Below are 55,141 nucleotides of genomic sequence, written 5' to 3' on the forward strand. Positions count from 1 at the left end.
AGCCGTGTAGCACGCCCAGCCAAAGAGCTGAAGGGGTTTGAAAAAGTGATTTTGGAACCTGGAGAGACGAAGACGGTAGCCTTCCATATTGGAGCGGAGCAGTTGCAATATATTGGTCGTGATCTCACGCCTGTCGTTGAACCAGGACAATTCCATATTCATATCGGAAGACATGTGAAAGATACGCAGTTCGCCGAGCTGACGGTAGAGGAGGCGTAAGGAAATGGAACGCATCAGACGATTTATTCGCGAGTTGTCCGAACGTCAGTGGTTGGAGCAAATGGAGCTGCGCAGCTGGGACATCAGCCGCGCTTATTATAAAGTACCAGGACAATACGAGGATCAGAAGGCTTATCCAGAAGGGGAGGGATTGAATCGTTTCCCGAGTGATCAGGGAACGACTTATTTCTTCCGGACACGGCTGGGTGTACCTGCCTCCTGGCAGAAAGAACCTTACGGACTTGTATTTGAATCCGGTGGGGAAGGCTTGCTTCGGGTGAATGGACATTCCTATCAGGGGCTGGATCGTAATCATACGTATGTAACACTCGACCCTTCCCGAATAGGGGCTCAGCCTGAACTTGAGATTGAGTTATTCGATCCGGTACCCGAACCTGTAGATCCACTAAACCAACAGGCGGTTATTCAGCCGCCGATTACATCGATCAGCAGTTTGCTGGTACGACCGAATGAACCTGTTCGCAGTCTGATGTACACGGTCACGATTGTGCGTGATTCCGCGGTGCTGCTTCCGGAAAGTGATTTCCGGCGTGTACGCCTGCTGGAAGCGATCTATCGGGTGATGGATCAATTTGTAGGTCTGACAGAAGAGGCTGTCAAGCAGGGGAATGACAGCCGCAGTATCGAAGATAGATTGATCCATGAAGTGCGAGAGATTGGTGGAAACGCCGAAGGCTTGGAGCATATGGTGGGGCAATCGCACATTGATATTGCCTGGCTGTGGCCTGTACGTGAGACAGTTCGCAAGACCAGTCGTACATTCTCCACGGTGGATGCACTCATGAATGAATATCCCGATTATGTTTATTCCCAGAGCCAGCCTTTGCTGTACGCTTTTCTGAAGGAACATGATCCCGAGCTGTATGAACGGGTGAAGAAGCGTATTGCGGAAGGACGCTGGGAACTGGTTGGCGGTATGTGGGTTGAGCCGGATCTGAACATTCCAAGCGGGGAATCCCTGATTCGTCAGATGTTATATGGTCAACGCTTCTATATGGAGGAGTTCGGCAAAACATCACAGATTGAATGGCTGCCAGATACATTTGGTTATTGTGCTTCCCTGCCTCAAATTTTGAAGCATGGCAATGTGGAGTACTTCATGACGACCAAGCTCGGATGGAATGATACGAACGTATTTCCATATGATCTTTTCCACTGGGTAGGCATTGATGGTACGTCCATCCTGTCTTATCTCAATCATGGTGTTAATGAGCATACGCTGCCGAAGGATATTCATGATCATTGGCAGTCATACCGCGAGAAGGCGGCGCATCCTGAGCATATGCTTCTGTACGGGCATGGCGATGGTGGCGGCGGCGTGACGCGAGAGATGTTGGAGTACGTGGACCGTTCCGAGTTGATGGTGGGCCAACCGAAGAATGGTTATAGTACCGCCGGAGCCTTTTTTGACGGAATCGAGAAGGCACAGCCTGATCTTCCGAAGTGGCATGGCGACTTGTATCTGGAGCTTCACCGGGGTACCTATACGACCCATGGCCGCAATAAGCGCAACAATCGGAAGGCTGAGGTGCTTTATCGCGAAGCGGAGCTCTGGAACACACTTGCCCTACCGGATATGGAGCCACAGCAGGATGCTGAAGTACGTTCGGCTCTGCATGATGGATGGAAGCTGATTTTGCTGAATCAATTCCATGATATTATCCCTGGTTCTGCAATTACCGAATCGTATGTAACTTCAGACGAGGAATATGTCCGGGTATTTGAATTGGGTAGAGCAGGGTTGAATCAAGGGGTTGCTGCATTAACGAGGGGGATTAACACGCAGGGGCCAGAGGGTTCTGTTCCTTATGTTGTGTTCAACAGCCTTGGTTGGAATCGAAGTGAAGTCGTTCAACTTCATATGCACGATGGATTGGATCGTTACGTCATCGATGAAGAAGGTCAGCGTTTGCGCATGGATCGGGAAGATGGCCAAATTTCGGTTCTGGTGACGGATATTCCAGCGTTTGGTCATAAGACGATTTGGCTCGTACCGGAAAATGCAAGGGAAACAAATGTACGGGAAATGGCGAGCATTGCTGGGCAAAAGAACTTTACAGATACATGGGAAACCGAGTATTACCATGTTCAGTTTAACGAGCGTGGCGAGATATCCCGCTTGTGGGACAAAACAGCAGAACGCGAGATTCTGAAGCCAGGTGAACGCGGCAATCAATTTCACTTTTTCCATGACCGTCCGACGCTCTGGGATGCCTGGGATATCGACAGCCGTTATGAGGCTCAGGTTGCTGGAGAAGTGGAGCTCTTGGAGAAAAAGCTGGTTCTGGCGGGTACTACGAAGGACGTACTTCGTTTTCAGTGGAAGCTTCATCAGTCTGTGATTACACAGGATGTGGTGTTCTATCATGACAATCGACGAATCGATTTCAAGACCCATGTAAGCTGGAATGAAGATCATAAATTGCTCAAAGTGGGCTTCCCGATCGATATAGTGACTTCCAAAGCAACCTATGAAATTCCATTCGGTGCATTGGAGCGTCCAACTCATCGCAACACGAGTTGGGAGCAAGCTCAGTATGAAGTGTGCGGACACCGCTTCGCAGATGTCGCCGAGCACGGATATGGCGTCAGTCTACTTAATGATTGCAAATATGGATACGACGTACAGGGAAGCACGATTCGCCTTTCCTTGTTGCGTGCACCGAGATGGCCTGACCGGACTGCGGATATTGGAGAACATGACTTCACCTATTCCCTGTATCCACATGAAGGCGACTGGAGAAGTGCACATACGGTACGTCAGGCAGCCGAATTGAACCATGAAGTGCCTGTGCATCAGGTGGACCAGAACGCAGGCGTACGCCCGGCAACTGGAGCATGGATTGAATTCGATAGTAGCCATGTCATCTTGGATACGGTCAAACCAGCAGAGTCGGGACAGGGTACAGTGCTCCGTTTCTATGAGTCTTCGGGCACCCGTGAACGTGTGAAGCTGCAATGGCCGCATGCATTTGAGCAAGCTTATCTCTCCAATGCTTTGGAAGAAGCAGGTGAGCCTTTGGATAACACCAATGGTCAGATTACAATATCATTTAAACCTTACGAAATAAAAACCGTGCTACTACGGTAAACCTTTTTGAAATATTTTGAGCTATGTAAGATGAACTAAAACATGTACACGATAACGGAGAGTGCAGAACCAGATGGAGAAGCGAAGTGTTCGCCTAAAAGCTTTCTGAAAGAAAGCTACATCGGAAGCATACGCTATCCCCGGATTTCCCCTTTGGAGAAGGGAATCAAAAAAATCTGGGGATAACAGCGATCGGAAGATGGTACTGCAATCGTAGTGTCCTAGTGTACAGTTAATGGGTTTATCTTGCAGCTACACCATTCAATTTGTTTAAGGAGTGCACTCATTCATGGAACAATTCAGACTACCCAAAATACCGATGCCACCTGTTGCATTGCCACAAGCCGTACAGGCTGTAATGGAAGAAGCAGAGCAGAAACTGGCGCATCGACCGAAGCTGCTTCAACTATTCAAGAACTGTTTCCCGAATACGATTGAAACAACAACGAAATTAATGGACGACGGCACGACCTTTGTCATCACTGGCGATATTCCAGCTTCATGGCTGCGCGATTCCGTGGAGCAAGTGGTGCATTACATTCCATTTGCCAAGGAAGATCAAGACCTGCAACGCATTATTGGTGGTCTGATCAAGCGCCATATCCAGTACGTTCATATTGATCCATATGCCAACGCCTTCAACGAGACAGCCAATGATTGGCACTGGAACACCACCGACGTGACCGAGATGTCACCTTGGGTGTGGGAGCGCAAATTCGAGATTGATTCTTTGTGCTTTGTTGTGCGTCTCGCTTATTTATATTGGAAAGAAACCGAACTGACGGATATTTTCGATTCCAGCTTCAAAGCCGCAATGCGCAAAATCGTGGACTTGTTCCGGGTGGAGCAGCATCACATGGAGCAATCACCATACAGCTTTACCCGCAATAACGGCATTGCTACAGATTCAATCCGCAATAACGGACGAGGCATGCCCGTTAATTACACAGGCATGATCTGGTCCGGTTTCCGTTCCAGTGATGATGCGTGCGATTTCCACTACAACATTCCAGGCAATATGTTTGCCGTCGTTGCCCTGCGTCAGATGCAGGAGTTCGCGGAGTGGGTATTCCGGGATATGGAGTTCCTACAGGAGCTTAAGGATCTGGAAGCCGAAGTAGATCATGGTATTCAACTGTACGGTATTTACCGTCATCCTGAATTTGGCCCGATCTATGCTTATGAAACGGATGGTTTCGGCAACTACTGTCTGATGGATGATGCGGGTACACCGGGACTGATGTCCATTCCTTATCTTGGCTACGTTACAGCAGATGATCCGATCTATCAGAATACGAGACGTTTTGCGCTCAGCAAAGAGAATCCGTTCTATTATGAAGGCAAAGTTGCCAAAGGAATCGGTAGCCCACATACACCGCCGGATTACATCTGGCATATGGGTCTGTCCATGCAAGGATTGACGGCCCAGTCTGCTGAAGAGAAGCTCGAAATCATTCGGATGCTGGAAGCAACGGATGCGGATACAGGGTATATGCATGAAGGTTTCCATGTGGATGATCCGACGATTTTTACGAGAAAATGGTTTGCTTGGTCCAACAGTTTGTTCTCCCAGTTGGTCTATAAATCCATGAAGGATGGTTTGCTATGAGTAGCGCACAGGTGAAGAGAACCAAGCTGATTATTTTCTCTGATCCAACGTTTCCGGTGGAAGGCATTTTGCCAACGCAAGGTGCTCTTGATTCATGGAAAGCATCGGAAGAGATCATTGTTGTGGGCGCGGATGAATTGGCTTCGGCTTTGAGCACAGCGGCAGGTGAAGGGTGTTTCGTGAACCTGCATGCGCCTTATTTTCCAAAATCCGCTTGGACCGCAATTGCAGCTTTTCTTCATCAGGGGGGAAGTCTGATCAGCATTGGTGGCGCACCATTCAAACGTCCTGTTCGTCAGGAGAATGGGGCATGGATTTCCGAGTCGGAACAAACGGCGTATCATCAGGAACTTTATATTCATGAGGCGTTAAAGGTATCCGCAGCCAAAGTGGATTCACTAACTTCCTCAGAAGATATTCCACTTCTTGCAGGCAAAGAGGGACTGTTCGAGAGTGCGGATACGTGGAATCTGGTACCTCATACAACCAAAACAAGCGATTTGCCACATCAGATGGGTTCCTCAGGTCCGATGAGCACGCAGATTTCTCCGCTGCTCCGCGGCCGCAGCAAGGATGGTCGCAGCATCGCTGCACCAATCGTATTATGGGAAAACTCCCGCAGTACGTTTGCCGGTTCGCGCTGGCTGTTTGTGCATCTGCCTTTGACGGCTACCTTCTGGGAACAGAACGGAGCAGCTGAAATGGTGAACTGGGCGCAGTATTGCGCCAAAGGTGTAACAGAACTATCTCTGAAGCCGAACTATGCTTCGTATGAACTGGGTGAACGAGCTTCACTAATCCTCCAAACCCAAATTCTACAGCGTGCGGGTAGCAGAAGAAGTGAGCCGGAACTTTGGACGTTTGATCTAACAGTTGAACGGGAAGATCGTACAAACGGCACGGTAGAGAAGGTATGGAATCATCAACTGGAGATGGAACTTTCCGGCGAACAGCGTTTTGAACGTATTCTTCTTCCGGTTTCAATCGAGAGCGGGCTGTACCGAATCGTCGGTCGTGTTCAGGCACCGGATGGAGAAGTTCGCATACTGCGGCAGGGTTTCTGGGGTCAGGACGCAGCCTTGTTGGCAGAAGGGGAAGTCATTACACGCAGCAGAGATTATTTTATCAAAGACGGTCGTCCATTGCCTGTTGTTGGTATGACCTACATGACCTCTGACGTGGCACGGAAATTCCTGTTCCTTCCTAATGCGGATGTGTGGGATCGGGATATGGCACAGATGGCGAAAGCCGGCATTAACTGGATTCGGACCGGAATCTGGACTGCCTATCGCAACATGATGCAGGTGGATGGTCACATGTCCGAGGATGTACTGCGTGCTATTGATGCGTTCCTGTTAACGGCAAAACGGCATGGCCTTCAAGTGACGTTCACCTTTTTCTCCTTTACACCCGAGACGTGGGAAGGAACAAATCCATATTTGGACCCGCAGAGTGTAGATGCACAGAAACGCTTCATTCGCAGCATTGTTAGTCGTCACAGATATTCCACACATGTGGACTGGGACTTGATTAATGAACCGTCGATGTTTGATCCTGTGCGCATATTCTCCGATGGGCCACGTTCGGCAAGAGATTCGTATGAGCAGCAGGCGTTTATCGAGTGGCTTCAGCAGCGGCATCAGACGATTGAAGCGTTGCAGGAGGCATGGAACATGTCACCTAAGCAGCTCCCTGACTTTACAGCAGCAGTCATTCCTGAACCGGAAGAGATCAATTTCGATGTACAGGACATGCACAAGGCTAAAAAAGGAACACGCTGGCTCGATTACTGTCTCTTCTCGATGGAGATGCATAATGTTTGGGCGAGAGAGCTTGTAGGCACGATCAAGGATCTTGTTCCCCATCATTTGGTTACCGTGGGGCAGGATGAAGCTCTCGGAGCACAGCGGCCTTCACCGTTCTTCTACGAGCGTGAAGTGGATTATACAACCGTGCATTCCTGGTGGCTCAACGATGACCTGATCTGGGACGGCATTTTCGCCAAAACACCACATAAACCCAATCTCATTCAGGAGACAGGCATCATGTATGTGGAAACCCCGGATGGCCGGGCCAAACGCACAGAGGAAGAGCTTCACAGCATTCTGGAGCGCAAATACGCCTATGCCTTCTCAACAGGCGGTGCCGGAGCTGTGCAATGGATCTGGAATACGAACTTCTACATGGATAATGCCAATGAATCTCATATTGGAGCGCTGAGAGCGGATGGTACAGAAAAACCTGAAGCCGATGTGTCTTACGATTTTGGCCGATTCATGGAGCAGATTCGAGATCTGTTTACCGATCGCGAGCTGGAGGAAATTGCGGTGGTCTTCCCGTATTCCAACGATTTCTCGAACCGTTCCCTGGCCTACGATGCAACCACAAAATTGACGCGTGTGATGGCTTATGAGCTCAAGCAGCCATTCCGGGCTGTATCCGAGTATCATCTGGAAGCATTGATGCAGCAACCTCCGAAGCTGATCATGGTTCCGAGTCCGCACAACATGGACAGCGATGCCTTGAGCGAGCTATTGAACTTCGCGGAGAATGAAGGAGCTACGCTGCTTATTACGGGCCCGCTCGGGTTGGATGCTTATTGGAAGAGAAGTGATCGGGCAGATCATCTTGTTGGCCAGCGCAGTCTGGGCAACGTACAACGAGAAGAAATGCTGAATATTAACGGTGTGAATCACCGCGTCACGTATGGTCGTCGCCGGATTGCCGAGGTGGCGAAGGAAACGTTGCTTCATGCGGAGAATCATACACCTGATGAAGTAGTCGTACTGCCATTAGGCAAAGGCAAGTTGATCTGGAGCCCGCTGCCGCTGGAGCTGAATGGCCGGGATGAGCCGCTGGCTGACCTGTATCGATATGCGTCAGAAGTGGCTGGTATTGAAAATGAACTGGAATGGATATCTGGCGGTGATCTGGCAGGGATTTATGGCCGGAAACTGAGCTTCCCGAAAGGGAATCTGTACGTATTTGTATCGGAGTTCGCTTTGAATCATGAGGTGAAAGTCAGAGATACACGTACGGGAGTCATATATACGTTCCTGTTGGAGAAAAATCGCTCGGTGCTGTTTGCCACAGATGCTGCAGGACAGCTGCAAGCCGTATATCGACCGGATGAAGTAGAGATTGTACAACAAGAGGTAGAGGGGGAATAATACAATGACCAAACCAACAAGCAAATCGAAAAGAGCGCATATTATTTCTCATACGCACTGGGATCGGGAATGGTATTTGCCGTATGAGAAACATCATATGCGATTGGTGCAACTGGTGGATGCCTTGCTGGATCAGCTCGATCAGGGGCCGGATTTTAAAAGCTTTTACCTGGACGGCCAGACGATCATCATCGATGACTATCTTCAGGTTAGACCTGAGCAGAAGGAACGGTTGGAGAAGCATATTCGCGATGGTCGGATTGTCATTGGGCCTTGGTATATCTTGCAGGATGCCTTCCTGACAAGTGGTGAAGCGAACGTTCGTAATATGCAGGTCGGACATCGTGATGCCAAACGTTATGGAACTCCTTCAAAGATCGGATACTTCCCAGATACGTTCGGACTTGTAGGACAGACACCGCAGCTTATGCTGCAATCGGGCATCGATAATGTCTTTTTCGGGCGAGGCGTGAAGCCAACGGGGTTCAACAACATGGTGTCTGACGATGGATACGAATCCAGTTTCTCAGAACTGATGTGGGAAGGTCCGGATGGATCTAAAGTGCTCGGTGTTTTATTTGCCAACTGGTACTCTAACGGGAATGAAGTTCCGGTGGACGAAGCTTCAGCTCGCAAGTTCTGGGAAACCAAACTGGCTGATGCGGAGAAATATGCATCGACCAATGAATTGCTGTACATGAACGGATGTGATCACCAGCCGATTCAGAAGGATCTGCCTGAAGCCATCCGAATGGCTGAACAATTGTATCCCGATATCGAGTTTGTTCACTCCAACTTCCCGGACTATCTGTCAGCGTTGAAAGCATCTGCGGTTCAGGAGCTGTCTGTTGTAAAAGGAGAGCTGCGCAGCCAGCGTACCGATGGCTGGGGCACTTTGGTGAACACGGCTTCCGCACGCGTTTATCTGAAACAGATGAACCAGCTGGGCCAAGCCATGTTGGAAAAAGTGGCTGAGCCCCTGGCGTCATTCGCGCACCTGTTGGGTCATTCATATCCGCATGATCAGTTTACCTATGCCTGGAAAACGTTGATGCAGAATCATCCGCATGACAGCATCTGTGGCTGTAGCGTAGACGAAGTACATCGCGAGATGGTCACACGGTTTGATAAGAGCCGTCATGTCGCTGAGGCCCTGATTGAGGATAGCACCAGCCAAATCGCTGCAGCTGTGGATACTTCAACATTTGAACGATATGGTGATGAAGCGCGGCCAGTGGTTGTGTTTAACACTTCGGGATGGGAGCGCAGCGGTGTGGTTCAGATTGAACTGGATGCGGCCCGTTTGTACTTCCGCGACGGTTTCTCATTGGAAGATATGGCAGCCAAAATGAACGCCATTGACCTGTCAGGTCGTATTTTGGTGGATGAAGAAGGCAAACCAGTTCCGTGTACGGTAGAGGATCTGGGTCTGCAATTCGGCTATGATCTGCCTGATGATCGATTCCGTCAGCCATATAGCTGCCGTCGGGTCAACATTACGTTTGAAGCAGAAAATGTGCCTGCACTTGGCCTGAAGACGTATGCCTTGGTCCGCATGGACAGCAATGCTGCGAATTCAAATACACTGCTGCGTGGTGAACGTGGCATGGAAAATCAATATTTTATCGTAAATATTGCAGACAACGGGTCCTTTGCACTCACGGATAAACGGACAGGCCGGACGTATAAAGATCTTGGCGTGTATGAAAATGTCGGTGATATCGGCAATGAGTACATGTTCAAGCAACCAGAGAACGAAGTGGCACTGACTACGAAGGATCTTCGGGCAGAAATTCGGGTTATTGAAGATGCGCCTTACAGAGCTTCGTACGAAATTGTTCATCATTGGGAAATTCCTGAATCCGCCGACGAAACGCTTGATCGTGAGCAGCGCGAACTGATTTATTATCCACATCGTAAAGCTCAACGTTCCAAACAAATGGTTACGCTCAAGATCCGAACCATTGTGTCGTTAAGCCGCAGTGGAAAAGGCATCAAGCTCGAAACAACTTTCAACAATCAGGCGAAGGATCATCGGGTGCGGGCACTCTTCCCGACTGATCTGACATCGGCTGTTCATCACGTTGACTCGATGTTCGAAATTGCTACTCGCGATAATACGCCTGCACCGGAATGGCAGAATCCGAGCAATACCCAGCATCAGCAAAGTTTTGTTGATGTGAGTGAGGATCAGGCTGGGTTGGTTGTAGCCAATCTCGGTCTGAATGAATATGAGGTTCTTGAGGATGGACGGAATACGATTGCTGTGACATTGCTTCGTGCCGTGGGAGAGCTTGGAGACTGGGGATTGTTCCCTACACCGGAAGCTCAGTGTCTTGGTGAGCATTCCTTCCAGCTGGAGATTATCCCTCATGACGGGAACGGAGCAACTTCCGGAGCGTACATTGAAGCTTATCAGTTCCAGGTTCCATGGACTTTGGCTCAGACGAACGTACATCCGGGATTCCTGACGCCAAGCAACACACCGTTTGAGTGGCAAGGGGAAGGTCTTGCGTTTTCTTCACTGAAGGTGAACGAGGATTCGGGTGATCTGATGTTGCGTTGGTATAATATGGGATCTAATACAACTGAGTTGAAGTTTGCTGCTTCTGAGTCCATCCCGCAAGCATTGGAAGATGCATATCAGAGCAACATTCTGGAAGAAGAGACAGGAAAACTGAATGCTTCGATGGTAAATGAATCTTCCACTGCCTTGACTAGCAAAGAATGGGCTCTTCAAGCGGGACCTTGTGAGATTGTTACGGTGGGGTTGCGTCGTTAATTTTCCAAGCGTGATCGGATCAATTCTTTGTGTAGTGTCTAACCGAAGTTCTGCGTACTATCATGGAATGGATAATGCTTTTTCCAGCTGAAAATGTTGAGTTATTCCTCAAGTTTATATAGAATGAACAGTAGAATTACAAGCGATCGAAGGTTACCCTGCCATCATGATGGTCATCGTAAAATTCAATTGTTCATTCTATATTGAAACTATTAAGGGGGCTTGAAGCCATGGAATCCTTGGGAGGACTGCTTCAGCAGCTGAATCCTTCCTTTCGTGAACAGTCGCGGCGGATTGCGGCGGAATTGATGGAAGATCCGTACGTACGCGAATTCCGCGCAGGTCATCCTGAACTGAAAGATGCACAGCTTATTACCGATCTGAGCAAGCTGTATCAGTATGCCAAAGATTCGAAGAACTGTGCGAACTGTCCGGGGCTCGACAACTGTCCTAACGATTTCCAGGGTCACTTTTGCAAACTGGAAGTAGAGCATTTTAACGGTAAACCCGAAATTATAGATAAAAAAGCGCCTTGTTCCAAACATATCGCCCGGCAAAATGAGCATGTTATCAAGCAAAGAATCCGCAGCTTCTATGTGGACGAGCGTGCACTCAATGCAGGATATAACGATGTGGAAATTATGGGCAAGGATCGGATGCGTGCTCCGGCGGTGAACCAGGTTCTGCGTTATATTAACGACACCAAGGAGAATGGATTGTCTCCGCAAGGACTGTTTTTGGAAGGATCATTTGGAACGGGCAAGACGTTTCTGATGTGTTATCTGCTGCATGAACTCGCGGTTGTAGGCCACACAGGTGTTATTATCTACATGCCTGATTTTGTGGAGGATCTGAAATCCATGATCAGTGAAGGAAACAAGCTGAAGGAAACGACGGATATTCTGAAAAGCTGTGATCTGCTCATCTTTGATGATATTGGGGCAGAGAATCTGAACCCATGGGTTCGGGACCATGTGATGGGTTCCATTCTGAACTACCGTATGAATCGCAAACCTACATTTTACACGTCTAACTACAACTTGGATGGGCTGGAGAAACATCTTAGCTTCACCAGCAGGGACGGCGAGGAAATGAACAAAGGCCAGCGTTTGATGGACCGGATTCGTCCGTTTGTTGATGTCATCTCGGTTCGGGGTGAGAATCAGCGGGGAAAACGTTAATTTCTATTTATGTTACCGATCTGATCTATTTTTTACTCATATAGTCCAAAAAAAGCCTGGCTTTCGCATTGTCGCGAAAACCGGGCTTTTCTGGCCTGCGTGCAGCCTGAAGTTCCTATTCGGTGATAAATTTGAAAATCACCATTCCGAAAAAGATAACCGTCATCAGGCCGGCCATGCCAGCAACACCCGCTATCAGATCAAACAGATCGTTACGGGGTTCCTCGTTCACATGTTCACGCGGGTCGTTGATCCGCACATTTGCATCCATGGTATTGCCTCCTTATGGGGATAACAGCTTGCCCTTACAGGGAGCTGAAGCCCGGAGTAATTTTAGTATACTTGGAAAAGAAAGCGTTTGTAAAGATTTTGCAGTGAACCTGCAAGTTCTTCAATTGTGAAGATTTGATGTTGGGAAGATGAACATTGATGCGTTCATTTCACAACATTAGAGTACCTGTGTTATACTGGAAGTGTCGTTCACGACGTTACAGGTTAAAATAAACCGTAAGTATATATAAGGAGGACAATTTCATGGCTATTGTTAACGTATCCGATCAATCCTTCAACGCTGAAGTCGAAGGCGAAGGAACGGTTCTTGTTGATTTCTGGGCGCCTTGGTGCGGTCCTTGTAAAATGCTCGCTCCAATCCTGGAAGAGCTGTCCACCGAAGTTGGCGATGCAGTGAAAATTGCTAAAGTCAATGTGGACGAAAACCCGGAATCCGCTTCCCGCTTCGGCGTAATGAGCATTCCAACATTGATCTTCTTCAAAGATGGTCAACCGGTTGATAAAGTGGTTGGTCTGAACTCGAAAGATGCTCTCAAAGGAATTATCGAAAAACACCAATAATTAACCAAGATTTCACATACGCCTCCGGTTATGCGCCGGGGGCGTTTTGCGTCGAAACCTTTTATATAGGACAATATAAAGTATAATTATTTTTACACGATAACGTAGAGTGTAGAGCCGATCTGGAGAAGCGCAGCGCGTGTATTTATCACCGGATTTTCCCTTTGAAAAAAGGGAATCAAAAAAATCTGGGGATAACGGCGATCGGAAGATGGTACTGCAATCGGAGTGGTACAGTGTAACCTTTATTTATACTTTTTTCGGGAAGGAGGACCCACCGAATTATGGATGAATTCATTACAAACGTGCAGGAGCAAGAGAAGGCTCTGGAGCAGATCCGCCACAAGCTGGCTTTGCTGCCTGACATGTCCGGCTGTTACCTGATGAAAAACAGTGAAGGTACCATTATCTATGTAGGTAAAGCCAAAGTGCTGAAGAATCGCGTAAGATCATATTTTATCGGCAGTCATAATGGGAAGACACAGCGCCTGGTGTCCGAAATCCGTGATTTCGAATATATCGTTACCGGCAGCAATATGGAAGCACTCATTCTGGAGTGTAACCTGATTAAGAAACATATGCCGCGGTATAACGTGTTGCTCAAGGATGATAAGACGTTTCCTTACCTTAAAATTACGAATGAAAAGCATCCCCGACTCGAAGTGACCCGGCGGGTGCTCAAAGATAAAGCCAAATACTTCGGACCTTATCCGAATTCATATGCGGCACACCAAACGAAAAAGCTGCTTGACCGGATGTATCCGTTACGCAAATGCGGCGTGATGCCGAAGGAAGTATGCCTGTATTATCATATGGGACAGTGCCTCGCTCCCTGTGTGCAAGAAGTGGGCAAGGAGCAGTATGATGAGATCTCCCAGGAGATCAGTTCATTTTTGAGTGGTGGGCATGAGGAGATCAAAAAGGATTTACAGCGCAAAATGCAGGAAGCGGCTGAGGATCTGTATTTTGAACGTGCCAAGGAACTTCGGGATCAGGTCATTGCCATTGATGCGATGATGGAAAAACAGAAAATTACGATGGCGGATGCCAGAGACCGCGATGTGTTTGGTTTTGCCATTGATAAAGGCTGGATGTGTGTCCAGATTCTATATATGCGTCAGGGGAAAATGATCGAACGACACGTATCAACGTTCCCGTTTTACGGTGAGGCATACAGTGACTTTATGTCTTACGTGACCCAGTATTACAGTGATAATCCTGCGTTGCCACAGGAAATCTTACTGCCGGAAATGCCAAAAGATCTGGCAGCGGGTGACGGTGGTGCGGATGATATATCCGATGCTGATGGAGCGGTACCTGCGGCTGTGACAATCGAGCCAGAAGAGACAACGCGATTGGCGCAAGATTCTGCGGTTGAGCTACGTGTTGCCGAGTCCCGTGCATCTTATGGTGATATTCAACCCGAAGCAGAAGCGGAAGAAGCTGCGATGGTTAACCAGGACGACGCTGTTGCTCAGGAAGATGTATCGGCTGATAAACAGCCTCCAGGCTTCGAAGATCCTTCTCAGGTCGCAGCAGCATTGCAGGAATGGTTGGAAATTAAAGTCCATATTCCGCAGCGTGGATTGAAACGCCAGATGATCACCATGGCCGTGGATAACGCACGTGTGGCACTGGAAGAGAAGTTCCGCCTGATTGAGCGGAATGAAGAACGGACATCAAAAGCTGCTGAAGGACTGGGACGCTTTATTGGACTCGATCAGCTTCACCGTATTGAAGCGTTTGATAACTCGAACATCCAGGGAACGAATCCGGTATCGGCTATGATTGTATTTACCGATGGCAAACCGGATAAGAAAGAATACCGCAAATACAAAGTACGCTCGGTTGAAGGACCGGATGATTATGAAACGATGCGAGAAGTTATCCGTCGCCGTTATGAACGGGTGTTGAAGGAAAACTTAACCCAGCCTGACCTGATCGTGGTCGATGGCGGTAAAGGACAGATCTCCGCTGCGGTCGATATTTTGGAGAATGAATTGGGACTGTTTATTCCGGTATGTGGCTTGGTGAAGGATGCGAAGCACAAGACCTCACAATTGATGATCGGCAACCCGCCGGAAGTCATCTCCTTGCCGCGTGACAGTCAGGAGTTCTACCTGTTGCAGCGGATTCAGGAGGAGGTCCACCGTTTTGCGATTTCGTTCCACCGCGAGCAGCGTGGGAAATCGATGGTGACTTCCCGTCTGGACGCCATTCCGGGGATCGGCGAAAAGCGGCGTAAGCTGCTGCTGAAGCATTTTGGCTCTTTACGCAAAATAAAAGAGGCCAGCGTCGAAGACTTCCGGCCTCTATCTATTGGTGACAAGCTTGCGAATCAGATTATTGCAGCACTTCGTGATGAGGAGTCGTGACATACGGCTTCTCTTTTTGTTTTGGATTCATTTTGTAGATGACATAACCAACGATGGCCGGAAGCACAATCCAGAAGAGTCCTGCGGAAACGTTCAGTGCATCACCCATGAAGATCAGGCTTAGCCCCATCAACAGGCTGTCAAAGATTACATGTGCGAATACAACGGCGATGAACCCGTGGCGCAGCATGATCAGACTGAACAAGAGTCCGATGACAGTAAGCTCTATTGGACGTGTGATGACCGGATAGATCGGGTACAGGGTGTGTCCCAGAGCCCAGATCAATGTTGGGATAAGGCAGGCGATGAACGTATTGCGTACAACCTTCTGCATCATGCGAATTCCGAACAGACGATAGACCGTTTCCTCACCGATCCCGGCCATCCATGCCATAATCGGAAAGATCCAGGCATAACTCATGTTATATGTGGACTGGTCAGCCGATGTTGTTGACCAGCTTCCAATACTGCGCTCTAGAATAAAGAACAGTACGGATTGCACACCGAGCAGAATCAACGCCCATAAGTATCCTGTATACATACTGTGAAGGACATATTTGCCGTATCCGGGTTCTTTGGCCCGAGGCCAAGGATTCAGACCGATTTTGCGCCACATGCCGTCACCGGCAACGAGCGACAGATAGATGGTTGCACTCATGACCAGCGTGATCCCAGCTTGCATCACCATCAGGAAAGTCAGCATAAAGTTAGACAACCCCTGCGCCTGAAAGAGCGGAATCATGTTCAGTGTGCCAATCACGGAAGCTGCAAAGTATACCAGAGACAGAACGATTCCGCGTTTGAATGACGTGTGTGCTCTCGTCAGAATACTGTAGATGATCGCGAGCACGCCAAGCACAAAGGTCAGGAAAGCATAACCACCATAAGTCATCCAGTTGGCTTGCCGGGTCTGATTTTGTACATAGTCGGTATGGGAGGTAGGAACCGAGAAGACCGATTCGAAGGAGCGAACGGCTCCGTTTTCAAACGTAAAATTCAGTTCCAGCTTGGAATCTCCAATTTGCTTTTCATTATCTGTGTATTGAAGCCCCGCTTCTTCTTCACGGGTGTCCAGTTGAAGTTTCGGTACATTATACCCGAATTCGCCAAGTACGCCAGCGGCAAGCTGCTCTTTTTCATTTAGGGAAAGGTTATCTTCAGCTAAACGTTGGGCAGCATTTACTTTGCTTTTGTCCTGCTCTGCCTCAATGGATGCATACAGGGAAGACGGCAGTTCGCGCTTGAAACCGACAACTTTTCCTGTTCTCATATGTACGTCAACATTCAAATAACCGCCTTTGTCCTGATCGGGCAAACGAACGCGGTACACATCGTAAGGATAGGTTGTTTCCCATTTCTTGTTATAGGTTTCTAACTGTTTGGTTTTGGCCATATACCCATAGATGTCGGAATGGGTTTGGTAGGTCACAAGCTCGTTTCCGGTATCTGACGGAAGGGTATAATCAGGTAGAGAAGCTGCAAAAGATCGTGCCGACTCCGCCGCTTTCTCCTTGCTTATGAAGGAAGTAGACTGGATATCAGTCGTTTGCGATGAGGTGGCAGGAAAGATTTGAAAAACGAAAAACAGAATCAGGCCAATCGCCGCAAGCAACCCTAAACGCTTGAAGTTAGCTTTGAGTACCAAAGGCTGCCCTAAGGGATTCATTTAATATTGTTCCTCCTTTATTAATATGGATATTAAAGTAAAGATAGCACAGCCCAAGCCCCGAATGCCAATGACGAAACGAGAAGTGGTGCAAATGCATGAAAACGAATGAAAATGATCGAAACAATCTGATCTATCCATCGCCATATCTGAGTTTTTCCCTTTTTGACGGAATTCGATGCTATTTACACAAAAATCGTTTTGTATACAAACGTCGCAGCGCTTATAATTTTGAATCAAATGTCCAATATTCTGCATGTCTTTAGGCTAACAAGGGAACGAATAGAATGTATAAAAGGTATTCCAACCTAATGTATATGTGTTACAGCGAAAATCATACATGTGTACACTCCGAAATGAAGCTTTCCAAGTGCTTGGCTATTCCGTCAAGTCAGGTGGAAAAGCGCTTCGGAGAAAGGCTCCACGTCGTGGGGTCATTTTCTTTTTGGCAGAGGTGGATGATACTCAAGTGAAAATGAATGTTCAATGGATGCGTCTATCGCCACCCCGAATTCTGGTCCTAGGGTTCGCGGGTATTATATTGCTCGGGACACTTCTGTTGATGCTTCCGACATCCAGTCGAAGCGGGGTCAGCCTTCCTTTTATTGACGCACTCTTCACTGCGACTTCCGCAGTCTGCGTAACGGGGCTGGTTGTGGTGGATACGGGTACTCATTTTACGACGTTGGGTCAGATCATAATTGCAATCCTGATTCAAATTGGTGGCCTTGGCTTTATGACGATGTCGACACTGGTGGCGATTGCATTCAAACGGCGGATCTCTCTGCGTGAGCGGTTGATTTTGCAGGAAGCGATGAATCAGAGCACGATGGAGGGGATTGTCCGCCTTATTCGCAAGGTTGTGATCTACTCGCTCATATTGGAAGGCATATGTGGCACGTTGTTCGCCATTCGGTGGTCGTTCGATATGCCAATGGGGCAGGCCATCTATTATGGATATTGGCATGCCATCTCCATGTTCAACAATGCCGGGTTTGATATGTTCGGAGATTTCCGCAGCTTAACCGGGTATGTGTATGATCCGCTCGTAAATTTTACAGCCATGTTCCTTATTATTGCAGGAGGAATCGGTTTTGTCGTTTTGTCTGATCTGGTGGAGTATCGGAGGACGAAGAAGCTGTCGCTGCATTCCAAAGTGGTATTGCTGACAACAGGATTGTTAATCATATTTGGAGCACTGGTTATATTTGTATTTGAATTCAGCAATCCCCGGACATTGGGTGGTCTGAACTGGGGTGGTAAAATTCTCGGTTCGTTCTTCCAGTCGGTTTCCCCAAGAACAGCAGGGGCGAACACGGTAGACATTGCTGGCCTGAGGCAGGCAACGCAATTTTTCATCATTATATTAATGTTTATTGGTGCTTCCCCTGGTTCTACCGGAGGCGGCATTAAAACAACCACATTCATGATTATGGCCGGAGCTGTCATTGCCATGATGCGGGGACGGGAAGATATCGTCTTTTTCAGATATCGGCTCCTACAGGAACGGATTTTCAAAGCACTGACGATTACACTGCTTGCACTGTTGCTCATTATTGCCGTTACGATGGTGCTTAGTACGACGGAAGACAGCAGTTTTTTAATGATATTATTTGAGACAACATCCGCCTTCGGTACTGTAGGTTTATCTATGGGGCTTACACTGAAGCTGACCACGATCGGCAAGCTTTTGATCTGTTTCACTATGTTTGCCGGACGTCTTGGACCAATTACGCTCGCGTATGCACTCGGACAGAAAAAGGGTAAAGAGTTGTACAGGTATCCGGAAGGCAAAATGATTATTGGATAAGGGGTTCGTGAAGAACAATGAAAACACAGCAGTTTGCGGTAATTGGGCTTGGGCGCTTTGGCTCCAGTCTGGCACAGGAATTAATGGAGCTTGGTTATGAAGTGCTGGGTATCGATAAAAATGAAGAAGTCGTCGAAGACATGAGTGAATTGGTCACCCATGCCGTCGTCGCGGATTCAACGGATGAGGAAGTGCTGCGCTCCCTGGGCATCCGTAATTTTGACTGCTGTATCGTTGCCATCGGGGCTGATATCCAGACCAGTATTCTCACTGCTATTTTACTGAAGGAACTCGGTGTAAAAACAGTTGTGGCCAAAGCCATTTCGGTTCTTCATGGACGGGCACTGGACAAGCTGGGGATCGATCGTGTTGTTTATCCTGAGCGTGATATGGGAATCCGGGTTGCCCATCAGCTCGTCACCCCAAATCTGCTGGATTATATCGAATTGTCCGATGATTACAGTATTGTGGAGATGAAGGTTCCGGCCTGTCTGCATAATAAAACGCTGTCCACTCTGAATGCTCGAGTACGCTTTGGTTGCAGCATTGTAGCGTTGCAAAAGGAAGCCGGGGTCATCATTGCCCCGACTGCACTGGACTCGCTTCAGATGGGTGATATCATGGTAATTATCGGCATGAATGATGACATTGACCGTTTTGAGGAAGAAGTGATCAGCCAAGAGAGCTAGAGCTGAGTTTATTAAATGAAAGCAGAGCGTTGAGCTCGGCTGATTGATATGAATGCTAAGGCGTCGTAGTCCTCCGTGAGGGCAGCGGCGCCTTTGCTGTAAAGAGCGCAGCCGTTTCTCTGACCCACTGTCTGGAGGTTTGGCTGAGGTCTTCCTTTTCCCCATAGATCATGCAGGTTGTTCGCCGGGTCTGTTGCAATTGCGGCAGATATACCGAGACGAGATCATTGTCCGCAAGCAACTGAGGGCGGAGATATGACTTGGGCAAAAGGGCTGCAGCTTTGCAGGTAGGCAGAAGACGGACAATCGCTTCAAAGGAATCAATCTCCATGCGAATATCCGGCATCACGGCGCAGCGCTGGAACAGGTCGTCGGTTAATTTGCGATACCAGGTTCCCTTGGAGAACGTAATCATCGGCAGATCTTGCAAATGTTCCATTCCGGCTTCTTTACCCGATAGGGGATGCGTTAAGGGCACAACCAGCTCCAGATGATCATCAAAAAGTGGCACACAGTTTAGCCCGGCTTCACTTATAGAAGAGGCAACGATACCTACATCGGCTTTTTTATCCCGCACAAAAGAGACAATTTCATGCGTTTTCCCCGTCACCAGTTTGATTTCCGCATTCGGATGTTTCTCCATAAAGGCATTTACCAGCGGTGGCAATGTGGTTTGAAGCGTTGTCAGACTGGCTCCAAGCGTAATGGAGCTTTGTTCTTCGTCCTTGTACTGGGCCAGCATGGTCAGAAATTTTTGTTGCTGCTGCTTCTGTTCTACCGCGAAAGTATAGGCGAACTGGCCTACGCTGGTTAATTCAAGTCGTTTACCACGGCGATGAAAGAGCGCTACGCCGAGTTCATCCTCCAATTTGGAGATTTTGCGAGACAGCGCGGGCTGTGAAAGATTCAGCAATTTAGATGCACGGTTCAGACTGGACTGCTCTACAACCGCCGCAAAAGCGTTTAATTCCTCGAACATGAGCACTAACCTCTTTTCTAATGAACGTATGAACGTACTTTGCGTGAGGCATCTCCTTGTCAAATATTTCTTCATGTTGTATGGCCTGCACGACCGATGTTTATAACTTATACCTATAGGTTATAACATTTAATAATTATATTGCAATTCCCTTATAAGAAAAAAAGGAGTAACATGAATCGTGACACAAGTTGTTCACACCTGAAGAAAACGGAACAATTTGTCGAACCTTTCCTTGGGAAAGGTTTGTGTCATGATAAGCGAATTTTATTTATGAAAACGTTGTATTTAGCGAAAGGGGATCGACATTTTATGAAAGGGTTTTACTCCAGAAAGCTGCACTCCTTGCTTGGCGTCATTCCGCTCAGTCTGTTTTTCATTGAGCATATGGTGACGAACTTCTCGGCAGTTGAAGGCGGCAAAGAAGGCTTTAACGATGCAGTAGCATTTCTGAATGGCCTGCCGCTCGTGATTGTACTTGAAACGCTTCTCATCTGGTTGCCGCTGTTCTATCACGGTGTATATGGTTTGTACATTGCCTATCAGGCCAAGCCTAACGTGGGACGTTTTGGCAATGAGCGCAACTGGCGCTATACGTTGCAGCGCGTCAGCGGTGTCATTACGTTTGTGTTCGTCATCTGGCATATTTGGGAGACTCGTTTCCAGGTAGCGCTGGGGAATGTCACACACGAAGAGCTTGGCGGTGTCATACATGGCATCGTGATGAACCCGGTAACGTTTATTTTATATCTGATCAGTGTGGTTGCGGCATCCTATCACTTTGCCAACGGTTTGTGGTCGTTCCTGGTTAGCTGGGGAATTACCGTCGGTCCGCGTGCGCAGCGTGTATCTTCCTACATCTGCATGAGCTTGTTTGCTATTGTAGCTCTCATGTTTATTGCATCGCTGCTTGCTTTCCGGAGCATGGATTTCCAGGTAGCCACTTCTATGATTGACGCAGTTAAGACAGTTCTGATTTAAGCATTTGGACTTTAAATGCTGACTTATAAGGGAGTGAACAGCAATGGCATCATCTAATGTAATTATTGTGGGCGGAGGTCTCGCGGGATTGATGGCGGCGATCAAATCGGCTGAAGCCGGAGTCCATGTTCATTTATTTTCACTGGTTCCCGTCAAAAGATCCCACTCCGTATGTGCCCAAGGCGGTATCAACGGTGCGGTAAATACCAAGGGTGAGGGCGACTCTCCATGGGTACACTTTGACGATACAGTATACGGCGGTGACTTTTTGGCGAATCAGCCTCCAGTCAAAGCGATGTGTGAAGCAGCACCAGGCATCATTCACCTGATGGACCGGATGGGCGTAATGTTCAACCGGACACCGGAAGGTTTGCTCGATTTCCGTCGTTTCGGTGGAACGAAGCATCACCGTACGGCGTTTGCTGGTGCAACGACTGGACAACAATTGCTCTACGCGTTGGATGAGCAAGTACGTCGTTGGGAAGCAGCGGGTCTCGTTACGAAATATGAGAACTGGGAGTTCCTGCAGGCTGTTGTGGATGACGAAGGCACCTGCCGCGGAATTGTAGCACAGGATTTGAAAACGATGAAGGTACAAACGTTCCCGGCAGAAGCAGTTATTCTAGCGAGCGGAGGCCCTGGCATTATTTTCGGTAAAACAACCAACTCAGTTATCAATACAGGTACTGCCGCAAGTGCGGTGTATCAGCAAGGTGTAAATTACGCGAACGGTGAGTTCATTCAGATTCACCCGACTGCCATTCCAGGCGATGACAAACTGCGTCTGATGTCCGAATCGGCTCGTGGTGAAGGTGGACGGATCTGGACGTACAAAGACGGTAAGCCTTGGTACTTCCTCGAAGAAAAATATCCGTCATACGGTAACCTTGTTCCGCGTGATATCGCGACGCGTGAAATTTTCAGCGTCTGCGTGGATATGGGCCTCGGCGTGAACGGCGAGAACATGGTATATCTCGACTTGTCCCACAAAGATCCGAAGGAGCTGGATGTGAAACTCGGCGGAATCATTGAGATCTACGAGAAGTTCATGGGTGATGACCCACGTAAAATCCCGATGAAAATTTTCCCGGCAGTCCATTATTCCATGGGCGGCATGTGGGTAGATTATAACCAAATGACCAACATTCCAGGACTGTTCGCAGCTGGTGAATGTGAATACCAATATCATGGTGCAAACCGTTTGGGTGCAAATTCACTGGTATCGGCAATCTACGGTGGTATGGTGGCTGGACCGAAAGCGGTTGAATATATCAAAGGACTCAAAAAATCGTCCGCAGATATCAGTTCTTCCGTATTCGATGGTTATACCAAGCGCCAAACCGATAAATACGAAGGCATCCTAAATATGCAGGGCAATGAAAATGCCTATGTCATTCACAAAGAGCTTGGCGAGTGGATGACGGCGAATATGACGGTGGTACGTTACAACGATAAGCTGGAAGCGACCATCGGCAAAATCAAGGAATTGAAAGAGCGTTACGGCAAAATCAACATGTACGACACTTCCGGTTGGAACAACCCGGGTGCAGCATTTACCCGTCAGCTGTGGAACATGCTTGAACTGGCAGAAGCGATGACTTTGGGCGCACTGCTGCGTAACGAAAGCCGTGGAGCGCACTACAAACCGGACTTCACCGAACGGAATGACGAGGAATTCCTGAAAACAACGATCGCAAGCTGGTCGAAGGAAGGCCCGAAAATTTCGTACGAGCCTGTAGACGTTTCTCTGATCCCACCACGGATCCGCGACTACTCGAAAGACTAAGTAAAGCGAAATTTCGGTCTATTAATAAAGTTAATGACTTAGCAACATAACGGAAAAGCAGTAGACACACAGAAGCGAAGCGTTCGCGGAGCTTCTCAACATTACTGCTAACCAGAATGAATTATTGCTACTTTCAGTAAAGCGACTCTATAAGCACGACGTAGCGTAGGAGACGGAAATGTCCTGAAGAAGCGAAGCGCCCGCCTTTGATACCCCATTTTATTCAATAGAGATTCAATTCACTAAAAATGGGGGAGCAACAGCGGTCGAAAGGACATTCCGTTGACGGAGCGCCATCAGTGCACCAAAAGAGTAACTTTGCGCATCAGCAACACCAATCATCGTCACTCAAAGGAGGGGACAACGATATGACGGACACAGCTACAGCAAAAAAAACCGTCAAGTTTATCATCACACGTCAGGACAGCCCGGAGTCATCTTCGTACAACGAAGAGTTTGAGCTTCCGTACCGTCCCGGCATGAACGTTATTAGCGCCCTGATGGAGATCCAGCGGAACCCGGTTAATACAGAAGGCAAGTCCATTGCCCCGGTTTGCTGGGAATCGAACTGTCTCGAAGAAGTCTGTGGAGCATGCTCCATGGTCATCAACGGCAAGCCGCGTCAAGCATGTGCGGCCCTGATCGACAAGCTCGAACAGCCGGTTCGCATCGAACCGATGAAAACCTTCCCGGTGGTTCGTGACCTTGTCATCGACCGTACCCGGATGTTTAACGCCCTGAAACGGGTTAAAGCGTGGATTCCGATTGATGGTACCTATGACCTCGGTCCAGGTCCGCGGATGCCTGAGAAGAAACGTCAGTGGGCTTACGAGCTATCCAAATGTATGACATGTGGTGTATGCCTCGAAGCTTGCCCGAACGTGAATGAGAAAACAGACTTTATCGGTCCGGCAGCTCTTTCTCAAGTACGTCTGTTCAATGCTCACCCAACAGGGGAGATGAACGCTGAAGACCGCTTGGAAGCACTTATGGAAGACGGAGGTATTGAGGGCTGTGGTAACTCGCAGAACTGCGTACGCTCTTGTCCAAAAGGTATTCCGTTGACTACCTCCATTGCCGAAATGAACAAACAAACAACCAAACACATGTTCAAACGCTGGTTGGGTGTGTAATCTAGTCATATCAAATGCAGAACTTCGGATCTGCACCATTAGAAGAAGTCGTGATCCTTGGCATATATAGCCTAAGATCCCGGCTTCTTTTTCTGTACTCGCAAAGGAACCGGGCTAGTCATGCAGAATATGGTATACTAAGGGGATGGATTTGGAGCGGAAGAAGGAGGGGGACGCATGGGAGAAACACCGCGTGAGGGCAGCAAGATCTCGCCGCCCCGGCGCTCGCAGTATGGATCTGATTCGGAGGACTCCATTTTTCCCGGAGAGGAAAAGGATCATGATCCCTCCCGGCGCAGTTTTTTGATGCGCATGATCTTAATGACGGCGAGTGCCAGTTTGCTCACAGGAGGATATGCCTGGTTGTGGGAGCCTCGTCATCTGGAGATCAAGCATGTTGAGCTGAAACTGCCCAAGTTTCCAAAAGCATTCGAGGGACTGCGTGTGATTCAGTTCAGTGATGCTCATCTTGGATTCCATACGGGGCAGAAACAAATGGAGAAGCTGGCTGAAACGATACGGGAACAGCAGCCTGATCTGATTTGTTTTACCGGAGATATGGTTGAACGAGAAGCAGAACCGATGCGTGAATGTATTCCTGCACTGGCTTCAATGCAAGCGAAGTATGGCAAATATGCCGTATTGGGGAACCATGATTACCGAGGCCATCAGCAGCATGAAGTGGAGCTGATGTTTAAAGAGGCCGGGTTCACGTTGCTCCGGAATAGCCATGTTTTGATTGAACGAGGGGATTCACGTATTGCGATAGCAGGTTTGGATGACGCGCTTACGGGCAGACCTGATCCTGTTGTAGCAATCAAGGGATTGAGTAGAGAGGTCTGGAAACTGCTGCTTATGCATGAGCCCGATTATGCAGACATTGCAGCACCTTACGGTTTCGGATTACAGCTCTCTGGACACAGTCATGGCGGACAGGTGCGTTTTCCCTGGATTGGGGCACTAACTACACCGAGAGGTTCACTCAAGTATATTCAAGGGTTATATTACGCAGGGGATAAGCATATGCCAGTCTATGTGAACCGTGGCTTTGGCATGACCCAACTGCCGATTCGCTTTTTGTGCAGGCCGGAATTGACGGTTTTTGAATTAAAGGGTTAACAACATAAACAATATAGAGCATAAAGGGAGGTTAGCCAGATGGAACGAATTGCGATTGTATCCGATATTCATGGCAATATGACTGCTTGGGAAGCGGTATTAAAAGATATTCGGAGTCGCGGATTGAAGCGAATCTTTTGTCTTGGCGACCTCGTTGGCAAGGGGCCTGATCCGGTACAGGTTGTTGATCTGGTGAGGGAGACATGTGAGCAAGTTATCCGTGGCAACTGGGATGAGTTGGTTGCGGTTAATCAGGACAATGAGAATTTTACTTGGCAAGCGAAGCGGCTGGGTAAGGAGCGATTGGCATATCTGGAGAGCTTGCCGTTTAGTCATCAATTAGAGCTGAGTGGTCGTACGATCCGCTTGGTGCATGCCTCTCCCCAAAGTGTATATCACCGTGTACAGCCGTGGGATGAGATCGAGAAAAGGTTAGCGATGTTCGATGCTCCGGCAGATAAACCTGAGCTTGGTGTGGCGGATGTTGTAGGATATGGGGATGTGCATAATGCATACTTGCAATTTATGAATGGGAAAATGTTGTTTAATGCAGGCAGTGTGGGTAACCCGCTTGATTTTACCCAGGCTTCTTACTGTATCCTTGAAGGAGAGAACAGCACTGATCGAAACAACCCGTTCAACCTTCAATTTGTAAGGGTTCCTTATGATATTGAGCAGGAAGTACAGATTGCTCAGCAGGCTCAGGTGCCTTCCCTTGATTTTTATATCCGGGAACTTCGTACGGGCGTTTATCGCGGGCTGCAAACGGATTAGTTATGTCAGGAATAATCCGCTGTAATGAATTGGCATACTAATGTTCGGGCTACTGAGCGGAGTACTGTGGAGTATAGTGATGTTTCATTGTTTATCCATGTATTTTATTTGCGCCGGATCATCCTCAGAGCATGCTTGTCTTACCGGACTAGAACCCGTTAGGCAAAAGGAGCGATTGTCATGCTGACCCGAAAAATGCTGGGCCAAGGATTGCCTGCTTTATGGACAGAGCGCCTTGTTCTTCGATCATTACGTCAGAGTGATTACAGCACATTGTCGGAGCTGTTTTCCGACCCGCAGGTGATTCGTTATGTAAACAGGGGGAGTCAGCCCACGCCAATCCGGGCTCGGCGATTATTGAATCAGATTCGCAGCAGCAGTGCCAAGCTGGATTCACTGCATTACGGCATCTGCTGGAAAGACAGCGAACAGATCATCGGCATCACTTCATTCCAGCATTGGAACGACCAGAACGGTACCGCACAGATTGGATATATTCTGAACAGGTCATGCTGGGGTAAGGGAGTCGCAACTGAGGCAGTACAGCGTTTGCTGGAATTCGGTTTTGCCGAGCTTAATTTGTGCAAAGTGGAAGCGCGCTGTTACGAGGCAAATGTATCATCCGAACGGGTTCTCTGCAAAAGCGGTATGATTTATGAACGGACTCTGCCTTCGTTTGTTTTGAATCATGAGGATGGTGAGACGCCGGATACTCTGCTGGATGTTAAGGTTTATAGTCTGTATCGTGAACAGCATGTCCGTTCTCATTGGGAAAATCGCCTGCAAACGTGGTATCCGACAAGCACAAGTAACATAGAATAGAGCATATTGCATAAATCCAAAGAGCGTCTTTCAATCAGAAAAATAAAGATCAAAATGTTTCTATTCGTCTATATTTTTTACTCGGAAGCGAGTTGAATCGAATTATGCAAAATGCTGAATTAAATGAAACAGCAGAGGTTTGAAACGAACTTCAATTATTTGTTACACAAATGAAATATAGCTGCAATTGAACTCTAACAGACAGCGGGTAAACTTATCTCATGACCCCCTTTTTGATAATAGATAATGCTGTTGGGACCCGCACTTAGCGGGTTCATTTTTTTGTGTCTATATAAGTTTAACTATGGAATTTCTATACCAACACTCCGATGACAGAACTACATTCCTTTATCGTGTAAATATTTAGTTGAACTTATATAACATTATTTATATTAGGATACAAAGAAAAACCCCCACAGCGTTTTTTTACGCCGTGAGGGCTATTGTGACGCTCTATGTTTAAAACGGTACAACTTGCATTTGTTTTTGCTTAAAGTATACCCATTCGGTGAATCCAATCTCCTGCAGACGTGTACGAACGTCATCCAGTTCATCGGCAACACGCTGCGGTTTGTGGGCATCCGATCCGAAGGTCACTTTCACTCCGTAATGATGCGCACGCTCCAGAATGGCATCGGAAGGGTACCAGCCCCCACTGAGTTTGGTTTTACCCGACGTATTAATTTCAATAGCCACGTTCGATTCTGCAATGACCTGCAACGTTTCATCAATGGCTTGATCCGCAATAATATCCGAGAAAGGTGGGTAATTTCCTTTCATGGCATCAATATGTCCGAGAATCTGGAACATACCGCTTCGGGCTGATTGCCGAATCAAAGCATAGTAACTCTCTTTCACTTCAACCTTACGCGCATCGCTTAATCCGTTCCAGCGGGTTTTGTTGAATATGCTGACATCTTCCGTATGATGAACTGAACCAATAATATAATCAAAAGGATATTGCCCCAGTGTATTGCGATACAAATCGGCATGGACAGGGAAAAAGTCGGATTCAATGCCAAGCAGCACATCAATTTTGCCCGCGTATTCTTCCTTCAGAGCCAGAACTTCTTCCACGTAATGACGCAATTCCGACTTGCCCATCGCGATCCGGGGAAAAGCCTGCTCCTCGTCACTTCCAAAGTAAGGTGTATGATCTGAGATACCGATGACCTGAAGTCCAGATTGAATACCTGCCTCAATATAGTCGCGAATATTGCCGTCTGCATGACCACAACGAAAATGATGGGTGTGAAGATCAAATTTCATATGGAAATCCTTCCTTTCTCATGGCTCATTTATCATTCTGAACTGATGAACTGGGTCTCCGGCATGCCTTTGAGATCGCTCAGGAATTGCTGCATAGCCGAATTGAGATAACGACTTGATTTGTAAATGACTCCGACAGGGTGACTGACCTCCAATTCACTGAGTGGAATCATGCGCAGTGTGCCTTGCCGTAACTCGTGGGCAACGGATTGTTTGGATATAACGGCTGCCCCGAGATTGATCTCAACCATCCGCTTCACTTCCTCGCTGCTCGACAACTCCATAACGATATTGGGCTCAATATTATGTTTCTTGAAAATGCCTTCCGTAAAGCGGCGCCCCACCGTATCCGGAGATAGCAAAATCAGAGGTGTGCTGCGCAGAACATCCACAGCAGCATGCTTTTGCTTCGCTAGTGGATGGAAAGGAGATACCACAAGTTCGAAAGTATCATAATACAGCACGGACGTATTCAGGTTAGGATTACGCTCTGTAAGATAACCGATACCGAGATCGACCATACCATTCTCGACCTGGGTATAGATCTGTGAGGAAGGCAGAGATTGGATACTGGTCTTGATGAGTGGAAATTGATCCTGAAAGTAGGATAAGACCCGTGGCAAAATCTGAATGGCAATGGATGTGGTTGTACCTAGTCTGATATGTCCCTGAGGGGTCTCATCGAGATCCATCAGCTTCTGTTTCAGCTCACCCACGATGTCCAGCATACGTTCGGCATGTTGAAGAAACACCTGTCCGCGATCGGTGAGGGTGACCGGTTGGTTCCGATCGACAAGAACGGTACTGAATTCATCCTCCAGGCTCTTGATTTGGGCCGAGACGGCGGGTTGAGTCAGATTTAGAAGTTCTCCGGCTTTGCGGAAACTCATCGTTTTCGAGATAGTAATCAGCGTCTCCAGTTGACTGATATTCATGTATGGCCTCCTTGCACGTAAAATGTCTTCTGTCTATCCATAGGTGGAATCCCGTAACTGGTCATTGTTCCGTTCCTTAAATTATAGGTGATTCAGGACAGCAGGGCAATGAAGGGAACATCATGGATTTGGGGAGGTCCATAAGAACGAGAAATTAATTTTATTTCAAGAAATTAAATTTTTAACATTTTAAGAAACAGTAAAAAAGTCCTAAATGCCTTTTGCTATGCCTCTTCATGGCAATTGTTCTTGCAACAGATGTGAAAAGCCTCGTTTTTTCGCTAGAATCAGCTATAAACATTTGCCCCGCGGATGACGATAAATTATAATACACATGCCTTGCCGAATTCTTGGTGAATTCTTGTACGTGATAAAGTATAATAAATTTATGAATATGGGACTTTTGGTGTGTGACCAATAACCCAGTGTAAGGGGGACATTAGACAGTGAAAGCGGAAGTGATTAATCCTTTCCTGGAATCCGCACGGAACGTATTCGAACAGCTCATCCAGGTTTCGCCTTCCACCGGGAGTCTTGGCGTGAAAAATGTGGAGTACATCGCAGACCATGTCTGGATCGTGATCGGAATGACTGGACAACTGAGCGGAAACATCGTGTTTGGAATACAAGAGTCGGTAGCATTGAAAATCGTTTCTGCCATGATGGGCGGCTTTGTCATTACAGAAATGGACGAAATGAGTAAAAGTGCTATTTCTGAACTTGGCAATATGATTAGCGGCAATGCAAGTACCATCCTGTCCAATCAGGGTGTCGTTGTTGATATTACACCTCCACAAGTGATGAATTCTGAATACGTGAGTTCTTTTAGTGCAACGAAGGCATTGAGTATTCCTTTGCTGATGGACGGAATCGGTGAGATGGATATTCAAGTGATGATCTCGTAGAATAGAACCATACGCCTCTTGGGGCAATATGTGTTCAATACGGGAGGACATCGGTATGTTGAAAGATCAGGTTGTTTTTATCACAGGTGCTTCGAGCGGAATTGGTGCGCTCTGTGCACAGATGCTGATAGAAGAAGGAGCCATCCCGATTCTGGCTGCCCGCTCGCGGGACAAGCTGGAAGAGATTGGTGCTTCGCTGAAAGGGCAACATGAACTACTCACGTTAGATGTAACGAATACTGAGCAAGTTCAGACAGCCGTGGATGCGATGTTGCAGAAATACGGACGAATCGATATTTTGCTGAATAACGCTGGTTACGGAAAATTTGCAGCGATGACGGATATGTCTGTGCAGGAATTCGATGAGATGATGGACGTTAATTACATGGGCATTGTTCGCTGCACCAAGGCAGTGCTGCCGCAGATGTTACAACGAGGCAGAGGACAAATCGTGAATGTAGCTTCCATGGCTGGCAAGATCGGAACTGCAAAATCCGCTTCATATACGGCAACCAAACATGCCGTACTTGGCTTCAGCAATGCCCTGCGCCAGGAACTTCGCAAGACCGGAGTCACGGTAACGACCATTAATCCCGGACCCATCGATACATCGTTCTTCCAACGGGCAGACCCCTCCGGTAACTATGTTAATAATGTACGCTGGATGATGCTGAAGCCGGAAGAGGTTGCGGGGCATATGATCCGGGCGATGAAGAAGCGCAAGGAAGAAGTGAATCTGCCCAGACTGGCTTCGGCTGGAGTGTGGCTGTATCAGCTATTTCCGCGTCTCGCTGACAGACTGTCGCACGGTGTAATGAATCAGAAGTAAGATGCAACAATGGGCATCATATATCGGATGAAAGAAGGGCTCCGCCGAGGGGCTTTTCTTTTTTTTGTGTGCAAAAACATGTTTCATGAATAAGATTTGGTCCGAAGGCTTTTTTCGCATATAATGAAAGGTAATGTGATGACAGGCTTCGGTTTTATTAGTACAAGCAGGGCTATATATGTTCAACTAAACATTTACACGATAACGGAGAGGACAGAAATAACCTGAAGAAGCGAAGCTCAAGCTTTCTGAAAGAAAGCTACTTCGAAAGCATACACTTCGCCTAAAAGCTTTCTGAAAGAAAGCTACATCGGAAGCATACGCTATCCCCGGATTTCCCCTTTTCAAAAAGGATTCAAAAAAATCTGGGGATAACAGCGATCGGAAGGTTGTTCTGTCATCGGAGTGTTAGTGTAAATATTTATTAGTTGAATGTATATAGCGTCATAACGAATAAATTTAAAGGATGGACATACATGACGAATCAAACATTTGCTTCAATTGGCGTAGAACAGGATCTTGAGGCTGTACTCGCCAGACATGGCATCAACGAACCTTCACCGGTACAGGCACAGACGATCCCGGTTATTTTGGAAGGCCGTGATGTGGTTTCAAAATCTCAGACGGGAACAGGCAAGACGCTCGCCTATTTGCTGCCACTGCTGCAATCGATTAAAAGTGATGTAAAAGGAACACAGAAGCTCATCATAGCTCCTACACAAGAGCTCGCGATGCAGATTGTACGCGAAGCACAGCGATATGGAGAAGAACGCAAAATTGGCGTTCTGGGGCTAATTGGCGGCGCCGCAGTAAAACGTCAGATCGAGAAGCTGCGTGAACACCCGGAACTGGTTGTAGGAACGCCAGGACGTCTGAAGGAACTGATCACGCTGAAAAAGCTGAAAATGCACAATGTCTCCACGATCGTTATTGACGAGGCAGACCAGGTATTCCAGCTCGGCGGGGTAAGTGACGTGGACTTCGTATTGCGCAGTGCCCTGCGTGACCGTCAGCTCATTTTCCTGTCAGCAACGATTGATGAACATACGGCTGGACTCGCGAAGCGGGAGATGAAAGAGCCGGTACAGATCGGAATTGAACCGGACCGGGCAACTGCGGCAGGACTGGAGCATTTTTATTTTGTGGAAGAAAACCGCAACAAAATTGATATGCTGCGACGTCTGGTTAGACAGTATAACCCGGATCGTGCCATCGTCTTTGTGAATGCTACCGAGGATATTGGCGAGGTTGAAGCGAAAATGAATCATCTAGGCTTCTCCGCAGCTGCGCTGTATGGAGATGCCGACAAGGTGACCCGCAGCAACGTGCTATCCGCTTTCCGCAATGGCAAACTGCAACTGTTGATCGCGAGTGAGGTTGCAGCCAGAGGACTGGATATTGAAGGTTTGCCGATGGTCATTAACTATGACCCTGCATTTGATTCGGAACACTATGTTCACCGTGCAGGAAGAACAGGTCGTATGGGTCGCAGTGGTATCGTGTTGTCGATCGTGGACGAAACGCAAATTTTCATTATGCGCAAGTTTGCGCGGGAACTTGGAATCGAATTGCCGGAACGTGTATTGTTCGGAGGTAAAGTGCTGGAGGCTGATCCGCGTCCGGATACGCGGCCTGAAGGCCATTCTTTCTCTAGAAAGCCAGGGCAGTCCCGGGATCGTAAACCTGGTCAGGCCAGCCGCAATGGCGGCGCCAGAACTGCTGCTTCGAATCAACGTCCGGCGGGCGGCAAGCCAGCCGGCAATACAGGCAGAACAGAACGGGACCAGGATCGCAAGAACAAGGGCGCTCCCAAATGGAGCAAAGGTAAAGAGCCACGCTCTGAAGAATAAAACCTGACGAAAGAGGTGCAGGGACAGATGGATAACGTTCAACCACCCGTATTGAAAATCAACGGGCTAAGCGGAGGATACAGTGCCAAGCGGCCGGTCCTCCACGGCATCGATCTGGAAGTTGGACGCGGAGAAATGGTCGGACTGATCGGATTAAACGGTGCTGGCAAAAGTACTACGATGAAGCATATTTTAGGGTTGATGACCCCTCAACAGGGAGAAGTGCGGGTCATGGGCAAGAAACGAGACGAAGATCCACAGGTATATCAATCCGCAATGGCCTTTGTACCGGAATCTCCTGAGCTGTACGACGAGATGACAGTCATGGAGCATCTGGAGTTTACGGCCAGAGCATATGGTGTTTCTGAGGCTGATTTCAAAAAGCGTACGGAGAAACTGCTCGACTTGTTCCGCATGAATGAGAAAAGTACAAGTCTGTCGACCCACCTGTCCAAAGGTATGCGGCAAAAGGTCATGATCATGTGTGCTTTTGTGGCAGGTCCGCCACTCTATATCATTGATGAGCCTTTCCTGGGACTTGACCCGCTCGGAATCCGCTCTTTGCTTGATTTTATGCTGGAAATGAAGGCTTCGGGATCATCCATTTTGTTGAGTTCACACATTCTGTCCACCATTGAAAATTACTGTGACCGTTTTATAGTCCTGCACCGAGGACAGGTCATTGCTCAAGGGACGCTGAATGAGCTGCGTACTCAATTCGGGGAATCGAATGCCACGTTGGAGCATATGTTCTATTCCCTTGTACAAGGCAGGGATTAAGCATGGATCTGAAGCAGTTATGGAAGCAAAGACGCACGGGATTCTGGAATGGAATTCTTCCTTATCTGGGTTATGTCATTCAGAGCGGCGTAGCCATGGTTTTCTTATTTCTCGTCATTGCGTTCTCCGCCTGGTATACATCGTTTGTACAGCACATTCCGGCGGGATTTCCGATTCGCTGGATTACGTTGCTGTTGCTGGCACCCCTGGTGCTGTTTAGCAGTTATCGTACATATCTGCATCCGGCAGACATCGTATTTTTACGTCCGCAGGAATATCGGATGCACGAATATCTGAAAAACAGCTTCGCTCGTGGCATGATCTATAAAACCTTGGGCATGCTGCTCGTATTTGTAACGTTGTGGCCGCTCTATGTTCGAGCAGATCAGGACGCAAGGCCATTTGGCTGGTTTATCCTGCTTCTGCTGTTGTGGAAAGGGTTATCGAGCTATGGGGCTTGGCAAGAACTGCGCATGGTGCAAATCGGTGCCGCTAGAGGATATCGTTTGCTCCGGTGGGCATTGGCTGTACTGGCGATTGCCGCCTGGTTGTGGCAGCCTCCAGAGCGCAGCATCTGGTTCCTGCTGCTACTGGCTGTCGTTTATATCGTTGCTCTGCGTATCCCTTTGAAACATCGGGTTTCATGGGAACGTCTCATTCAGGTAGAGCAAGGCCAGGCTGGACGAGTGATGCGTACGCTGGGATGGTTCGTAGATGTTCCTTCATCAGGCCTAAAAGTAAGTTCTCGCCGCTGGCTCAGCAAATGGGGGAGTGGTCTTCCGTGGAATGCAGGGAAAGCCTATCGCTATTTGATTACCAAAACGTTCATCCGAACTGAAGTGTTCTCTATCGTGGTGCGCTTGGTTGTACTGGGCATGTTGTTGTCCTGGTGGACGGCAGGCAGTTATTTCGGTATTGGTGTATACCTGTTCTTCCTGCTGCTTGCAGGTGTGCAACTGGGTGCGCTGCGACGCAGTCATAGTGAATCGTTCTGGATTATGATTTATCCCATCTCGGGAGAGAGTCGTCGATCCCAGGTGCTAGGGTTCATCTCGAATCTACATGCGCTGGTTGCTTTGCTTATGTGGTTGCCGATGCTGGCTGCGGGATGGGTTGGACTGAGCATGATCGGAGCAGCACTGGTCCTTGGTGTGCTGGTCATCTACTTGATGCGACGTTCTCAGGGTAACAAGTGGTTGAAGGAAGAAGAGGATGAATGAACGGTTGGGCGTATGACTAGTTAACGTCCAATGGCAACGCCGACTAGGGACGCTTGCGTAACATAACAAAAAAAGGGTATTCCGAGCTGTATCCCGGAATACCCTTCTTTGTGCTACAGTCAGCTTACCTTGTTCCGACTCCTGGTGAGGACGTATGGACTAACAGAGGAACGATTTTGTGATAATGACGAGCAAGATGAACAGAACGAGAATGGCACCTGTATTTGTAAATCCTCCTCCGTAACCGTAACCGCCGCATCCATAACCGCCTCTTGTTTCCTCAACTACTCCAGACATATGGTCATTCCCCTTTCAAGTGGTGTTGGGCACGCCCTTGCGTACATCGTATATTATGTGCCTTGGGGATAGGCTGATTGGGCCGTTGCCCGGTAGAGCCTGAAAATCATCGTTTTGGGCATTTGCCCGTCAAGATAGCCATACGTTTTCAGGTTGGAACACAAAACACCCCTTTGTATCGAGAGACATTCATCAGGATACAAAGGGGGTTATATTTGTCAGGCGATGCAAGTCCGCTCCCTGACTTATTTATTTGGATAAGCATTACTGCATATAAATTAAGTTGTCTGTAGATCCAAAACGCCACGATAAATCGTATCGAACAGATCTTCCAGTCCGGATTCTTCAATACAGGAGAAGGCAATTCGCAGATCGGCTTCACCCAGCGCAATAGTACCGACGCCGTATTTCTGTAGCAAATGGGTCCGGAGCTGCTCTGCGCCGACATCCTTCAGCTTCAGGCACATGAAGTAACCGGAGTTGAACGGATAGTAATCCCATACCTCACCGTATTTACCGCTATCGAGGATGGATTTTACTTTGTTGGCGCGGCCTTTCATGATTTCAAACTTCTCCAGCTTCTGTGCTTCGAACTCAGGTGCTTTCAGCGCATCCAATACAAAAGTTTGGGAAGGATGCGGACCACTGGAGATGGTTGCCCGGATAATACCGAGTGTTTTTTGCTCCAGAGCATGGAGAACTGCAGCATCTTCATGAGCGTACGTGATGAATCCAACACGGAAGCCCCATACAAATTCTTCCTTCGTGGCACCGTCAACTTTGACAGTCAACACACGTGGGTGGAGGTTCGCCAGTTTGCCAAACAGGGATTCGTGAATGGAATCTTCGAAGAAGAGACCAAAGTAGGCATCATCTGTCACAGCAACAACGTTCACACCAGCCTCAGCCGCTTGACGAATCGTATCCACGATTGCATCTGCTTCTTCAGCTCCAGGTGTATAACCTGTTGGATTGTTCGGGAAGTTCAGCAGCACGATGGCTTTGCCTTTGTCCTTCTGCGCAAGCAACGCTTCGAGCAGGCCTGCACTGTTGAAGTTCAATTGATCATCGAACAGGGGATAATGAACTAACTCGCCATGACGACGAATTCCGAAGGTCAGCTCATAATTTTCCCAGTTTTTATCCGGATATATAACAGCGTCCCCTTCTTCGGCGAACAGGTCTGCTACGATACTCAGTCCATGAGTTAATGCGTTAGTCACAATGGGGTTACCAAACGTTTTACCTTCAAGGGAAGGTGTTTCCTTCAGCATCTTGTCTCTCCATACGGTCCGCAACTCAGGCTTTCCTGCAGGCGGAGCGTAAGGGTACAAATCCTTCGGTTGGTATGCGGACAGCTTATCCTGAATAACAGCTAAGTGCATCGGCACACCGCCCTCCAGGGCAATACCAATCGTAGCATTGTAGGTTTTGGCCAGACTTGCTGCTTCAGCAGACTGACTCAAGATACCTTCTTTTGGAAAATAGATTTCTTTGCCGAGCTGCGACAGCATGGAGTAGACGTGACTGCTGCCTGCCTGAATACTTTCGTTCAACTGTTCAGCCAGTGGATTCATTCTTTTCATCCTTCCAAGTCTTTGGGATTCAACTGCCTAACATTATAACACCTTACATTGCCCCCGTCACGGAAATTACGCATAATGACAGTTTTATCACTTTACCGCGTTGTTGCAGGTGTTTTTGAGTGAGGTTAATGTCACTTCTCCCGATTGATTATACGATGGAAAATGGATGTTATTTCTGATGAAAAGGACAGTATTTCCGCATCATTTCGGCAGTTTCCGCATCTCGTCCTTCGTTACGCTGTTCCAGTTCGCCGCTAATATGATCAAAGCGTTCAGCCGAGAGGTTCTGTCCAAATTTGAACTTGGCACTGATCCGTTCAGGAACAATGCGGACTACAGCAACGGCTTTCAGATTACCCTTGTATCGGGGATCAGCTGCATCAATGGGGATATATCCGCCCTGTGGCTGGAGTTTCTCCATGAAGCGTTGAAGAACCTTGCCCTTGATGTCCAGATCCTGAACCGGCTCTGCCTGTCCGAATGCCATTACACTTTTGAAAAAAGAAGTTGCCGGACAAGCTAATTCAGGATCACTGAAATAAGATGGAATCAGGGAAAACTCTTCTGCTACGGTAAAACTGACGGAGGAATCCTGCTTGATCTGTTTCATTTTTTCTCCGGCAAGACTGCCGTGGAAATAAAAACAACCGTCCATATATACGAAGTTTAGCGGTGTTACCCGTGGCTGCCCATCTGGACTGACCGTTCCCAGAAAACCAAAGGAGCATTGGTCCAGAAATGTTATCATTTCCTGCTCTTCATCTACATTGAATTCTTTTCTTCTCATCGGTGTTCCCCCTTGAATGGCATGTGGATTAGATCGCTGTACCTTAGCCATAACAATAGAACCTGCATTGACATATAAAAAGATCCAATTTACATTCACTTTAATAGACCAATTTTTTTCGGGAAAAGAGGTGCACGATGGAACTGTGGCTGCCTATGGATTCATATGAGGTTCAACACCGTTACAAATACGAGGCATTGTATCATGCTTTGCGTGATGCCATCCATGCAGGGACGTTAGTTGGAGGCACAAGGCTGCCTTCCACCCGAGAGCTGGCACGTCAATATGAAATGTCACGCGGCTCCGTGGCCCAGGTATATGACATGCTGCTCGCCGATGGTTATGTGCGGGCACATAGGGGAAGAGGAACTTTTGTTTCGGACACGTTAACAGCGCAGGAACATGAGGAAGAGGAGGCAATCATTCAACTTTCTCCATGGGGAGAGCGGGTGAGTACGCTGAATATTCAGAATCAAAAGCAACAACCGTCAGCCCTTGCACCGGAGCAACGAGTCATCAACTTCCATGTACAGCGTATGCCTGCCGAGCATTTTCCACAAGCGGAATGGAAAAGTGCGCTGGCCGCCGTTCATCGGAGCGGGTCGCATGAACAAAGTGGTGCTGCCGGAGACCCTGAACTGCGTGAGGCCATCGCATCACATCTGAGGTGGACACGGGGCATTCAGGCTGAGGCATCACAGATCGTGCTGTTTAGTGGTTCCATGCAGGGCATCACTTTGCTGGCGCAGCTGCTTATCCCTGAGGGGGCAGCTGTCGTATTGGAAAATCCGGGCTATCAGGGAATCGCTCATGCCGTTACGTCCTGCGGAGGAAAGATTATTCCAGCGGAAGTAGATACCGGGGGGATTATTCCGAAGTCCTGGGAAGCACAGACGTTATTTGTGACACCAACCCGCCAATTTCCTACAGGGGCTGTCCTTGGCCTGGACAGACGGAGAGCCATACTTGAATGGGCCTCGGAGCGAAATGCCGTCATTATTGAGGATGATTATGATAGTGAATTTCGCTGGGGAGGTAGGCCGATTGAACCGCTCAAAGTACTCGATCGTGAACAACGGGTCATCTATGTCGGATCGTTCTCACAAACGATGGTTGCATCCTTCCGGCTTGGTTACGCGGTTCTGCCACCCAGTCTGGTGCAGCCACTGATCGCTGCAAAAGCACTATATGAACCCGTACCTCCAGCCCTTCTGGAGCAGCGTGCACTTGCGAAGTTTATGGCGCGAGGAGGGTATTTGCGCCATCTAAGAAGGTTAACCCGTCTCTATGGGGAACGGCATACTTTTTTTGTCAGTGAGATGAAGCGGGAATTACCGGAACCTTTCATCATGCAGCCTGGAGATGCTGGATTGCATATTTATGCTACGTGGAAAGGGGATATCGACAGTTACGAGCGGTTCAAGGCACTGGCTCAGGAAGAAGGTGTCCTATTCCGCGATGCGGTGCGTTATCGGCTGACTCCAGGTCATCCGGCTGTGTGTTTTGGCTTTGCACATCTGGAGAAAGGGGAGATTCAGGAGGGGATAAGAAGAATGCGGTTAGCATGGGAGAAGTGCACATTTTCGTTTCGGTGAATTCCGCTGTATAATGGGATAAGGCGTTTCGCTCCAGCAGGAGCAGAAATTATATATAAACACATATCGCATCATTTTTGATGCAGTATGCAAAAGAGATTAACTTTCAAGGGGGAGTGGCGACATGCTGCAGGCATCGCCGTCATCTTTTGTTATTTTGCCCGCCGTCGCCAAAATTGTCTGCGAACCGGGATGGAAGTGGCAGAAGCGGGAAAAACCGATGCAAAACTATGACTTATTTTATGTATGGAGTGGTGAAGGGACCGTTGTGCTGAATGACCGGTCGTATGAAGTTGGCAAGGGTAGTTGTTTTCTGTTCAGGCCAGGCGATCATCCTACTGCAACACATAATAAGCAAAAACCGTTGGTACTTACGTATATTCATTTTGATGTAGATATACCCGTTAATGATGTTCCCCAGTCCTATCGTGAGGTACTGGAAACGGTGGAATTCGAGCACTTGCTGGCTCGGTATGTAAGACTGTTCCTATCCGATGTATATGGGCGGGATGAGGAGAGCCGACTGATTCTGAAACAGCTGATGATTCATTTGCTGCGCGCGGACACGGAATCTCCTGTGGAGAAAAAGGTGAGCAACCAGTTGTCTGATGTCATCCAGGAGGTTGCTAACTATGTACGTCAGCATCCGGGGATAACACATCGCGTGGAAGACCTCGCAGCAAGGGCTGGATTATCGCCTCGATACTTCTCGATTAAGTTCAAGGAATTGATTGGTTCGTCCGTGCAATCCTATATCATTCGCATGCGCATTGAGCGGGCCGAGCATCTTTTGGTGCACACTGGCATGAATGTGACCGAAGTGGCAGATGCCCTTGGGTACCGCGATATCTTTTTCTTCAGTCGTCAGTTCAAGCAGTACACCGGCAAAAGTCCGTCCGAGATTCGATAGGACTTCTCTCTGAATGGTGGAATATGGAAACGTTTCAAAGCTGGAAAGCAGGGGTAAGTATGTAGCATTCCAGACGAAAGGGGGAACTTGTGATGAACGGAAAACGTCGGGTCCGCAACCGGGGATGCTCTATTAAGGGCTTTAATATTTTCCGGAACCGCCTGCGCCGCTCCAAACCGGCAGAGGAAATGCAGGACGTATGGTTTTAAGGAATGGTCTGAAAACCAATATGACGAAGCTTAGCTTCGTATTGCATGTATACATGAAATGGGAACGGTAATCATCCTGACTTCTACATAGCTCTGAAGCGGATAATCGAATTCTCTGATTAGCAAAAGGTACTCATAGCCTGGACACTTTACCCTAAAAAGGTGTTCCGGCTGTGAGTACCTTTTTATATTTTTTATATAGGCCAAAGTTCTGTGTAATCTCTTTCTTAAGATCAGAAATTAAAAAAGATGACTCCTGTTATTCAGGAATCATCTGCGCATTGCTCAATGGATTGGTTTTAACCGACCGAGCAATTCTCCCATTTTGACGGAGTCGCCAGGCTGCAAGCCTGGTTTCGGTTCGAATGTGCCGCTCTGCGTTAACAGTACGACGGTGGAACCGAATTCAAAATATGCGAGATCATCGCCTTGTGCCCATGAACTTACATCTGCACCAGCGTACTGTATGCTGCTCACATTCATTGCGCCTACTTTCACGACAGCAACTTCTCCAAAGTCATGAGCAATATACGTAATGAGCCTTTCGTTGCGACTCAGCACCGATTTCATATGGGTCAGACCAAAATCATTTACAGGATATACCTTGCCCTTAATATGTTCGCTCTCAATACGGCGACCGCTAACAGGCGCGTGAATGCGGTGATAGTCGCGTGGGCTGAGATACATGACGAAGGCATAACCGTGCTTGTACTTCTCCAGATGTGGTGAGTGGTTTAATAATTCAGCAAGTGTATAATTTTGTCCCTTAACATTCAGGAGCGTTCCAGCAGATACAGGACCGGCTGCCGTAATTTTGGCATCTACCGGACTGATCAGAGCATGTTCTGAAAGTTCAAGCGGGCGCATGCCCGGTTTAAGTTTACGGGTAAAGAAATCATTCAAAGAACGATATTCCTTCCAGTCTTTCTCAGCTTCCTGAACAGGGATGTCGTAGGTCCGGACAAAATAAGGGATAAATGCCTTGCTTCCCCGGCTCTTGGAGAAGGCTCCCACAGTCCGGGAGATCCATTTGCGAGAAGAAAGCTCGGTCATTAACCGCAACAGCGTTTTTGCCATGAATATCCCCCTTAGGGTTAGTGCGAACTTCAAGGCCGGCAGGACCGGCCGTTCTGCATAATATTGACACAGAATGCCCACGAAATCAATATAGGCCACGATCATACGTCTGGGGCTGCCGCGGTATGCGCGAATTCTGCTCCAGCAGCAGACGTCCATAAGCCATCGGTTGCCGGTAGCTGGCTTTCCAAGTCTCCGTCATTCCGGCCTTCCGGAAACCGTAGCGCTGGTCCCTTCCGTTGCATTCGATAAAATAAATCTGGCCCTTCTCTGTTATCCCCAGATCAAGTCCAAGGTCCGCAAGATGAGGCAGGCTCGAAGCCAGCGTCCGTGCGATTCGGAGCCCGACAGATCGGATTCTGGCCTCCAGTTCAAGTGCATGCCAGTCGGTTGCCTGCAAGTCAAGGGCTTCAGCCAGCGTCATGACTTTGCTACCTTGGGCGATATTGGTAACAAACGTATGAGCCGGAGCCACCTTTGCGAATATGCCCGTGATCCCCCACAAACCGTCGCTTCCACGCTGCACGGATACCCGCAGATCTACGGGTCTTCCTTCATAACGAACCAGAGGTATGCGCTCTTCAATGAGATAGGCATGCCGGAAAATACGGCGCAGGGTGGCTGATGGCAGTTGTCCCTTATTCAGTCGAAAAGTGGCCCATCCCTTGCGTGAAGTCCTTGTCTCACATGTCAGTTTCCATTGACCATCCTTTTCAAATATCCGCATAATGCCGTGACCGATGCTTCCGCTGCAAGGCTTGATCACCAGATCATCGTAATTTTCCATCATATATGCCAAAGACTCAGGTGTAGCCTTGACCGCACGGGGGAGGTGCTGCCTGAGACCGGGGTCCTGATAAAGCATCTCGTGAATGTGGTCTTTGCGGTATCGATTGCGTACATTGTATACCTGTATGCCCTGCAACAACAGTTTGGTTACCTGATGCTGCTCCGAACGGCGAAGCTGGAGAGCCCGGTTATGAATAACGGAGGGCAAGGGCATTCTTTGACGAACGTATATGCCCTCTTTTTTTACATAAGCAATACAGGTTTTGGTATCCGCATCCACGTCCTCCAGCCGCAAAAAACAAGGGGTCAATCCATAACAGGCCGCTGCCTGTTCAACATTCGCAAGTGATTCCTGACCCGTCCTCCCAGCTGGTATCCCCCGGTACATGCGTGAATCGAACATAATACCGATCGTTTCTTGTAGCATGACCGTTCCTCCTTCAAAGTTATCGCGACCATGGATCGTCCATCCATGGAATGCCGGCCTGTCACCGCATGGTTGGACATCACGATAACGCAGACCGGATTCATGATGCTTCGATATGCATCAACGAGTTCTCCTAGCAGCTCCTTTGCATCATATGGATTTATGCAAATGGCTTACATGATATCGTATGACATCTCGGGAGCAGGGGCGTGGACAGCCGCCTTACATAAGTGAACGGGTACAGCCTATTTCAGTAGGGACAGCTCAATCATTCATGCCTTGAAGCTTGTGCAGCGACGAAATGTAACCCACTAAAGTCATGAATTACAGTGGCAGATGCCCATACTGACGCATATGATGCCGGAGACGAACGTTAGAGGAAGGAGCTAGCTGCATGAGTAAAAAAGGCAATAAGAAGGTTCCTACGCCAAAACTGCGGCATGTGAGTCCTAAATTTAAGGAACTGGATCTGACCAATCGACGATCAGACACAATGGACTCAGGTTTCACTTCGAATAGGGAAGAACGCTTGAATACAAATAAACGGAATTCGAAGGCCATTCAGGCATCAGAAGAATTCCTATTCGAATCAATGGAGCTACCTGCTTCAATGAACGAGCTGGAAGAGCTAGAGATCGAAGCCGAAATCAAGCCGGAACCCGTAGAGTCTGATAGCAAGGAAGTCGAGACAGAAGATAGCTCGGAAAAGCAGATTCAGGTTAGCAGCGTGGCTCCGCTTGCTCTGGAAGAAGAGCAGGACAGCAACAAGCAGGAGATAACAAGCAAGGACCGGCTGCAGATCCTGAACCAGAACCAGATGCCGGGTCATACCGGACACTACATCTACACGGACGACTTGAGTGAATTTGCTGTTACGGAGAGCAAACTTGCTCCTTTCTCTGTGGATGCCTCCAAGCTGAAACCGGATGCGGTCGGCAGTGAAGCATTGCAGGATTATGCGGTGACCAGCATTCACATTGCAGACGGGGCCATTGTTTCAGCGAAACTTGCGGAAGCGTCTGTATCTGAGGAGCACCTGATTGACGGCTCTGTGTCTGGTCACAAAATACGAAATGCTTCTATTGCAGGTGAGAAAATCAGAGATGGCAGTATTACTTCTCAGAAGCTTGGCAACCAGGCCATCGATTCGGCCAAAATTGCCGACGGTTCCATCAGCACAAGACATCTCAGCCGCATGCTGGTAACGGAAGAATTAATCAAGAATCATGCCGTAACTGGAGACAAGATCGCGATTAGCGGCGTGGATACAAGGCATCTCACGGGAGGAGCTGTGAATACCTCCAAACTGGCTGACGATGCAGTGACTACAACCAAAATTCGTGAAGCTGCTGTCACAGGCAGCAAAATCGAAGAACACTCCATCGAGTCTCACCATATTCAGGCAGGTGCTGTTAAACAGACACATCTGGCAGAAGGGTCTGTCGGTCGTTCACAACTATTAAATGGCAGTATTGGAAGTGACCAGATAGAGGATGGATCCATACAAACAAGACATTTAGCTGAGGGTTCATTAAGTGGAAGACATCTACTGGACGGTTCAATCGGTTCAAGCCAGATTCGCGCTCATTCCGTTGGCAAGGAGCAGATTGGCAATGGAGAAGTGGGCAGTGAACATTTGACAGAAGGTGCAGTAACCAGCAGCAAACTGGCAGACCAGTCTGTAGGAACAGCAAAATTGCTGGAGCAGTCCATTACCGCATCCAAGATCTCTGATCAGAGCGTCATTTCTTCCAAAATTGCGGATGAAGCCGTACAGGGTAAACATCTTGCCAAAGGGTCCATTCGTGCGGAACACATTGCGAATCGGGGAATTACTCCAGTACATGTGGACAATTCCGCAATTCACTCCATTCACATTGCAAGTGGAAGCATCGAGGCAACTCATCTATCTGCCGGAAGTGTGTCCGGAGACGCTCTTGCGGACGACGTGGTGTGTGAACGGCATCTTGCAGAGTCGGCCGTGGGTACGTATGAATTGCAGGATGCTGCCGTTACAGACGTTAAACTCGCAGATGGAAGTGTGACAACAGAAAAGCTTGGAACGGCATCGGTGAGTAGCAGAGCGCTTGCCCCGGGAAGTGTTATATCCTCGCATCTTGCGAGTGGTGGAGTCACAGGGACACATCTGGCTCCAGGCAGCGTGGGTTCCGAGGCCCTGAGACCTTATGCAGTGAAATCGGAACACCTGACAGAACATGCCGTAGGTGTACCTCATCTTCAGCCGGGCAGTGTTGAAACGGATGCGATTGCAAGGGCCGCGGTCACAACAGACAAATTGGCTATTGATAGTGTAACTTCAGCCCAGCTGGCTGGCGGGTCCATTTTTCCGCCTCATCTAACAGATCATGCGGTTACCTCCCCCAAGCTTTCACCAGAGAGTGTTGCAACAGATAAACTGGCGGATTTTGCTGTCACGTCAGCTAAACTGGCAGACGGCAGCGTGACTTCTTCCAAGATTATGGCAGAGAGCATTAACGCCAAACATATTCCATCAGGAACCATTCGCGGATATCACCTGAAGCAGCATGCCGTTTCCCTGGAACATTTGTCGGAAGAAATACGCTCGCCGGAATTATTCGCTGATGGCAGTATTACCGGCAAAAAACTGCGGCATGGGTCCATAAGTGCGGACCATTTGACAGCAGACTCGGTATCGGGGACAGAACTACAACAGGCTGCTGTAGGTAGCGAGCACTTGCAGCCATCCGTTGTACAATCCGTCCATCTGGCTGAAAGCAGCGTGAAATCTGACCATTTGGGAACTCAAGTAGTGGGCTCACAGCATCTGAAGGCAGACATCATTCATGAGGAGCATATTGCTGAACAGGTGGTCACATCGCATCACTTGGCACCTGGATCTGTTGAGACAGACCATCTGGCACCTTTATCCATTACAGCGGCTCACCTTCAGCCAGGTTTGATTAGTGGTTTGCATCTTCAGGCAGAGTCGACAAGTGCTGTTCACCTGCAGCAAGGAGCTGTGCATTCCCGTCATATTCAAGATGGTGAAATTCTTCCTCATCATATCCATGAACGCAGCATCGGAACGTCTCATCTGGAAGAAGAAGCGGTAAGTACAATTATTTTGCAGGATGAATCTGTAACACGCTCCAAACTAGCAACGGGTAGTGTGGATGGCAGTAAATTAGCCGCAGGGACAATATCGGCTACCCACATTGCAGACGAAAGTGTGCAAACCCGCCATATCCAAGAAGGAGCAATCCTTGCTGATCATATTCAAGAGTGCAGTATTGGCTCAGTTCATCTGGATGAGGAGTCTGTAAGTGCGGTTCATTTGCAAAATGGATCTGTAACAAGCGCCAAACTGGCGGATGGCAGTATAAACGGCAGCAAATTGCTTGAAGGAACCGTATCGGGGATTCATATTGCATCCGAAAGCGTGCAATCCGGGCATATTCAGGCAGACGCCATTCATGCTGATCATATTCAGGAGCGGAGCATCGGCACAACCCATCTGGAGGAGGAAGCAGTAAGTGCGATTCACCTGCAAAATGGGTCTGTCATCAGTACCAAACTGGCCGACGGCAGTGTAACCGGCAGCAAGTTGATCGAAGATGCGGTGTCGGGAATCCATATCGCGTCTGAAAGTGTGCAATCCCGCCATATTCAGGAAGGAGCAATCTTTGCTGACCATATTCAGGAGCACAGCATTGGCATGTTACACTTGGAACAGGAAGCAGTAAGTGCCATTCATCTGCAAAATGGATCTGTAACAAGTACCAAGTTGGCCGACGGCAGTGTAACCGGCAGCAAGTTGCTTGAAGGAGCCGTATCGGATATCCACATTGCAGACGATAGTGTGCAATCCCGACATATTCAAGAGGGAACAATCCTTGCTGATCATATTCAAGAGCGGAGCATCGGCACAGCACATTTGGAAGAAGAATCGGTAAGTGCTATTCATTTGCAAAATGGATCTGTAACGAGTGCCAAACTGGCGGATAGCAGTATAACCGGCAGCAAGTTACTCGAAGGTACGGTATCCGGGATTCATATCGCCTCTGAAAGTGTGCAATCCGGGCATATTCAGGCAGGAGCCATTCAAGCTGATCATATTCAGGAGCGAAGCATAGGCACAACCCATCTGGAAGAGGAAGCAGTAAGTGCGGTTCATCTGCAAAATGGGTCCGTAACGAGTGCCAAATTAGCTGACGGTAGCATTAGCGGCAGCAAATTGCTCGAAGATGCTGTATTGGGGAGCCATATCGCGTCGGAAAGTGTGCAAACTCGCCATATCCAGGCAGGAGCAATCCTTGCTGACCATATTCAGGAGAATAGTATCGGCACGTCCCATCTGGAAGAGGAAGTAATAAGTGCGGTTCATCTGCAAAATGGGTCCGTAACGAGTGCCAAACTGGCTGATGGCAGTGTGAGCAGCAGCAAACTGCTTGAAGATGCGGTGTCGGATGTCCATATTGCCAATGGAAGTGTGCAATCCCGTCATATCCAAGAGAGAGCCATACATGCTGACCATATTCAAGAGCGAAGCATTGGGATCTCACACCTCAAAGCGGAATCGGTCAGTTCGATTCATCTGCACAATGGTTCCATAACAAGTGCCAAAATGGCTGACGGCAGTGTAAACGGTAATAAATTGCTTGAAGGTGCGGTATCGGCTATCCACATGGCAGACAAAAGTGTGCAATCTCGGCATATTCAGGATGGAACGATTCTTGCTGATCATATTCAAGAACGCAGTATTCGCACAACCCATCTGGAAGAGGAAGCAGTAAGCGGGATCCATCTGCAGAATGGGTCCGTCACCAGTGCCAAATTGGCCGATGGCAGCGTGAACGGCAGCAAACTGAGTGAGCAGAGTATTACCTCTAATCATTTGAATGCCGGGATTGTAGGTCCGGCGCATTTGAGCGAAGAGATATGGAATGCGATTCGTCAGTTCAGTGGAGAAACGCTGGAACAACTGGCAGCTATCAAAAGACAAGAGGGATTGCTTCAAACAGAAAGTGAGGCTGTACAGCTATCACAGCAAGCAATTGTCGAGGCACTGCCGAGTGCCGGTCTGGAGGAAACACAGATTCACCAGACATCGAATCAGGAGCTGGGGGAACAGCAAGAGCAGCTGGGTCAGACGGAGCCGTGGATAGAGTCATTGGCAGAATCATTGACCACAGACGATACAGCTCAGATTAACACGAATCCGTCTTATATCGAACAGCCACAAAAGACTGGCATTGTAGAATATAAACTCGACCCTCAATCGGTTACGCAGGAACATTTGTGTGATGAGGCGGTGGGCAGCAATCAACTGCAAACCGGAGCCGTTCAGGCCAAACATCTGGCGTTCCAGCCTGTACGGAGTGTCAGCCGTCAGCCTGTGGTGCAGCAGTTCGGTATGGAGGCCTTTATATTGCCTGAGAATGAACAGAGCGTGGAAGTAACGGTAGCCTTTGAAGAGTCGTTTATATCAGAGCATTATGTGATTGTAGCCATGTGTAATGATCGGGGATTCCAGGTATCACTCCTCTCCCAGAGTGAGGATGAAGCCGTGCTGGAAGTGTCACGTACTGCAAGCTCCACACACACCTACGGACTGTTGTCATGGATTGCCGCTGGGCCTTCTGTGTAAAAGTGCGAGATCATGTGTCTTCATTCAAGATAACTGTAGAGGAATGATTTCACATGTTTAAATAGACAAAAGCGGTTCCCGGATATGTCCGGGACACCGCTTTTTTTCATATATAAGCTTGATCCGTTCGGACGATGAGGGGTGCCTGAACGATTGAATATGAGTTCAACAACGAATAATTCTTACAGTCCTACAGCTTGATAAGCTTTGGTAATTGCAGTAGCTTCAGCAGAAGTTGCTCCGTACAGATCTTTAGCGGCTTGGATTGTCGCTGTTTTGGCAGCAGCGAATTTGGATGTAGGCGTCAGATAGTTCACAAGTGTGCTGTAGAAAATCTGAATGGCTTTATCACGCCCGATTCCTGTTACAGTCACACCATTATGTGTGCCCCCTTGGGCTGCAAGATAGTAGGCTTTGTTGATGATACCGCTGTTGATATGAACACCACCGTTGTCGGATGTTCCGGTATAACGATCACTGTATTTGTCAGGTTGTCCATAGAGTGTAGGGTTGGACAAGGAGCGCAGTGCATCACCTGCAATGTTAGGAGTGTAGACATCGTCGCCAAGCAACCAGTTTTTGCTTTGAATCGTATTTCCGAAAATATCAGCGAAGGCTTCATTTAATGCGCCTGGCTCATTGCGGTACTCCAGATTGGCTGTATACTCAATGACACCGTGTGTCAATTCGTGGCCTACTACATCCAGATCGCCAGATAGGGAGCGGAAAGTCGTTCCATCACCGTCACCAAATACAATCTGTACTCCGTTCCAGAAGGCATTATTGTAGTTGGAGCCGTAATGCACCGTGGATTTAATTAGCAAACCGTTGCCATTAATACCGTTGCGGTTGAATTTGCTTTTGTAGAAATCATACGTGGCAGCAGCATGGGCGTGAGCATCTACGCCGGCACGATCAGTCCATACGTTATCTGAATCTGTCAGGAGTGTACCTGGAATGGAGGAACGATTGTTTGCACTGTAAGTTTCAATGCCATTGCCGCGAGTGGTATCTTTCAGTTGGAAGGTACTGCCGGATTGGGTGGTTGTAAGGGTTTTGGTATCACCAAGTACACCTGTACCTGTTCCTGTTGCGAAATTGATGAGGTCATATTGAGATACGATACTGCCGTCAACGGCATTCACGAAATATTTGGTACGTAACGGGGCGGGGTCCAGCACATTGACTTCGGTAATGTAAACAAGGTAGGTTTGGCCATTTTCCTCATTGTGGTAAATGTTCAGTTCCGCTTCAGGGGTTTTCTGTGGTTCGCCAAGCTCTCCAACGCGGGAAGTGGCTTCTTCGGATGCAATCTTGATCGCATCTTCTGCGCTGATTTCAGCGACACCGTCATTAGGGATAGCTTGTTCTTCAATTGGTGGGAGATCTCCAAGTGCGGACGAAACCTGGCCAGTTTTGTCTAAGTGGATCGTTTGCTCGGCACCGTACACTGGAATTCCTTTAATGTACTGTTTCAGGCGGAAGTGTCGTACACCAGAGGTATCCGTAGTTCTTTTAATAATTTTGAGTTGGGATTTCACGTCGGAATTCAGGAATTGTTCCTGTTGTCCAAGGAAATTGAAGATTGTTTCGTCAGAGCCGCTGTTCAACTGGATACCCTCCTCAGAGGCATAAGGGGCCTGCAATGGAATGGACTGATCAGACAATGGAGCTGCAGCAGCAGAAGATACGGAAGCGAGCAAAAGAGCTCCTCCAAGAATTGTTGGCATAACTTTAGCAAATTTCATAGTAAACTCTCCCATTCTCAATATGATTTTTTTGGATAACACATGATTATGCCAATCTCGGCTGGAGTTCCGTCTGCAACTTGGGCAGCGCGGAGAGTGGGGCTGAATCTGAAACGTGGAATATGACAAGAAACGATAATGAACAAAGTCGGCAGAGCCTGTATGTTTGTGGTAGGACTTGTCAAAGGAGTACCGTTTATTCGGTTCAGCCATGAGGCTTAATCGTTTATTGTGGTTCCTCTCTCAGAAGCCAGGGGTCTTGTCCACTTGCGAAGCAGAAGATGTTCTTACGGAGCCGGGCTGTTCGTTCCGGGTTCACATAATAAAGCCTGAATTACGTATTGAACGGCATCACTCCTCTCAAGGTACATGCAACAGAGCAAAAACGGTCTCCTGTATCATCTTGTATGCATAAATTAACCTAAGGTCAATTAACAGGAATAAAAAAAGGGATTTTAAGGAACGTTTGTTCCTTGTTAGGATTTTTTTGTCAATCCATTGCTTGCAACGTATATTATCACAATGTAAAAGTTTGGAAAAGATGCAATTTTAAATTTTTTTTAAAATTGTGTCTGAAGTAGGGGAGCCGTAGCATATTTCGCATTTTTTGACGAATCATGTCTAAATAAATGGATTGACTGATCCTGGTAGCAGACAGAACCTGCTCAGTTCAAGGACATACGCCGTTTCCACTGCTCCATGAATACATAGAATAACGTGTACTCCCTTTGCATGGCATTGATGTACACCCGGGAGGTGACTGTGTTGCAAAAACGCGGCAATACAGCTTTTTATGCAGCCAAATCGAAGCTGGTACAAAGAAAAGCGCAATTAAAGAAGCGTCGTTTGAAATCTGCTTACAAAAAGGGTACAAAGGCCTACAAGTACGTGATTCCACCCGTGGAGCAAACGGAATTGCCAGCATTCGGAGCTGAGCATGCGATGAGAGAGACACTCGCACAAGGTTCGACGGACTCGCATAACCCACTGCTTTCGGTCATTATACCTGCCATGAATGAAGAGCGAACCATTGGTGCAGTCGTCCGTCAGGCGCTACGGATATGCCGTGATGCTGAAGTGCTTGTTATTGTGAATGGTTCCACGGATGGGACGGCAGCAGCGGCAAAAAGGGCGGGGGCACAGGTACTTCGTTATGCCGAGGCTTTGGGACATGATGGAGGCAGAAGAATCGGTGCAGCGGCAGCTCGTGGCAGGGTGCTGTTGTTCACGGATGCAGACATTCCAATTCCGGCAGAACATCTCGCGCCTTATGTGCGAGCGATTCTGGATGGGACGGATGTGGCGCTTAATGATTATAACGGACCGGTGGTGCGTATCCCTGTTCACCCTGTGGTAGAAGCCAAACATGTGCTGAACAGCATGCTTGCTAGACCTGATCTGCAAGGAGCTTCCATGACAGCCATTCCGCATGCATTAAGTCGCAGGGCACTTGAAGTGATTGGTACGGACACACTGGAGATTCCACCGTTGGCACATGCAAAGGCGGTTACCAGCGGGTTAAAGGTGCGTGCCGTTCATCATGTGCCTGTAGGTAAAATGAACGCAGTTCGAGTCAAGAAACGAAAAGGACCGGACCCGCTCAGTCAAGTGGTATGGAATGATCATCTGACAGCGATCAGGTGGATAACCGATACGCTTGGACCACGCGGAGGACATTCCGATCTGCAGCGTGTTCGTAGCCTGACGAGGTGAGCATGTTGCCTAAAACAAGCAAGAAACCTCGTCAAAAGATAGAACATGCTGGAGGTGAGGAAATGAAGGAGCGTTCAGGGCGTATCCGTCGTCAACGGACAGCAGGCAGACAAACAACACGGAACAGAGCCAGAACAATGGGCAGGAAGAGTCTGATTAAATCGCCGCTAAAGAGTTCGACAGCGAGCAGGTCGGCTACGAACAGCTCCGTATTGCATGAAGCATTCCGCGCAGGGCAACGGGCAGGACGCAAGGCGTTTGAAAATGAGCAATCGATTGAACAACATGCACGTTCAACATGGCAGGAGCATGAGGCTGCGATCTCAGTGGAGCTAAGGGGATATTCTGCTGCAATGCACGCAGGGAAAGCATTCATGCAGGGTTATGCTCATGCTGCAGGGCGTTCATTAAATATCATTCCACTTGCCCTGAGAAAACCTGCTGCTGCAGTCGTCTGTGCATGCAATGAGGAACTTACGCTGGGGCAAGTGCTTGTACAACTGAAACGGTTACCCCTGACGGATATCGTTGTGGTATTGAATGGAACAACGGACAACAGTCTGACACAGGTGCTTGAACAGCCTGGTATCACGCTGGTCTATGAACCTGATCGGGCGGGACATGATGTGGGCCGCGCCTTGGGGGCCAAGATGACGGAGGCAGAGACCCTTCTCTTTGTGGATGGGGATATGGTCGTCCCGGCGGAGCAACTCGCCCCGTTTCTGTATGCGGTCGACCGGGGAGATGATGTGGCGCTGAACAATCTTTCATCCCTGTTGCCTCCATTTGCTCGTCAGGATGAAGTGAGCCGCATCAAGGCATATCTCAACCGCGTGCTTAATCGTTCGGATCTGGGTTCTAATTCGTTGACGGCCGTACCTCATGCCCTTTCGCGTAATATGATCCAGATCGTAAAACCGGAGGCGCTGGCCGTTCCTCCCAAGGCGCAAAGTCTAGCCATCCAGCACGGATTGAAAGTGACTGCACCCAGTCAGGTGGATGTCATTCGTTCCAATCGCCTGCGTTCCACCAATACGGGCAGCGGCAACGAAGTCGCCAGATTGATCATTGGCGATCATCTGGAGGCGATTGCAAGCTGGCTGGATATGGGCGGCAATAAGTCACAAGCCCGATCCATATCCCGTGCTGAAGTGGCCTACAGGAGGAACGCCAGATGACACTGACGAGTATTATTATTCCGACGTACAATGGGTTGGATCTGCTGAAGCCATGTATCGATGCCATTCGAAAATATACCGATCATCATACATCTTATGAAATCATCGTTGTGGATAATGGCTCGGTTGATGGAACGGCAGCGTATTGTGCCCAGGAACGAATTCGCTTTGTCCGGTTACCGGAGAATCGGGGTTTCCCGGCGGCTTGCAATGCCGGGCTCCGCGCAGCCTGTGGTGATGAGCTGTTGCTGCTGAATAATGATGTTACAGTTACCACCCGCTGGCTCGATAATCTGCGGGCAGCACTCTACAGTGATGTAAACATTGGTATTACAGGTCCGGTGACCAACTATGCAAGTGGTATCCAGCAGGTGGAGCTTGAGTTCCGGGACATGGAACATTTTCAGGAACTGGCTGCTGCCAACAATATAGTCGATTCTTCCAGATGGAAGGAAGTCAGACGGATCGTCGGCTTATGTATGCTCATACGGCGAAGTGTGATGGAGGACATTGGTGTGCTTGACGAAGTCTATTCGCCGGGACACTATGAAGATGACGATTATTGCTACAGGGCCTGCCAGAAAGGGTATCGTTTGCTGGTATGCGGGGATGTCTTGGTACATCATCGCGGCAGCGCGAGTTTCCTAAAGACTGATCCTGTAGCATGGAAACAGTTGCTTGAGCGCAATCGATCCATTTTTATCAACAAATGGCATGTCGATCCCCTTAAATATATTGAGACATCCGATGAAGGAGGGATAGTGGAATGAAAGGTGTAATTCTTGCTGGCGGAACAGGAACACGACTGTATCCTCTCACCCGGCTGATTAACAAGCATCTGATTCCAGTCGGCAAGCATCCGATGATTATGTATGGCATCGACAGACTCCGCCAGGCAGGCATTGAAGAGATATTGATAGTGATCAACAAACATTCCGCTGGGTTATACACGGAGTATTTGGGTGGTGGAGCAGATCATGGCGTCAAGCTGACGTATCGGATTCAGGAAAAGGCAGGCGGGATTGCCGAAGCATTGGATCTGGCGACATCGTTTATCCTTCCTGGAGAGAAATTCGTTGTGCTGCTGGGAGACAATCTGTTTAGCGACGATTTGAAGCCTTATGTGGACCGGTATATGCAGCAGCCTGCGGGTACAGCTCGTGTTTTGCTCAAAGAAGTGGACGATGCACGGCGGTATGGGGTGCCGGTGTTTGATCCACAGCATCCGAAACGAATCTCATACATTGAGGAAAAACCGAGTGATCCGAAGACCTCTTATTGTGTTACTGGCATATATATGTATGATGACCATGTATTCAACCTCATTCAGAACATTACACCTTCTGCACGCGGCGAACTCGAAATTACGGACGTGAACAATCATTATGCAGCAGCTGGAGGACTGGAATACGATATTCTGCAAAAATATTGGAGTGATGCCGGGACGTTCCAATCGCTTCAGGAAGCAGCCATCCGCATGAAGGGTCAACTGCCCTAAAATATATGCGCCTGATGCTGCCGCTGTGAGAGGTCCCATGAGAGCAGAACAACCTGCGCCGGAGCCGGAAGAATGCTCCGGCGCTTTGTGCAGCGGCGGCACTCCTCGCGCATGCCAAGGGAGGGAATGCCGTGAGAGTAGCAAAACGCAGCGACTTGGGTAGGAAGAAGACACTGGGCGGTCATGCCGGCTCCTTGTACGTATCTGTGGGAGTGCAGCCCAAAGCAAGTTCGAATCACGAATGGGGAAACCAAGGCGCGAAGCAGGGGAATGTGGAACTCGCAGGAATAGAGCGCAAGCTTCTTGCAGAACCGAAAGGCAAAGCCAGCGGGCGCACCGGCGCAAGACGTGGTGCGAGCGCTGGAGCACGAACCAAAACGGGAGCGAAAACAGGCGAAGGGCGTGGCATTGCAGGCACCCGCGTGAAAGCAGGCGAGCGTACAGGCGTGAGCCGTGGCCGTAAAGGGGCGCGAGCCAAAACGGGCAAGCGCGCAGTTGCTGGCCGCGGGCATGCTGCGCCGCGGGGCGGGCGGGCCGCAGGCGCCCGCGCCAAACAGCGCACGGCTGCGCAACGTGCGCCCGGGCCAGCACCGCAAGCCAGCACGCCACAGGCGCTGCCTGCCAGCGGTGCTGGCCCCGCCCCGCCGCAAGCGACACACCGACGCGGTGGTGTCGCTCCCGCGGGGCGGGAAAGCGCTGCCGGGCATGCTGGCAGCGCAAGGGCACTTGCGCCTGCGCAGCCGGCAGCAGCGCCCGAGAGCGGCTACGCCGAGGGCTTCCGCGACGGCGTGTTCGCGGGCGGGGAGGCGCTGGTGGCGCAGCACATCCCGCCCGATCATATTCTGCCTGCC

General features: G+C 48.6%; 39 protein-coding genes (1 of these 39 running past the window's edge). 28 read left to right on the top strand and 11 right to left on the bottom strand.

Annotated features, from left to right (window positions below):
* From G3352_RS25885 to dnaI, 6 genes are all read left to right on the top strand, one after another.
* Positions 1-219 carry the final stretch of a glycoside hydrolase family 3 N-terminal domain-containing protein gene (locus G3352_RS25885; protein WP_205525055.1) on the top strand. The gene continues 2,130 nt to the left of window position 1, outside the view, so only the last 219 of its 2,349 coding nucleotides appear in the window; the start codon falls outside the window, past its left edge; it ends in the stop codon at positions 217-219.
* Between the two features lie 4 nt (positions 220-223).
* Positions 224-3,331: an alpha-mannosidase gene (locus G3352_RS25890; protein WP_163761062.1), complete on the top strand. Its 3,108-nt coding sequence runs from the start codon at positions 224-226 to the stop codon at positions 3,329-3,331.
* Between the two features lie 289 nt (positions 3,332-3,620).
* Positions 3,621-4,940 (top strand): glycoside hydrolase family 125 protein, encoded by a 1,320-nt coding sequence (locus G3352_RS25895; RefSeq protein ID WP_163761063.1) that lies wholly within the window; start codon positions 3,621-3,623, stop codon positions 4,938-4,940.
* Positions 4,937-8,110 (top strand): beta-galactosidase, encoded by a 3,174-nt coding sequence (locus tag G3352_RS25900; RefSeq protein ID WP_163761064.1) that lies wholly within the window; start codon positions 4,937-4,939, stop codon positions 8,108-8,110. The genes G3352_RS25895 and G3352_RS25900 overlap by 4 nt, the downstream gene beginning before the upstream one ends.
* A gap of 4 nt (positions 8,111-8,114) precedes the next feature.
* A complete protein-coding gene (locus G3352_RS25905) occupies positions 8,115-10,892 on the top strand; it encodes an alpha-mannosidase (RefSeq protein ID WP_163761065.1) in 2,778 nt (925 codons plus the stop codon).
* Between the two features lie 230 nt (positions 10,893-11,122).
* Entirely contained in the window at positions 11,123-12,073 is a 951-nt protein-coding gene (gene dnaI / locus G3352_RS25910) for a primosomal protein DnaI (RefSeq protein WP_053783224.1), read from the top strand.
* Between the two features lie 115 nt (positions 12,074-12,188).
* On the opposite strand, the gene G3352_RS25915 is transcribed toward dnaI, so the two are convergent.
* Positions 12,189-12,344, bottom strand: coding sequence for a YqzM family protein (locus G3352_RS25915; protein ID WP_090810527.1), 156 nt, complete (start codon positions 12,342-12,344; stop codon positions 12,189-12,191).
* A gap of 263 nt (positions 12,345-12,607) precedes the next feature.
* On the opposite strand from G3352_RS25915, the gene trxA reads away from it, so the two are divergent.
* Entirely contained in the window at positions 12,608-12,925 is a 318-nt protein-coding gene (gene trxA / locus G3352_RS25920; protein WP_036605788.1) for a thioredoxin, read from the top strand.
* 284 nt (positions 12,926-13,209) lie between these two features.
* Positions 13,210-15,300 carry an excinuclease ABC subunit UvrC gene (gene uvrC / locus G3352_RS25925; protein WP_076290890.1) on the top strand — a complete coding sequence of 697 codons (2,091 nt, stop codon included), beginning with the start codon at positions 13,210-13,212 and terminating at the stop codon, positions 15,298-15,300.
* On the opposite strand, the gene G3352_RS25930 is transcribed toward uvrC, so the two are convergent.
* Positions 15,269-16,966 carry a CPBP family intramembrane glutamic endopeptidase gene (locus G3352_RS25930; protein ID WP_163761066.1) on the bottom strand — a complete coding sequence of 566 codons (1,698 nt, stop codon included), beginning with the start codon at positions 16,964-16,966 and terminating at the stop codon, positions 15,269-15,271. The two genes, uvrC and G3352_RS25930, sit on opposite strands and share 32 nt — an antisense overlap.
* A gap of 475 nt (positions 16,967-17,441) precedes the next feature.
* Between G3352_RS25930 and G3352_RS25935 the strand changes: the two genes are divergently transcribed.
* Complete coding sequence (locus G3352_RS25935) at positions 17,442-18,776, top strand: TrkH family potassium uptake protein (RefSeq protein ID WP_205525066.1); 1,335 nt, start codon at positions 17,442-17,444, stop codon at positions 18,774-18,776.
* A gap of 17 nt (positions 18,777-18,793) precedes the next feature.
* The gene (locus tag G3352_RS25940; protein WP_076290888.1) at positions 18,794-19,465 is read left to right on the top strand and encodes a potassium channel family protein; all 672 of its coding nucleotides are present in this window, start codon (positions 18,794-18,796) and stop codon (positions 19,463-19,465) included.
* Positions 19,466-19,520: 55 nt separating this feature from the next.
* Here G3352_RS25940 and G3352_RS25945 read toward each other — a convergent pair whose 3' ends face one another.
* Complete coding sequence (locus G3352_RS25945; protein ID WP_063566089.1) at positions 19,521-20,444, bottom strand: LysR family transcriptional regulator; 924 nt, start codon at positions 20,442-20,444, stop codon at positions 19,521-19,523.
* 312 nt (positions 20,445-20,756) lie between these two features.
* On the opposite strand from G3352_RS25945, the gene G3352_RS25950 reads away from it, so the two are divergent.
* The 6 genes from G3352_RS25950 (at position 20,757) to G3352_RS25975 (ending at position 27,059) form a co-directional block, all read left to right on the top strand.
* Positions 20,757-21,425 (top strand): succinate dehydrogenase cytochrome b558 subunit, encoded by a 669-nt coding sequence (locus tag G3352_RS25950; RefSeq protein ID WP_076290972.1) that lies wholly within the window; start codon positions 20,757-20,759, stop codon positions 21,423-21,425.
* Between the two features lie 43 nt (positions 21,426-21,468).
* The gene (gene sdhA / locus G3352_RS25955; protein ID WP_076290886.1) at positions 21,469-23,211 is read left to right on the top strand and encodes a succinate dehydrogenase flavoprotein subunit; all 1,743 of its coding nucleotides are present in this window, start codon (positions 21,469-21,471) and stop codon (positions 23,209-23,211) included.
* Positions 23,212-23,579: 368 nt separating this feature from the next.
* Positions 23,580-24,344 carry a succinate dehydrogenase iron-sulfur subunit gene (gene sdhB, locus G3352_RS25960; RefSeq protein ID WP_053783217.1) on the top strand — a complete coding sequence of 255 codons (765 nt, stop codon included), beginning with the start codon at positions 23,580-23,582 and terminating at the stop codon, positions 24,342-24,344.
* 177 nt (positions 24,345-24,521) lie between these two features.
* Entirely contained in the window at positions 24,522-25,463 is a 942-nt protein-coding gene (locus G3352_RS25965) for a metallophosphoesterase (protein WP_163761067.1), read from the top strand.
* A 39-nt stretch (positions 25,464-25,502) separates the two neighbouring features.
* On the top strand, positions 25,503-26,237 hold the full coding sequence (locus tag G3352_RS25970; RefSeq protein WP_163761068.1) for a metallophosphoesterase family protein: 735 nt from the start codon (positions 25,503-25,505) through the stop codon (positions 26,235-26,237).
* 180 nt (positions 26,238-26,417) lie between these two features.
* Entirely contained in the window at positions 26,418-27,059 is a 642-nt protein-coding gene (locus G3352_RS25975; protein WP_163761069.1) for a GNAT family N-acetyltransferase, read from the top strand.
* Between the two features lie 459 nt (positions 27,060-27,518).
* Here G3352_RS25975 and G3352_RS25980 read toward each other — a convergent pair whose 3' ends face one another.
* Positions 27,519-28,328, bottom strand: coding sequence for a histidinol-phosphatase (locus G3352_RS25980; RefSeq protein ID WP_163761070.1), 810 nt, complete (start codon positions 28,326-28,328; stop codon positions 27,519-27,521).
* A 32-nt stretch (positions 28,329-28,360) separates the two neighbouring features.
* Complete coding sequence (locus G3352_RS25985; RefSeq protein ID WP_163761071.1) at positions 28,361-29,263, bottom strand: LysR family transcriptional regulator; 903 nt, start codon at positions 29,261-29,263, stop codon at positions 28,361-28,363.
* A 446-nt stretch (positions 29,264-29,709) separates the two neighbouring features.
* Here G3352_RS25985 and G3352_RS25990 point away from each other — a divergent pair, with 446 nt between their 5' ends.
* The 5 genes from G3352_RS25990 to G3352_RS26010 all read left to right on the top strand — a co-directional run bounded on the left by G3352_RS25990 (position 29,710) and on the right by G3352_RS26010 (position 34,847).
* Positions 29,710-30,168 (top strand): chemotaxis protein CheX, encoded by a 459-nt coding sequence (locus tag G3352_RS25990; RefSeq protein WP_063566082.1) that lies wholly within the window; start codon positions 29,710-29,712, stop codon positions 30,166-30,168.
* A gap of 49 nt (positions 30,169-30,217) precedes the next feature.
* A complete protein-coding gene (locus tag G3352_RS25995; RefSeq protein WP_163761088.1) occupies positions 30,218-30,997 on the top strand; it encodes an SDR family NAD(P)-dependent oxidoreductase in 780 nt (259 codons plus the stop codon).
* Positions 30,998-31,473: 476 nt separating this feature from the next.
* Positions 31,474-32,847 carry a DEAD/DEAH box helicase gene (locus G3352_RS26000; RefSeq protein WP_072735468.1) on the top strand — a complete coding sequence of 458 codons (1,374 nt, stop codon included), beginning with the start codon at positions 31,474-31,476 and terminating at the stop codon, positions 32,845-32,847.
* A 27-nt stretch (positions 32,848-32,874) separates the two neighbouring features.
* Entirely contained in the window at positions 32,875-33,627 is a 753-nt protein-coding gene (locus G3352_RS26005) for an ABC transporter ATP-binding protein (RefSeq protein ID WP_076290881.1), read from the top strand.
* Between the two features lie 2 nt (positions 33,628-33,629).
* The gene (locus G3352_RS26010; protein ID WP_163761072.1) at positions 33,630-34,847 is read left to right on the top strand and encodes an ABC transporter permease; all 1,218 of its coding nucleotides are present in this window, start codon (positions 33,630-33,632) and stop codon (positions 34,845-34,847) included.
* 159 nt (positions 34,848-35,006) lie between these two features.
* Here the strand turns inward: G3352_RS26010 and G3352_RS30955 are convergent, their stop codons facing one another.
* The 3 genes from G3352_RS30955 to G3352_RS26020 all read right to left on the bottom strand — a co-directional run bounded on the left by G3352_RS30955 (position 35,007) and on the right by G3352_RS26020 (position 37,517).
* Complete coding sequence (locus tag G3352_RS30955; RefSeq protein ID WP_162842448.1) at positions 35,007-35,144, bottom strand: hypothetical protein; 138 nt, start codon at positions 35,142-35,144, stop codon at positions 35,007-35,009.
* 278 nt (positions 35,145-35,422) lie between these two features.
* A complete protein-coding gene (locus G3352_RS26015; protein ID WP_076290879.1) occupies positions 35,423-36,721 on the bottom strand; it encodes an aminotransferase class I/II-fold pyridoxal phosphate-dependent enzyme in 1,299 nt (432 codons plus the stop codon).
* Between the two features lie 178 nt (positions 36,722-36,899).
* A complete protein-coding gene (locus G3352_RS26020; protein WP_163761073.1) occupies positions 36,900-37,517 on the bottom strand; it encodes a pyridoxamine 5'-phosphate oxidase family protein in 618 nt (205 codons plus the stop codon).
* Positions 37,518-37,654: 137 nt separating this feature from the next.
* Between G3352_RS26020 and pdxR the strand changes: the two genes are divergently transcribed.
* Both pdxR and G3352_RS26030 read left to right on the top strand, forming a co-directional pair.
* Positions 37,655-39,112 carry a MocR-like pyridoxine biosynthesis transcription factor PdxR gene (gene pdxR / locus G3352_RS26025; RefSeq protein WP_163761074.1) on the top strand — a complete coding sequence of 486 codons (1,458 nt, stop codon included), beginning with the start codon at positions 37,655-37,657 and terminating at the stop codon, positions 39,110-39,112.
* Positions 39,113-39,236: 124 nt separating this feature from the next.
* On the top strand, positions 39,237-40,022 hold the full coding sequence (locus G3352_RS26030; RefSeq protein ID WP_076290876.1) for a helix-turn-helix domain-containing protein: 786 nt from the start codon (positions 39,237-39,239) through the stop codon (positions 40,020-40,022).
* 494 nt (positions 40,023-40,516) lie between these two features.
* Here the strand turns inward: G3352_RS26030 and asd are convergent, their stop codons facing one another.
* Positions 40,517-41,308, bottom strand: coding sequence for an archaetidylserine decarboxylase (asd, locus tag G3352_RS26035; protein WP_163761075.1), 792 nt, complete (start codon positions 41,306-41,308; stop codon positions 40,517-40,519).
* An 85-nt stretch (positions 41,309-41,393) separates the two neighbouring features.
* Positions 41,394-42,524, bottom strand: a complete 1,131-nt coding sequence (locus G3352_RS26040) for a YheC/YheD family endospore coat-associated protein (protein WP_163761076.1) — start codon at positions 42,522-42,524, stop codon at positions 41,394-41,396.
* A 394-nt stretch (positions 42,525-42,918) separates the two neighbouring features.
* Between G3352_RS26040 and G3352_RS26045 the strand changes: the two genes are divergently transcribed.
* On the top strand, positions 42,919-48,153 hold the full coding sequence (locus tag G3352_RS26045) for a WIAG-tail domain (protein ID WP_163761077.1): 5,235 nt from the start codon (positions 42,919-42,921) through the stop codon (positions 48,151-48,153).
* A gap of 182 nt (positions 48,154-48,335) precedes the next feature.
* Here the strand turns inward: G3352_RS26045 and G3352_RS26050 are convergent, their stop codons facing one another.
* Positions 48,336-49,901, bottom strand: coding sequence for a M4 family metallopeptidase (locus tag G3352_RS26050; RefSeq protein ID WP_163761078.1), 1,566 nt, complete (start codon positions 49,899-49,901; stop codon positions 48,336-48,338).
* Positions 49,902-50,663: 762 nt separating this feature from the next.
* Between G3352_RS26050 and G3352_RS26055 the strand changes: the two genes are divergently transcribed.
* The 4 genes from G3352_RS26055 (at position 50,664) to G3352_RS26070 (ending at position 54,290) form a co-directional block, all read left to right on the top strand.
* Entirely contained in the window at positions 50,664-51,614 is a 951-nt protein-coding gene (locus G3352_RS26055; RefSeq protein WP_345940807.1) for a glycosyltransferase family 2 protein, read from the top strand.
* 62 nt (positions 51,615-51,676) lie between these two features.
* Entirely contained in the window at positions 51,677-52,792 is a 1,116-nt protein-coding gene (locus tag G3352_RS26060; RefSeq protein ID WP_240343224.1) for a glycosyltransferase family A protein, read from the top strand.
* Positions 52,789-53,562, top strand: coding sequence for a glycosyltransferase family 2 protein (locus G3352_RS26065; protein ID WP_163761080.1), 774 nt, complete (start codon positions 52,789-52,791; stop codon positions 53,560-53,562). Before G3352_RS26060 ends, G3352_RS26065 begins: the two co-directional genes overlap by 4 nt.
* The gene (locus G3352_RS26070; RefSeq protein ID WP_163761081.1) at positions 53,559-54,290 is read left to right on the top strand and encodes a sugar phosphate nucleotidyltransferase; all 732 of its coding nucleotides are present in this window, start codon (positions 53,559-53,561) and stop codon (positions 54,288-54,290) included. Before G3352_RS26065 ends, G3352_RS26070 begins: the two co-directional genes overlap by 4 nt.
* The last annotated feature ends 851 nt before the right edge of the window (positions 54,291-55,141 follow it).

It is taken from the genome of Paenibacillus sp. ALJ109b (assembly GCF_010747435.1).
GTDB lineage: Bacteria > Bacillota > Bacilli > Paenibacillales > Paenibacillaceae > Paenibacillus > Paenibacillus taichungensis.

What these genes read in the sequence shown, in the direction of transcription:
- G3352_RS25890 (WP_163761062.1), top strand. Translation starts at nt 224, where the DNA reads ATGGAACGCATCAGACGATTTATTCGCGAGTTGTCCGAACGTCAGTGG.
- G3352_RS25895 (WP_163761063.1), top strand. Translation starts at nt 3,621, where the DNA reads ATGGAACAATTCAGACTACCCAAAATACCGATGCCACCTGTTGCATTG.
- G3352_RS25900 (WP_163761064.1), top strand. Translation starts at nt 4,937, where the DNA reads ATGAGTAGCGCACAGGTGAAGAGAACCAAGCTGATTATTTTCTCTGAT.
- G3352_RS25905 (WP_163761065.1), top strand. Translation starts at nt 8,115, where the DNA reads ATGACCAAACCAACAAGCAAATCGAAAAGAGCGCATATTATTTCTCAT.
- dnaI (WP_053783224.1), top strand. Translation starts at nt 11,123, where the DNA reads ATGGAATCCTTGGGAGGACTGCTTCAGCAGCTGAATCCTTCCTTTCGT.
- G3352_RS25915 (WP_090810527.1), bottom strand. Translation starts at nt 12,344, where the DNA reads ATGGATGCAAATGTGCGGATCAACGACCCGCGTGAACATGTGAACGAG.
- trxA (WP_036605788.1), top strand. Translation starts at nt 12,608, where the DNA reads ATGGCTATTGTTAACGTATCCGATCAATCCTTCAACGCTGAAGTCGAA.
- uvrC (WP_076290890.1), top strand. Translation starts at nt 13,210, where the DNA reads ATGGATGAATTCATTACAAACGTGCAGGAGCAAGAGAAGGCTCTGGAG.
- G3352_RS25930 (WP_163761066.1), bottom strand. Translation starts at nt 16,966, where the DNA reads ATGAATCCCTTAGGGCAGCCTTTGGTACTCAAAGCTAACTTCAAGCGT.
- G3352_RS25935 (WP_205525066.1), top strand. Translation starts at nt 17,442, where the DNA reads ATGAATGTTCAATGGATGCGTCTATCGCCACCCCGAATTCTGGTCCTA.
- G3352_RS25940 (WP_076290888.1), top strand. Translation starts at nt 18,794, where the DNA reads ATGAAAACACAGCAGTTTGCGGTAATTGGGCTTGGGCGCTTTGGCTCC.
- G3352_RS25945 (WP_063566089.1), bottom strand. Translation starts at nt 20,444, where the DNA reads ATGTTCGAGGAATTAAACGCTTTTGCGGCGGTTGTAGAGCAGTCCAGT.
- G3352_RS25950 (WP_076290972.1), top strand. Translation starts at nt 20,757, where the DNA reads ATGAAAGGGTTTTACTCCAGAAAGCTGCACTCCTTGCTTGGCGTCATT.
- sdhA (WP_076290886.1), top strand. Translation starts at nt 21,469, where the DNA reads ATGGCATCATCTAATGTAATTATTGTGGGCGGAGGTCTCGCGGGATTG.
- sdhB (WP_053783217.1), top strand. Translation starts at nt 23,580, where the DNA reads ATGACGGACACAGCTACAGCAAAAAAAACCGTCAAGTTTATCATCACA.
- G3352_RS25965 (WP_163761067.1), top strand. Translation starts at nt 24,522, where the DNA reads ATGGGAGAAACACCGCGTGAGGGCAGCAAGATCTCGCCGCCCCGGCGC.
- G3352_RS25970 (WP_163761068.1), top strand. Translation starts at nt 25,503, where the DNA reads ATGGAACGAATTGCGATTGTATCCGATATTCATGGCAATATGACTGCT.
- G3352_RS25975 (WP_163761069.1), top strand. Translation starts at nt 26,418, where the DNA reads ATGCTGACCCGAAAAATGCTGGGCCAAGGATTGCCTGCTTTATGGACA.
- G3352_RS25980 (WP_163761070.1), bottom strand. Translation starts at nt 28,328, where the DNA reads ATGAAATTTGATCTTCACACCCATCATTTTCGTTGTGGTCATGCAGAC.
- G3352_RS25985 (WP_163761071.1), bottom strand. Translation starts at nt 29,263, where the DNA reads ATGAATATCAGTCAACTGGAGACGCTGATTACTATCTCGAAAACGATG.
- G3352_RS26000 (WP_072735468.1), top strand. Translation starts at nt 31,474, where the DNA reads ATGACGAATCAAACATTTGCTTCAATTGGCGTAGAACAGGATCTTGAG.
- G3352_RS26005 (WP_076290881.1), top strand. Translation starts at nt 32,875, where the DNA reads ATGGATAACGTTCAACCACCCGTATTGAAAATCAACGGGCTAAGCGGA.
- G3352_RS26010 (WP_163761072.1), top strand. Translation starts at nt 33,630, where the DNA reads ATGGATCTGAAGCAGTTATGGAAGCAAAGACGCACGGGATTCTGGAAT.
- G3352_RS30955 (WP_162842448.1), bottom strand. Translation starts at nt 35,144, where the DNA reads ATGTCTGGAGTAGTTGAGGAAACAAGAGGCGGTTATGGATGCGGCGGT.
- G3352_RS26015 (WP_076290879.1), bottom strand. Translation starts at nt 36,721, where the DNA reads ATGAATCCACTGGCTGAACAGTTGAACGAAAGTATTCAGGCAGGCAGC.
- G3352_RS26020 (WP_163761073.1), bottom strand. Translation starts at nt 37,517, where the DNA reads ATGAGAAGAAAAGAATTCAATGTAGATGAAGAGCAGGAAATGATAACA.
- pdxR (WP_163761074.1), top strand. Translation starts at nt 37,655, where the DNA reads ATGGAACTGTGGCTGCCTATGGATTCATATGAGGTTCAACACCGTTAC.
- G3352_RS26030 (WP_076290876.1), top strand. Translation starts at nt 39,237, where the DNA reads ATGCTGCAGGCATCGCCGTCATCTTTTGTTATTTTGCCCGCCGTCGCC.
- asd (WP_163761075.1), bottom strand. Translation starts at nt 41,308, where the DNA reads ATGGCAAAAACGCTGTTGCGGTTAATGACCGAGCTTTCTTCTCGCAAA.
- G3352_RS26040 (WP_163761076.1), bottom strand. Translation starts at nt 42,524, where the DNA reads ATGCTACAAGAAACGATCGGTATTATGTTCGATTCACGCATGTACCGG.
- G3352_RS26045 (WP_163761077.1), top strand. Translation starts at nt 42,919, where the DNA reads ATGAGTAAAAAAGGCAATAAGAAGGTTCCTACGCCAAAACTGCGGCAT.
- G3352_RS26050 (WP_163761078.1), bottom strand. Translation starts at nt 49,901, where the DNA reads ATGAAATTTGCTAAAGTTATGCCAACAATTCTTGGAGGAGCTCTTTTG.
- G3352_RS26060 (WP_240343224.1), top strand. Translation starts at nt 51,677, where the DNA reads ATGAAGGAGCGTTCAGGGCGTATCCGTCGTCAACGGACAGCAGGCAGA.
- G3352_RS26065 (WP_163761080.1), top strand. Translation starts at nt 52,789, where the DNA reads ATGACACTGACGAGTATTATTATTCCGACGTACAATGGGTTGGATCTG.
- G3352_RS26070 (WP_163761081.1), top strand. Translation starts at nt 53,559, where the DNA reads ATGAAAGGTGTAATTCTTGCTGGCGGAACAGGAACACGACTGTATCCT.